This is a genomic window from Mesorhizobium sp. M1342 (genome assembly GCF_040317955.1).
In the GTDB taxonomy this organism is placed as follows: Bacteria; Pseudomonadota; Alphaproteobacteria; order Rhizobiales; family Rhizobiaceae; genus Mesorhizobium.
The window spans coordinates 1-56,582 of record NZ_JAMYLI010000013.1; the positions used below are offsets into that span (position 1 = coordinate 1).

At 63.6% G+C, this 56,582-nt stretch carries 50 protein-coding genes, 2 pseudogenes and 1 riboswitch (1 of these 53 running past the window's edge); of the genes and pseudogenes, 23 read left to right on the forward strand and 29 right to left on the reverse strand.

Annotated elements, in window-relative coordinates; genetic code table 11:
* The first annotated feature begins 152 nt into the window (after nt 1-152).
* The gene (locus tag NKH06_RS15070; RefSeq protein WP_352440937.1) at nt 153-1,217 is read left to right on the forward strand and encodes an alpha/beta fold hydrolase; all 1,065 of its coding nucleotides are present in this window, start codon (nt 153-155) and stop codon (nt 1,215-1,217) included.
* A 44-nt stretch (nt 1,218-1,261) separates the two neighbouring features.
* Here NKH06_RS15070 and pyk read toward each other — a convergent pair whose 3' ends face one another.
* Nucleotides 1,262-2,698, reverse strand: a complete 1,437-nt coding sequence (gene pyk / locus NKH06_RS15075) for a pyruvate kinase (RefSeq protein ID WP_023810921.1) — start codon at nt 2,696-2,698, stop codon at nt 1,262-1,264.
* Nucleotides 2,695-3,183 (reverse strand): DUF1036 domain-containing protein, encoded by a 489-nt coding sequence (locus tag NKH06_RS15080; protein ID WP_127260459.1) that lies wholly within the window; start codon nt 3,181-3,183, stop codon nt 2,695-2,697. The genes pyk and NKH06_RS15080 overlap by 4 nt, the downstream gene beginning before the upstream one ends.
* A 245-nt stretch (nt 3,184-3,428) precedes the next feature.
* Here NKH06_RS15080 and NKH06_RS15085 point away from each other — a divergent pair, with 245 nt between their 5' ends.
* The 3 genes from NKH06_RS15085 (at nt 3,429) to NKH06_RS15095 (ending at nt 5,844) form a co-directional block, all read left to right on the forward strand.
* The gene (locus NKH06_RS15085) at nt 3,429-4,226 is read left to right on the forward strand and encodes an N-formylglutamate amidohydrolase (RefSeq protein WP_352440938.1); all 798 of its coding nucleotides are present in this window, start codon (nt 3,429-3,431) and stop codon (nt 4,224-4,226) included.
* A gap of 11 nt (nt 4,227-4,237) precedes the next feature.
* Nucleotides 4,238-4,546 carry a DUF1244 domain-containing protein gene (locus NKH06_RS15090; RefSeq protein WP_352893357.1) on the forward strand — a complete coding sequence of 103 codons (309 nt, stop codon included), beginning with the start codon at nt 4,238-4,240 and terminating at the stop codon, nt 4,544-4,546.
* A 122-nt stretch (nt 4,547-4,668) separates the two neighbouring features.
* Nucleotides 4,669-5,844, forward strand: a complete 1,176-nt coding sequence (locus NKH06_RS15095) for an MFS transporter (protein ID WP_352864894.1) — start codon at nt 4,669-4,671, stop codon at nt 5,842-5,844.
* On the opposite strand, the gene NKH06_RS15100 is transcribed toward NKH06_RS15095, so the two are convergent.
* The gene (locus NKH06_RS15100; RefSeq protein ID WP_128305534.1) at nt 5,808-6,716 is read right to left on the reverse strand and encodes a LysR family transcriptional regulator; all 909 of its coding nucleotides are present in this window, start codon (nt 6,714-6,716) and stop codon (nt 5,808-5,810) included. The genes NKH06_RS15095 and NKH06_RS15100 overlap by 37 nt on opposite strands.
* Before the next feature lie 114 nt (nt 6,717-6,830).
* Here NKH06_RS15100 and NKH06_RS15105 point away from each other — a divergent pair, with 114 nt between their 5' ends.
* Both NKH06_RS15105 and NKH06_RS15110 read left to right on the forward strand, forming a co-directional pair.
* Complete coding sequence (locus NKH06_RS15105; RefSeq protein ID WP_128305533.1) at nt 6,831-7,040, forward strand: DUF680 domain-containing protein; 210 nt, start codon at nt 6,831-6,833, stop codon at nt 7,038-7,040.
* Nucleotides 7,041-7,116: 76 nt separating this feature from the next.
* Nucleotides 7,117-8,076, forward strand: coding sequence for an SDR family oxidoreductase (locus tag NKH06_RS15110; RefSeq protein ID WP_128305532.1), 960 nt, complete (start codon nt 7,117-7,119; stop codon nt 8,074-8,076).
* Nucleotides 8,077-8,139: 63 nt separating this feature from the next.
* On the opposite strand, the gene NKH06_RS15115 is transcribed toward NKH06_RS15110, so the two are convergent.
* The 6 genes from NKH06_RS15115 to NKH06_RS15140 form a co-directional block, all read right to left on the reverse strand.
* Nucleotides 8,140-8,298, reverse strand: a complete 159-nt coding sequence (locus NKH06_RS15115; protein WP_023810914.1) for a DUF3309 family protein — start codon at nt 8,296-8,298, stop codon at nt 8,140-8,142.
* Nucleotides 8,299-8,390: 92 nt separating this feature from the next.
* Nucleotides 8,391-11,570, reverse strand: coding sequence for an efflux RND transporter permease subunit (locus tag NKH06_RS15120; RefSeq protein ID WP_352440940.1), 3,180 nt, complete (start codon nt 11,568-11,570; stop codon nt 8,391-8,393).
* A gap of 86 nt (nt 11,571-11,656) precedes the next feature.
* Nucleotides 11,657-12,829, reverse strand: a complete 1,173-nt coding sequence (locus tag NKH06_RS15125; protein ID WP_031213157.1) for an efflux RND transporter periplasmic adaptor subunit — start codon at nt 12,827-12,829, stop codon at nt 11,657-11,659.
* 154 nt (nt 12,830-12,983) lie between these two features.
* Nucleotides 12,984-13,592 (reverse strand): hypothetical protein, encoded by a 609-nt coding sequence (locus tag NKH06_RS15130; RefSeq protein WP_352893358.1) that lies wholly within the window; start codon nt 13,590-13,592, stop codon nt 12,984-12,986.
* A complete protein-coding gene (locus tag NKH06_RS15135) occupies nt 13,589-15,862 on the reverse strand; it encodes a xanthine dehydrogenase family protein molybdopterin-binding subunit (RefSeq protein ID WP_352893359.1) in 2,274 nt (757 codons plus the stop codon). The genes NKH06_RS15130 and NKH06_RS15135 overlap by 4 nt, the downstream gene beginning before the upstream one ends.
* 2 nt (nt 15,863-15,864) lie before the next feature.
* A complete protein-coding gene (locus NKH06_RS15140) occupies nt 15,865-16,326 on the reverse strand; it encodes a (2Fe-2S)-binding protein (protein WP_352893360.1) in 462 nt (153 codons plus the stop codon).
* A 119-nt stretch (nt 16,327-16,445) separates the two neighbouring features.
* On the opposite strand from NKH06_RS15140, the gene NKH06_RS15145 reads away from it, so the two are divergent.
* Nucleotides 16,446-17,045, forward strand: a complete 600-nt coding sequence (locus NKH06_RS15145) for a TetR/AcrR family transcriptional regulator (protein WP_352750553.1) — start codon at nt 16,446-16,448, stop codon at nt 17,043-17,045.
* Nucleotides 17,046-17,068: 23 nt separating this feature from the next.
* Here NKH06_RS15145 and NKH06_RS15150 read toward each other — a convergent pair whose 3' ends face one another.
* From NKH06_RS15150 to NKH06_RS15160, 3 genes are all read right to left on the reverse strand, one after another.
* A complete protein-coding gene (locus tag NKH06_RS15150) occupies nt 17,069-18,202 on the reverse strand; it encodes a patatin-like phospholipase family protein (protein WP_031213140.1) in 1,134 nt (377 codons plus the stop codon).
* Between the two features lie 46 nt (nt 18,203-18,248).
* Complete coding sequence (locus NKH06_RS15155; protein WP_031213135.1) at nt 18,249-19,064, reverse strand: 3-hydroxybutyrate dehydrogenase; 816 nt, start codon at nt 19,062-19,064, stop codon at nt 18,249-18,251.
* A 153-nt stretch (nt 19,065-19,217) separates the two neighbouring features.
* Nucleotides 19,218-20,306, reverse strand: a complete 1,089-nt coding sequence (locus tag NKH06_RS15160; RefSeq protein ID WP_352893361.1) for a citrate synthase/methylcitrate synthase — start codon at nt 20,304-20,306, stop codon at nt 19,218-19,220.
* A 92-nt stretch (nt 20,307-20,398) separates the two neighbouring features.
* On the opposite strand from NKH06_RS15160, the gene NKH06_RS15165 reads away from it, so the two are divergent.
* Entirely contained in the window at nt 20,399-21,538 is a 1,140-nt protein-coding gene (locus NKH06_RS15165) for a citrate/2-methylcitrate synthase (RefSeq protein ID WP_352750555.1), read from the forward strand.
* A 21-nt stretch (nt 21,539-21,559) separates the two neighbouring features.
* Here the strand turns inward: NKH06_RS15165 and phaR are convergent, their stop codons facing one another.
* Nucleotides 21,560-22,171: a polyhydroxyalkanoate synthesis repressor PhaR gene (gene phaR / locus NKH06_RS15170; RefSeq protein ID WP_128305522.1), complete on the reverse strand. Its 612-nt coding sequence runs from the start codon at nt 22,169-22,171 to the stop codon at nt 21,560-21,562.
* Between the two features lie 301 nt (nt 22,172-22,472).
* Between phaR and NKH06_RS15175 the strand changes: the two genes are divergently transcribed.
* From NKH06_RS15175 to NKH06_RS15200, 6 genes are all read left to right on the forward strand, one after another.
* The gene (locus NKH06_RS15175) at nt 22,473-23,651 is read left to right on the forward strand and encodes an acetyl-CoA C-acetyltransferase (protein ID WP_128305521.1); all 1,179 of its coding nucleotides are present in this window, start codon (nt 22,473-22,475) and stop codon (nt 23,649-23,651) included.
* Nucleotides 23,652-23,743: 92 nt separating this feature from the next.
* Complete coding sequence (gene phbB / locus NKH06_RS15180; RefSeq protein WP_023814310.1) at nt 23,744-24,469, forward strand: acetoacetyl-CoA reductase; 726 nt, start codon at nt 23,744-23,746, stop codon at nt 24,467-24,469.
* A 720-nt stretch (nt 24,470-25,189) separates the two neighbouring features.
* Nucleotides 25,190-28,624 carry a helicase-related protein gene (locus NKH06_RS15185; RefSeq protein WP_352440948.1) on the forward strand — a complete coding sequence of 1,145 codons (3,435 nt, stop codon included), beginning with the start codon at nt 25,190-25,192 and terminating at the stop codon, nt 28,622-28,624.
* Nucleotides 28,625-28,640: 16 nt separating this feature from the next.
* Nucleotides 28,641-29,027 (forward strand): RNA-binding S4 domain-containing protein, encoded by a 387-nt coding sequence (locus NKH06_RS15190; protein ID WP_127297242.1) that lies wholly within the window; start codon nt 28,641-28,643, stop codon nt 29,025-29,027.
* 234 nt (nt 29,028-29,261) lie between these two features.
* Entirely contained in the window at nt 29,262-29,600 is a 339-nt protein-coding gene (fdxA, locus tag NKH06_RS15195) for a ferredoxin FdxA (protein ID WP_023699302.1), read from the forward strand.
* 366 nt (nt 29,601-29,966) lie between these two features.
* Nucleotides 29,967-30,548, forward strand: a complete 582-nt coding sequence (locus NKH06_RS15200; RefSeq protein ID WP_013529179.1) for a CarD family transcriptional regulator — start codon at nt 29,967-29,969, stop codon at nt 30,546-30,548.
* A 172-nt stretch (nt 30,549-30,720) separates the two neighbouring features.
* Here NKH06_RS15200 and NKH06_RS15205 read toward each other — a convergent pair whose 3' ends face one another.
* Nucleotides 30,721-31,467: an ATP-binding response regulator gene (locus NKH06_RS15205; protein WP_352441037.1), complete on the reverse strand. Its 747-nt coding sequence runs from the start codon at nt 31,465-31,467 to the stop codon at nt 30,721-30,723.
* Between the two features lie 235 nt (nt 31,468-31,702).
* A pseudogene (locus NKH06_RS15210) lies at nt 31,703-32,491 on the reverse strand (hybrid sensor histidine kinase/response regulator); the annotation flags it as partial.
* A gap of 129 nt (nt 32,492-32,620) precedes the next feature.
* On the opposite strand from NKH06_RS15210, the gene NKH06_RS15215 reads away from it, so the two are divergent.
* Complete coding sequence (locus tag NKH06_RS15215; protein ID WP_352440949.1) at nt 32,621-33,280, forward strand: response regulator; 660 nt, start codon at nt 32,621-32,623, stop codon at nt 33,278-33,280.
* Nucleotides 33,281-33,437: 157 nt separating this feature from the next.
* Nucleotides 33,438-34,055 carry a LysE family translocator gene (locus NKH06_RS15220; protein ID WP_352440950.1) on the forward strand — a complete coding sequence of 206 codons (618 nt, stop codon included), beginning with the start codon at nt 33,438-33,440 and terminating at the stop codon, nt 34,053-34,055.
* 184 nt (nt 34,056-34,239) lie between these two features.
* Here NKH06_RS15220 and NKH06_RS15225 read toward each other — a convergent pair whose 3' ends face one another.
* The 3 genes from NKH06_RS15225 to NKH06_RS15235 form a co-directional block, all read right to left on the reverse strand.
* Nucleotides 34,240-35,010: an amino acid ABC transporter ATP-binding protein gene (locus NKH06_RS15225; RefSeq protein WP_352440952.1), complete on the reverse strand. Its 771-nt coding sequence runs from the start codon at nt 35,008-35,010 to the stop codon at nt 34,240-34,242.
* Nucleotides 35,007-35,687 (reverse strand): amino acid ABC transporter permease, encoded by a 681-nt coding sequence (locus tag NKH06_RS15230; RefSeq protein WP_031213968.1) that lies wholly within the window; start codon nt 35,685-35,687, stop codon nt 35,007-35,009. The genes NKH06_RS15225 and NKH06_RS15230 overlap by 4 nt, the downstream gene beginning before the upstream one ends.
* A 138-nt stretch (nt 35,688-35,825) precedes the next feature.
* The gene (locus tag NKH06_RS15235) at nt 35,826-36,599 is read right to left on the reverse strand and encodes an amino acid ABC transporter substrate-binding protein (RefSeq protein WP_023814302.1); all 774 of its coding nucleotides are present in this window, start codon (nt 36,597-36,599) and stop codon (nt 35,826-35,828) included.
* Nucleotides 36,600-36,922: 323 nt separating this feature from the next.
* Between NKH06_RS15235 and NKH06_RS15240 the strand changes: the two are divergent.
* Nucleotides 36,923-37,783: pseudogene (locus tag NKH06_RS15240) on the forward strand (RNA polymerase factor sigma-32); the annotation flags it as partial.
* A 27-nt stretch (nt 37,784-37,810) separates the two neighbouring features.
* On the opposite strand, the gene NKH06_RS15245 reads toward NKH06_RS15240, so the two are convergent.
* The 4 genes from NKH06_RS15245 to thiB form a co-directional block, all read right to left on the reverse strand.
* Complete coding sequence (locus tag NKH06_RS15245; RefSeq protein ID WP_127267258.1) at nt 37,811-39,280, reverse strand: M48 family metalloprotease; 1,470 nt, start codon at nt 39,278-39,280, stop codon at nt 37,811-37,813.
* Nucleotides 39,281-39,536: 256 nt separating this feature from the next.
* On the reverse strand, nt 39,537-40,328 hold the full coding sequence (thiQ, locus tag NKH06_RS15250; RefSeq protein WP_352440953.1) for a thiamine ABC transporter ATP-binding protein: 792 nt from the start codon (nt 40,326-40,328) through the stop codon (nt 39,537-39,539).
* Complete coding sequence (thiP, locus tag NKH06_RS15255; RefSeq protein WP_352440954.1) at nt 40,321-41,940, reverse strand: thiamine/thiamine pyrophosphate ABC transporter permease; 1,620 nt, start codon at nt 41,938-41,940, stop codon at nt 40,321-40,323. Before thiP ends, thiQ begins: the two co-directional genes overlap by 8 nt.
* A 243-nt stretch (nt 41,941-42,183) precedes the next feature.
* Nucleotides 42,184-43,182, reverse strand: a complete 999-nt coding sequence (thiB, locus tag NKH06_RS15260; protein ID WP_127297428.1) for a thiamine ABC transporter substrate binding subunit — start codon at nt 43,180-43,182, stop codon at nt 42,184-42,186.
* A gap of 43 nt (nt 43,183-43,225) precedes the next feature.
* Nucleotides 43,226-43,340, reverse strand: a riboswitch (TPP riboswitch).
* A gap of 87 nt (nt 43,341-43,427) precedes the next feature.
* On the opposite strand from thiB, the gene NKH06_RS15265 reads away from it, so the two are divergent.
* The 4 genes from NKH06_RS15265 to NKH06_RS15280 are packed head-to-tail and all read left to right on the forward strand — an operon-like array spanning nt 43,428 to nt 46,509.
* Nucleotides 43,428-44,087 (forward strand): thiamine diphosphokinase, encoded by a 660-nt coding sequence (locus NKH06_RS15265; protein ID WP_352440955.1) that lies wholly within the window; start codon nt 43,428-43,430, stop codon nt 44,085-44,087.
* A 1-nt stretch (nt 44,088) separates the two neighbouring features.
* Entirely contained in the window at nt 44,089-45,909 is a 1,821-nt protein-coding gene (locus NKH06_RS15270) for an ABC-F family ATP-binding cassette domain-containing protein (protein ID WP_352893362.1), read from the forward strand.
* A 58-nt stretch (nt 45,910-45,967) separates the two neighbouring features.
* Nucleotides 45,968-46,210: a type II toxin-antitoxin system CcdA family antitoxin gene (locus NKH06_RS15275; RefSeq protein WP_128305512.1), complete on the forward strand. Its 243-nt coding sequence runs from the start codon at nt 45,968-45,970 to the stop codon at nt 46,208-46,210.
* Nucleotides 46,210-46,509: a CcdB family protein gene (locus NKH06_RS15280; RefSeq protein WP_127297430.1), complete on the forward strand. Its 300-nt coding sequence runs from the start codon at nt 46,210-46,212 to the stop codon at nt 46,507-46,509. The genes NKH06_RS15275 and NKH06_RS15280 overlap by 1 nt, the downstream gene beginning before the upstream one ends.
* A 29-nt stretch (nt 46,510-46,538) precedes the next feature.
* Here NKH06_RS15280 and NKH06_RS15285 read toward each other — a convergent pair whose 3' ends face one another.
* Together NKH06_RS15285 and NKH06_RS15290 are read right to left on the reverse strand one after the other, a co-directional pair.
* Complete coding sequence (locus NKH06_RS15285; RefSeq protein WP_128305511.1) at nt 46,539-48,188, reverse strand: hypothetical protein; 1,650 nt, start codon at nt 48,186-48,188, stop codon at nt 46,539-46,541.
* A gap of 75 nt (nt 48,189-48,263) precedes the next feature.
* Entirely contained in the window at nt 48,264-49,562 is a 1,299-nt protein-coding gene (locus tag NKH06_RS15290; protein WP_127267133.1) for an adenylosuccinate synthase, read from the reverse strand.
* 208 nt (nt 49,563-49,770) lie between these two features.
* Between NKH06_RS15290 and NKH06_RS15295 the strand changes: the two genes are divergently transcribed.
* Nucleotides 49,771-50,676 carry a DMT family transporter gene (locus tag NKH06_RS15295; RefSeq protein WP_352893363.1) on the forward strand — a complete coding sequence of 302 codons (906 nt, stop codon included), beginning with the start codon at nt 49,771-49,773 and terminating at the stop codon, nt 50,674-50,676.
* Between the two features lie 151 nt (nt 50,677-50,827).
* Nucleotides 50,828-51,292, forward strand: coding sequence for a DUF2231 domain-containing protein (locus NKH06_RS15300; protein ID WP_352441038.1), 465 nt, complete (start codon nt 50,828-50,830; stop codon nt 51,290-51,292).
* 48 nt (nt 51,293-51,340) lie between these two features.
* Here the strand turns inward: NKH06_RS15300 and serA are convergent, their stop codons facing one another.
* From serA to glmM, 5 genes are all read right to left on the reverse strand, one after another.
* Nucleotides 51,341-52,942 carry a phosphoglycerate dehydrogenase gene (serA, locus tag NKH06_RS15305; RefSeq protein WP_023811867.1) on the reverse strand — a complete coding sequence of 534 codons (1,602 nt, stop codon included), beginning with the start codon at nt 52,940-52,942 and terminating at the stop codon, nt 51,341-51,343.
* Between the two features lie 67 nt (nt 52,943-53,009).
* Nucleotides 53,010-54,185 carry a phosphoserine transaminase gene (locus NKH06_RS15310; RefSeq protein ID WP_023811866.1) on the reverse strand — a complete coding sequence of 392 codons (1,176 nt, stop codon included), beginning with the start codon at nt 54,183-54,185 and terminating at the stop codon, nt 53,010-53,012.
* 201 nt (nt 54,186-54,386) lie between these two features.
* The gene (locus NKH06_RS15315) at nt 54,387-55,160 is read right to left on the reverse strand and encodes an outer membrane protein (RefSeq protein ID WP_023811865.1); all 774 of its coding nucleotides are present in this window, start codon (nt 55,158-55,160) and stop codon (nt 54,387-54,389) included.
* A gap of 210 nt (nt 55,161-55,370) precedes the next feature.
* Nucleotides 55,371-56,207: an outer membrane protein gene (locus NKH06_RS15320; RefSeq protein ID WP_023811864.1), complete on the reverse strand. Its 837-nt coding sequence runs from the start codon at nt 56,205-56,207 to the stop codon at nt 55,371-55,373.
* 267 nt (nt 56,208-56,474) lie between these two features.
* Nucleotides 56,475-56,582: the 3' portion of a phosphoglucosamine mutase gene (gene glmM, locus NKH06_RS15325; RefSeq protein WP_352893364.1), read on the reverse strand. The gene runs 1,245 nt beyond the window's last position; 108 of the gene's 1,353 nt are visible here — the last part of the coding sequence; the start codon falls outside the window, past its right edge; the stop codon is at nt 56,475-56,477.

The following is a 56,582-nucleotide window of genomic DNA, read 5'->3' on the forward strand; positions in this document are numbered from 1 at the left end:
CCCCATCAAGTACTCACTTACTACACCCCAACAGCCCACCAGCGATCCTCACCATGATCCCTTCAGCGCATATGACCAAATAACCAACGGCCCTACTCCACAACTCCCCTACTCCCCTACAACTCATCCCCCTCCACCTCCGTATCTCCCCCATGAACCTGATCTACGCCGCCCTTGCCTTCCTGATGGCGCTTGTGTTCGGCTTCGTCGGCGTCACCCGCGTCGGCTCATGGCTGATCGAGCGCCGCAATCCGCCGATCGGCGAGTTCGCCGACATTGACGGCGCCCGCATCCACTATGTCCATGTTCCGGCACCCGCCAATGCCGAGCTGCCGCCGATCGTCTTCATCCACGGCGCCAGCGCCAATCTCAGGGACCAGATGCTGCCGCTGCGTCCCTTGCTCGAAGGCCGCGCCGAAATGCTGTTCTTCGACCGGCCAGGCCACGGCTGGTCGGGTCGCGGCACCAACAACGAGAACCCGTCGGCGCAGGCCGACACCATTGCCGGACTGATGGACCATCTCGGCATCAAGAAGGCTGTCATCGTCGGCCATTCCTTCGGCGGCGTGGTGACATCGGCCTTTGGCCGGGAGCATCCCGACAAGACGCTCGGGCTGGTCTTCCTCGCACCGGCGACCCACCCATGGCCGGGCGGCGCAACCGCCTGGTACTACGATCTGACTACCATGCCGGTGCTCGGCTGGCTGTTTTCCGAGACGCTGACCTATCCGGCCGGTACACTGCAGATGGCCGACGCTACCACCTGCGTTTTCTCGCCCAACAAGGTGCCCGACAATTATCTCAGAATGGCCTCTATCCCGCTGGTGCTGCGACCAACAGCCTTTCGTGCCAACGCCACCGATGTCGCCGGGCTCTATCGCTATGCCCTCGGCGCCGCACCGCGCTACAACGAGATCAAGGCGCCAACCGTGGTCATTTCAGGCGATCGCGACAAGGTGGTCTATGCACATATCCATTCGGTCGGCCTGGCGCGCGACATTGCCGGTGCCGAACTCGTCTGGGTGCACAATCTCGGCCACAAGCCAGACTGGATCGCGCCCGACCTGACCGTCGGCGCCATCGAGAAGGTCGCCGGGAAGAGTATAGACCTGCAGGCGATGGCAACGGCAGTGGAGGCGCGCATCGCCGGCGACGCCTACGGCGCCGGCAGATGCGCCGATATCAAGGTACCGCAGGCCGAACTCGCGCCGACCTAAAGCGGATCACCTGAATCCGTTCAGAGGCGACACGCTTTAGGAATCTAGCGGCTGACTTGTGTGTCCGATCCGATATAGGCGATGCGCAGCATGTTGGTCGAACCCGGTGTCCGCAACGGTACGCCCGCGGTGATGATGACGCGGTCGCCCGGCTTGCCGAAGCCTTCGTCGAAGGCGATGCGGCAGGCGCGATTGACCATGTCGTCGAGGTCGACGGCGTCGGGTGAGACGACGCAATGCGTGCCCCACAAAAGCGACAGCCGCCGCGCCGTGTTGAGGATCGGCGACAGCGCGATAACAGGCACTTGCGGCCGCTCGCGGGCGGCGCGCAGGCCTGTGGTGCCTGATGCGGTGTAGGTGATGATCGCCGCCAGCTTCAGCGTTTCGGCGATCTCGCGCGCGGCCAGCGAAATGGCATCGGCGCCAGTCGCCTCCGGCTCGGAGCGCTGGGCGTTGATGATGCCGGCATAGGTCGGATCGGTTTCGACCTTGGTGGCGATACGGTTCATCATTGCCACGGCCTCGACGGGATAGGCACCCGCCGCCGATTCCGCCGACAGCATGATGGCATCGGCGCCTTCGAAGACGGCGATCGAAACATCGGACACCTCGGCGCGGGTCGGCACCGGTGCCGTGATCATCGATTCCAGCATCTGCGTTGCAACCACCACCGGCTTGCCGGCGCGGCGTGCGGCGCGCGTGATCTGCTTCTGGATGCCGGGCACCGCCTCGAGCGGCATCTCGACGCCGAGATCGCCGCGGGCGACCATCAGCGCGTCGGACAATTCGATGATCTCGGCCAGCCGGGCGACGGCCTGCGGCTTTTCGATCTTGGCCATGATCAGCGCCCGGCCGCGTGCGATCTTGCGCGCTTCGGCCAGATCCTCCGGCCGCTGCACGAAGGACAGCGCCACCCAGTCGACGCCCGTGGCCAGCACGGCATCGAGGTCCTTGCGATCCTTCTCGGTCAGCGCGCCGACCGGGAGGTCGGTGTCGGGCAGGCTGACGCCCTTCTTGTCGGAAATGGTGGTGCCGGCGACGACGGTGCAGACGATCGACTTGCCGTCGCTCTTCACCGCCTTCAGCTCGAGCTTGCCATCGTCGATCAGCAGGCGATGGCCGGCTTCGACCGAGCTCAGAATTTCCGGATGCGGCAGATAGACCCTGGTCGAGGTGCCAGGCTCTGGATTGTCGTCGAGGGTGAAGGTCTGGCCTTGCGTCAGCACTTCCTTGCCGTTGGCGAACTTGCCGACGCGCAACTTTGGCCCTTGCAGATCGGCCAGGATGCCGATCGGCCGGCCAACCGCTTCCTCGACAGCGCGGATGCGTCCGACCAGCGTGCGCATCAGTTCATGGTCGGTATGGCTCATATTGATGCGGAACACATCGGCGCCCGCTTCGAACAGTTTCTTCAGCATCTCCTCCGACGAGGAGGCCGGACCGATGGTGGCTAGGATCTTGACCTTGCGGCTACGTCTCATTGACTGTTTGTTCCCGGGGCGGCTGGAGCGCCTCCCGTTGTGGACTCATCGGTCAGCTGGACCATCCAGCTTGCCTGTTCGCCCGTGTCATATTCCTGGAATCCGGCGCGCTGAAAGCCCCGGGCGACGCAGTCGGTCACGCCTGCGATCTTGAACTCTTTTTCAGCCACGCACATGTTGATCGGGCCATCCCAGCGTCCACCGCGTTCGGCGTCTTCTGCATAAAGATAGTAAAACCTTGATGACAGCGGCCCTTCGATCAGCGTCTTGCAACTCGATCCCTCGATGTGCCACCAGCCTTCGGTGATCCAGCCGGCCTTGGCGCGATAGCCGATGCCGACACCGACCAGGTTCTGCGTGGCGTTGCAGACGCGGAAATCGGCGCGCGCCGGCGAAGCCACGACCATGGCCGACAGGCCGATGGCAAGAGTGAGGAGCGGCATGGCAAAGGCAGAGCGCATGCGCTGCCCGCCGGCGGAACTCATCCGAAAACCCCTCAAAAACCACATCAGCATCTCTCTGCGCCCCTTTTCGGAAAAGTCCGGGCGCATGTCAACGCACCGTTTTGTCCAATTCCAATCGATTTAGAAAGGCTCCGGCGCACAATTCGCCGACTTGTGCCAGATTTCCGGGGAAACCTTGGCCAAACAACGGCATTGCGCAAGCGTCGTCTTCGTGGAATGACGATAGCACCCTCCCCGGAAGCCAGCGAACAGACCATTTCCCGCCAATGACCCGATCCACAGTTTTCGCGCCTTTCGACATCATCGAGGGCGATCGCAGGCGAGGCATCGTGCTGTTGGGCGATCATGCCCGTCGCGACCTGCCCGACGACTACGGCAGCCTCGGCCTGCCCTCAGCCGAGTTCGACCGCCACATCGCCTATGACATCGGCGTCGAGGCGGTGACGCGCGAACTGGCTGCCCTGCTCGGCGTGCCGGCGGTGCTTGCCAATTTTTCGCGGCTGCTGATCGATCCCAACCGCGGCGAAGACGACCCAACGCTCATTCGCCAGCTTTATGACGGCACTGTCGTACCTGGGAACTACCCCATCGCTGCCGAGGAGCGCGAGAGGCGGCTCGACGGGTTCTACCGACCCTATCACGACGCCGTCGGCGCCATGATCGCCTCGGTCGCACAGGCTTCCGCCCAGGCGCCCTTCATCTTTTCGGTGCATTCCTTCACCCCTGCCATGCAAGGAATCCAGCGTCCTTGGCACGTCGGCATCCTGTGGGACCTCGACGACCGCGTGGCGCGGCCGTTGATAGACATGCTGGCGCAGGACAAGAACCTCGTCGTCGGCGACAACGAACCCTATGACGGCGCGCTGCGCGGCGACACCATGTACAAGCACGCCATCGTCAACGGCTTCGCCCATGCGCTGATCGAGATCCGACAGGATCTGATATCGGACCAGAAGGGCGCGCTCGCCTGGGCCGAACGGTTGGCGCCGATCGTTGACGCGATCGATCGCCGTCCCGATATACATGTGGTGAAGATGTTCGGCTCGCGCACCGGGCCGCTATGACGGAGGTTTCGATGACCGAACTCAGCGACGAGCAGCAACGCGATTTCGAAGCGGCCGCCTTCCGCCGGCTGGTCGAGCATCTGCGCGAGCGCAACGATGTGCAGAACATCGACCTGATGAATCTCGCCGGCTTCTGCCGCAACTGCCTGTCGAACTGGTATCGGGAGGCAGCCAATGCCGAGGGCGTCGATCTCACCAAGGATCAGTCGCGCGAGATCGTCTACGGCATGCCTTATGGGGAATGGCAGACGCTGAACCAGACCGAGGCCTCCGACGCCAAGAAGGCCGAATTCGAGGCAAGGCACCCCCAGGACCATTGACGCCGTCGTCCCCGCGATCGCTTAAGGCTATGTTGGCCCAAAATGCTTCCCGAAAGAGCCTTGACTGAAAATTGAATCGATCTAATTTGCCGCGCGAAGCCATTTTCAGCGGGATTCGCCTCATGAACGCGTCAACTGCCAAGCTGACTGCCATTCGCGGAAGATGGGCGCTCGCGGCCATTTTCCTGGCCAACGGCTTCCTGACGGGCAGCTGGGCGCCGCAGATTCCGGTGTTCCTGACGCGGCTGGAGATCTCGAAGTTCACGCTCGGTCTGCTGATACTCTTATTCGGCGTCGGTGCCGTCGTCGCGATGACCTGGTGCGGCCATTTGATTTCCAGACATGGCTCGCGCACCGTACTGCGCTGGTTCGCCCTGTGCGGCAGCCTCGGTCTGATGGTCGTGGCGCTGGCGCCCAACGTACCGGTGGCGGCCGCGGCCATGATCGTCTTCGGCGGCTCGATCGGTGGCATGGACGTTGCCATGAATGCCAATGCCGTGGTGGTCGAACGGCGGCTCTCCCGCGCCGTCATGTCGTCCTCGCACGGCTTCTGGAGTCTCGGCGGCTTCGCCGGCGGCGGCCTCGGCGGCTTTGCCATCCAGCACTACGGCCACCTCGCCCACGCGGCGGCGGTAACGGTGTTTGCCTTCGCGGTGATCGCGGTGGCCGTTCGCCATCTCCTCACCGAAGACGGCCCGCAGGCAGCCGAGCACCACAAATTCGCACTGCCGGCAAACCCGCTGGTTTATCTGATCGGACTGATGGCGCTGCTGGCGATGATCTCCGAAGGCGCGGTGCTCGACTGGGCAGCCCTGTATCTGCGCCAGGAGCTCGGCGCCGATCTCGCCGTTGCCGGCCTCGCCTACGCCGGATTTTCGGGCGTCATGGCGGTTACGCGGTTCTTCGGCGACGGCATACGCAATCGCTTCGGCGCGGTGACGACGCTGCGCGTGTCGGCCCTCGTAGCCGCGGTCGGCATGCTGGTGGCTGGCCTGGCGCCCTCGCCCTGGCTCGCTATTGCAGCCTTTGCCTTTTGCGGCTTCGGCATCGCCAATATGGTGCCAATCATCTTTTCGGCCGGCGGCAACCAGGAAGGCATGTCTTCCGGCACCGGCATGAGCGTGGTCACCACTATCGGATACTGCGGCATACTGGTGGCGCCGTCGGCGATCGGCTTCGTTGCCGAGCATTCCAGCTTCGGCCCGATCTTCATCACCATGTCGGGACTGCTGATCATCGTGTTGCTGATGGCCGGGCTCGCTCACCGCGCCGAATTCGCGCCAGCACCCGCCGAATAGCGTTTCAGCTCCTCGTGGAGAAAATCCACCACCCGGCGGATGCGCACGCTGGTACGCACGTCGCGATGCATCGCCAGCCACACCGGCAGAACTGGCAGCGGCAGATCTGGCAGAACCTTCTCTATCAAAGGATCCCTGTCGGCCAGCGGCTCCTGACCAAGGCCGATGCCGTTTCCCGCCCGCACCGCTTCCCACAAAACGATCTGGTTGTCGGCCCTGAAGCGGAAGCTGCTCCGGGTGACGGGGATGCCATACTGGGTAAAGCCCCTGATGATCTCGTCGCCGCGGTCGAAGCCGACCAGGTCGTGGCCGACAAGATCGGCAGGCTTCAGCGGACGGCCGCGCCTGTCGAGATAGGATTTGGCCGCGCAGGCGCAGAGCTCGATATCGCAGACCCTGCGTGCCATCAGCTCGTTCTGCGCCGGCTTGACCATGCGGATGGCGATGTCGGCATCTCGACGCAGCAGGTTCTCGACCTGGTTGGAAGCAACGATCTCGACCTCGATGCCGGGCTCCTCGATCCCCAGCCGCATCGTCATCTCAGGCAGGACATAGGCCGCCACCACCTCGCTGGCGGCGATGCGCACCGTGCCTTCGATGGCCTCGACCGAACCCAGCGCCAGGAGTGAGAAGGCGCTTGCCTGCTCGCTGACCGCCTTGCCGCGTTCGAACAGCGTGCTGCCGGCCTCCGTCAGTTCGTAACCGTGCCGTCCTCGACGGAAGAGTGTGACGCCGAGTGCCCGTTCCAACTCGCCGATGTGACGGCCAAGCGTCGGCTGGCTGGCCGAAAGCTTTCGCGCGGCGGCCGACAGGCTGCCGGATTCCGCCACGGCGACAAAGCTCTTGATCAGGTTCCAGTCGATTTCTGTCATTCATTTATGAATATCAGAACGCCATATGTAGTCAATTTCCATTCGCGTTCGGAGCGACCATATTCCGGCTGCAGACACCAACACGGACTGCAAACACCAACCAGGAGAACTCAGATGACCAAGATCGCTCTCACCACCGCCGCCATCCTCATTTCCGTCAGCGCCGCCTTTGCCGGCAGCGACAAGTTTGGCTCGAACGACGCCAGCCAGCCGGCTGTCACCAGCACCGACAACACGACCACCGCTTCGATCCACAACCCGGATGCGGCCGTCCGGCAGCCGGTCACGCAAGGCAGCAACCGCGACCTCTTCGGCAACCGCTGATCTCGATCGCGCTTGTCGCTGATCCCGATCGCGCGTCCAGACCGACCACGCAAATCCCAACCCAGGAGTGCTTCCAATGACCAGTATCGCAATTCTCGGTGCCAATGGCCGGCTCGGCCGCGTGGTCGCCAAGGCCTTCATCGACGCGGGCTACGAGGTCCGCGCCGTCACCCGCAACGGCAAACTGCCAACTGAACTTGAAGGCGCTACGGCCGTTGCCGGTGACGCGCTCGACCGGGAAGCGCTGATCCGCGCCACGGAAGGTGTCGACATCATCTTCAACGGCCTCAACCCGATCTACACCGAATGGGTCAAGTGCCTGCCGATCGCCGAGAATGTCATGACCGCTTGCCATGCCAACAACGCACTGCATCTCTTTCCCGGGACCGTATACAATTACGGATCGCCGATGCCGGAGGTGATCACGGAAGACACGCCGTTCCGCCCGACGACCGACAAGGGGCGCATCCGCGTCGCCATGGAGGACCTGTTTCACCGCGAGGCCGAAGCACGCCGCGTCCGCACCATCATTTTGCGGGCCGGCGACTTCTTCGGCGGCACCGGCAGCGGCTCGTGGTTCGACTTGGTCGTCGCTGCCAAGATCAACAAGGGTATCTATACGGCGCCCGGCCCGGTCGACCTCGTACATGAATGGGCCTACCTACCGGATCTGGCCAGGGCTTTCGTCGGACTGGCGCAGAACCTGGACAAGCTCGGCGCTTATGAAGCCTTCAACTTCCCCGGCCATCCCGTCACCGACCTGGAGATCAAGGCAGCCGCAGAGAAGGCGCTTGGGCGTCCGCTCAAGATGACCTCGATGGCCTGGTGGGTGCTGCGCGCCGGTAGCCCGTTCGTGGCGATGTGGCGTGAGATCGTGTCGATGTCCTATCTGCGCTTCGAACCGCACCAACTGGCGTCGGCAAGGCTGGAAGGCATCATCGGCGCGATCCCGCACACGCCGCTGGATCAGGCCGTCACTGAAGCTCTCGGGGATATCGGCATTGCCACCGTGACCGGCGTTGCGAAAGCTGCCTGACGTCCGCGATGGCGGGCGATGCTCCTCCGCACATTGACAATCTCCGCGGACTGAGAGGGCGCCTCAGAGCCGTCCCATCAACAGCAGCACCATAAGCACCACCAGCACCACGCCGACAATACCCGAGGGCCCATAGCCCCAGGAGCGCGAATGTGGCCAGGCCGGCACCGCGCCGATGAGGATAAGGACCAGGACGATGATGACGATGGTGGTGATCGGCATGAGAACCCCGCAATTCGACGTTTCGCCCAAGAACAATGCAAAAGGCCGCCCGGTTGTTCCGGGCGGCCTTTTGCGGTCAAATCGGCATTGGTCTATTCGGCGGCTTTCGGAAAGGCGATATCCGGCTCGGCTCCGGTATCCTGCCCCTGCGCATCGGTCGAGGAAATCTCGCCCTTGCCACGCCGGAACAGCCGGCTGAACCAACCGCGCCGTGCGCCCGGCTTGACCTTGGCGCGGGTGAACACGATCAGCATCGACGGCGTCACCACCAGCGTCAGCACGGTGGCGAAGGACAGGCCGAAGACGATCGCCGAGGACAGCGAAATCCACCATTGCGTCGACGGCGCGTTGATCGTCGTCTCGTGATGGAAGATTTCCAACCCGAGGCCGAAGGCGATCGGCAGCACGCCGAGAATGGCCGAAACAGCCGTCAGCACCACCGGACGGGCGCGCTCGCGGCAAGTCTGCAGCACCGCCTCGACCTTGTCCCAGCCTTCTTCACGCAGCCGGTCATAGGTGTCGATCAGCACGATGTTGTTGTTCACCACCACGCCGGCCAGAGCGATGACGCCGATGCCCGACATGACGATGCCGAACGTCTCGCCTGTTATCAGCAGGCCGAGGAACACGCCGATCGTCGCCATGACCACGCAGGACAGCACCAGCCAGACGCTGGTGAACTTGTTGAACTGCGCCAAGAGCACCAGGAAGATCAGGAAGATCGCCGCCCCGAAGGCCTTGCTAAGAAAGGCGCTGGCTTCGGCGCTGTCCTCGTTCGAGCCGGCCAGCTTCCAGCGGATGCCGCTGCCGAGATCCATGTCGGAGACGGCTTTGGTGACCTGCTCCTGCACAGCCGCGACCTGAGCGCCGGCGGCGACGTTGGCCTGGACGACCACCGTACGCGCGCCGTCGATGCGGTTGAGGATGCCGACCGTCGGCTCGGGCTTGCGCACGACGAAGTTCGAGATCGGCACCGAGCCTTGTGAGGTCTGCACCCTGAGTTCGTCGAGCGTCGACAGCGTGCGCCGGTCTTCGGGCAGCCGCAGCCTTATGTCGACCGCGTCGTCGGCTCCGGCAGGCCGGTATTCCGAGAGCTTCAGCCCGTTGGTCACCAGTTGCACCACCGTCCCGACCGAGGTTGGGCTGATGCCGTACTGCGCCGCCTTGGCACGGTCGACCTCGAGCGCCCAGTCGACACCGGGCGGCGGCAGGCCGTCGGAAATATCAATGACGCCGGGCACCTTGCCGATGCGCGCCGCAACCTCACGGGCCTTGTCGTCGAGCCCCTTGGGGTCGACGGCCGAAAGCCTGATCTGGATCGGCTTGCCGGTCGGCGGACCGGCTTCCGGCACGCGCACCTCGACATCGACGCCGGGAATGCCGGCCATGACGCCGCGCAGATCGTCCAGGATGTGGTTCGCCGCCTTGCGCTCGCGCCAGTCGATGAATTCGTACTGGATGACGCCGACGACGTCTTCGGGGATATCCTGGCCGCCGCCTTGCGTCTTGCCGACGCGGGTGTAGACCGACTTCACGCCCGGCCAGCCGAGCAGCCTGTCTTCCGCGATCTTGGTCGCGGTATCCATTTCGGCCAGCGAAAGATTGCCGCGCGCATGCACGTAGAGCAGGCCGTAATCCGGTTCGACATTCGGGAAGAACTCGACGCCGGCGCCGTATTTCGAATAGGCAAAGCCGACGCCGAACAAGAGCGCGACGGTCAGCACCAGCACGGTGATGGGGAAGCGCACCGCCTGCTTGACGATCGCCATGTACCAGCCGTCGCGATTGTCATCCTCATGATGCGGCGGCGCCTTGGCGAAGATCGCACCCAGCGTCGGCGCGAAGACAAGCGCATAGAGCATCGAGGCCGACAGCGTGACGATCAGCGTGATCGGCATGTACTTCATGAAGTCGCCGATGATGCCCGGCCAGAACAGCAGCGGTGAGAAGGCGGCGATGCGCGTCATCGTCGCGGCGATGACCGGACCGGCCATGCGCTTGGCTGCGAGCGCGAAGGCTTCCTCCTTCGGCATGCCTTTGCTCATCCGCCGTTCGGCGAACTCGGTGACGATGATGGCGTCGTCGACCAGCATGCCGACGGCCAGGATCAGGCTGAACAGCACGATCATGTTGATCGTGTAGCCCATCATCGCCAGCAGCAGGATGCCGATCAGGAACGACGACGGAATCGCAAGCCCGATGAGCAGCGAGGCGCGGCCGGACAGCGCGTAGAGGATGACGATGAACACCAGGATGACGGCGATCATCACATGGTTCTGCAGGTCGCCGAGCAGCTGGTTGACGAAGACCGACTTGTCCTGCGTGTAGGTGACGTTCATGCCCTCGGGCATCGACTTGACGAACTCGTCGGACACCGTTCGCACCTTGGCGATGGTGTCGATCAGGTTGGAGCCGATGCGCTTCTTGACTTCGATGGCGATGGCCGGCTTGCCGTTGAGACGGGTCACCGTCTCGGCATCCTTGAAGGTCGAACGGATCGTCGCGATGTCCTTGGCCTGCACCACGGCATTGGGGCCGGCGACCACAGGCAGTGCGGCGACATCCTCCGGCGTTTCGATCAGCGACGGCACCTTGACGGCGTATTTGCCCTCCGAGCCTTCGATGTTGCCGGCGGCGACCAGGCTGTTGGAGTTGCCGACCGCACCGATCAACTGATCGAGCTGCAATCCATAGGAAGACAGCTTCATCGGATCGATGACGACCTCGACGAGATCATCGCGCGCACCCTGCAGCGAGCCCTCGAGAACACCGGGAACCTCCTCGATGCGGTCGCGCAGTTCACGCGCGGCGGCGGTCAGCACGCGTTCGGGCAGATTTCCCGAGAGCGTGACGACGAGCACGGGAAATTCGGAAATGTTGACTTCGGTGACGACGGGTTCTTCCGCCGCCTGCGGCAGGTCGGCCTTGGCGTCCTGCACTTTGCTGCGCGTGTCCTGCAGCGCGGTGGCCAGATTGGTCTGCGGCTGGAACTCGACCAGCACGTAGCCGCCGCCCTGGAAGGCGGCCGAACGCATCTCCTTGAGGCCCTTCAGGCTTTTCAGCTTGCTTTCCATCGGCCGCAGCAGAAGCCGCTCCGAATCCTCGGGCGAAATGCCCTGATAGATCAGGCTGACATACATCATCGGAATCGGAACGTCGGGCTCCGCTTCCTTTGGCGTCGCCTGATAGGCGACCCAGCCCGCCAGCAGAAGGAAGACGAGGACCGAAATGGTCAGGCGGGCATTGTTGATTGCGAGTCTGACGATATCCATGGCTAACGCCTGTTCTTGAATTTCCACGAGCTGCGTCGCAGCCGATTGTCCCCGCCCAGGGCTAGTCCGTCGCGACTTGTGCTACGCTACTGGGTGCCGGTCGTCGCCTCGCCGAGCAGCTTCTTGATGATCGCCTGGTCGGCCTCGACCGGATTGACCAGATCGCCTTCCTTCACCAGTTCCTGGCCGGCGACGATGATGCGGGCGTCGGCCGGTATGCCGCCGAGGACGAGGCCGGTCGGCGTGTCGTCAACGAGGTCGATCGGGAAGAACGCCACCTTGTTGTCCTTGCCGACGGCACGGATGCCGAGGTCGCCCTTGTCGCCGAGCGTCACAACCGAGCGCGGCAGCAGCACCGCGTCGGTCGGCTGTGCGTTGAGCGCGATTTCCGCCGTCATGCCGGCCGGCACGGAGCCGTCGGCATTGGGGACGGCAACCTCGACGCGGAAGGTGCGGGTCGCCGACGAGGCATCGCGGCTGATGTAGCGCACGGTGCCTTCGACCGTCTGGCCGCTGACCAGCCGTATGGTGGCCTTGTCGCCGAGCTTGAGATAGCCGAGATCGCGCTCGCTGACTTCGCCACGGGCAATCACCGGATCGAGCTTGAGGATGGTTGCCACCTCGCCGCCTTGCATGACGGAACTGCCAAGTTCCACCGGCACCCGGTCGATAACGCCGTCGAAAGGCGCCTTCACCTCGTTGCGGTCGAGTTCGGCCTGTGCCGTTTCCAGCAGCGACTGCGCCGAGGTCAGGTTCGAGCGCGCGGTGTCGAGCTGCAGCTTCGGCAGATTGCCGGTCTTCATCAGCCGCAAGGCTGCGTCCAGCTCGGCCTGGCGCTGCACCACCAACTGCTTGGCGTTGTCGACCATCGAGATCTTTTCTTCCGCCGCAAGCATCAGCACCAGATCCCCCGTCTTGACGTGATCGCCTTGCTTGACAGGTAGCTTGTCGATGACACCGGCGACGCGCGTCGCCAGCACCGCCCGCTTGTCGGCTTCGGTCAGCCCGGAAATGCGGATGGCGCGTGCATAGGTCTTGCGTGGCGGCGTCACCACCGCGACGGTGCGCAGCGGTGCCTTAGGCTCGGCTTCCGCCGTCTTCGGCTTGCTTGCGTCCGGCGCCTTGGCCTGTTCGGCTTCGGCTGCCTTGGCTTTGTTGGCGGCTACGCTGCCGACCGACGAAAACTCGCCTGTCGCCATCCACGCCGCGAAACCAATGAGCACAACAACGGCTGCAAGCTTGTGAAACCTGATTCTCATCGTCGTTTTTTCCACTGCGGGTTCGGCCAGCGTCCTCATAACGCGGGCGCGTCGCCGATATGGGTGCGCGCCGAGCCGTGTTCAATTTGCCGTGATCGGCGAAGCGCGCTTCTACATCAAAGTTGCACCGCAATATAGTCTGAAAGTTGCAAGATCATTGCGCCGGCGGACAAGATGCGCCGGCCGCTGCCCAGTTTTCGATCGCTTGATAGGTTGCTTCGGCGGAGCCCGGGGCTGGTTCACGACCCGATCCTGGCGCCCAGCCCCAGGCGACCAATCTGTCGTCGCGAACATGCAGCGCGATATCCTTCAAGCTACGGTTGCCGTTGCGCAGGGGATCCTTGATCTGGGCGCAGATTTCGGCCGAGGATTTGCCGAACCAGGCCATCTCGGCTGGCGCCAGATGCCAGTTCTCGGCCCCGGGCGGACCGTGCAATGCCTTGGAATTGCTGGCGAAATGGCAAGTCGTGCAGCGCAGGCCCGGATTGCCGAAGCCCGACCCGTCAGCACCCCGCTGGACATTGAAGGCGTGAACGCGCGTACCGCCGTAATGCGCACCCGACCAGCGCGGCCGCTCGTCCGCGACATGACAGTCGGCGCAGCGCGGATGCGAGAACACCGCATAGACCTTGTCCCATTCGGACAGGCCTTTCGCCGCGTCGATGGTCGCCGGCGCCGGCATCTGGCTCTCTTGCGCGATCGCAAACGGCGCTGCGAGCACGAGCATGGCAGCAGGCGTCAGCATGATGAGGAGCTTCTTCATGCGAAGGCCACCGTTTTCGACAGCGGCAGCGTGCGGACGCGCTTTCCGGTGAGCGCGAAGATGGCGTTGGCGAGCGCCGGAGCCGCCGGCGGTGTGCCGACCTCGCCGACGCCGCCCATCTTGTGGAAGTTTTCCAGGATGGCGACTTCGAAGACCGGGCACTGGAAGATCCGCATGGCGTCGAAATCGTGGAAGTTCGACTGTTCGACCACGCCGTCGGCGAAGGTGATTTCCTGACCCATAGCTGCGGAGAGTCCGTAGATGGCGGCCGAAATCAGCTGCGCCTCGATGATGCCGGGATCGAGCGCGGTGCCGACATCGGCGGCGATCCACACCTTCTCGATGCGGATGCCGGCCGGCGTGTCCGCCACCTGGACGATCTCGCCGACCCAACTGCCGAAGGACAGCGTGAAGGCGATACCCCTGGCCTTGCCGGCGGGCAGCGCCTCGCCCCATTTCGCCATCGCGGCGACTTTCTCCACCACCTTCACCGCCGAGGGATAAGCGGCCATCAGTCTCTTGCGCATCTCGACCGGATCGATTTTTCCGGCAATGGCGATCTCGTCCATGAAACCCTCATGGAAGAAGCCGTTGACCGAACTGCCGACCGAGCGCCAGGAGCCGACAGGGATGGAGACCGGCGCCGCGATACCGCTGACCCGGTAGTTCGGAATGGTGTAGGGCTGGTCATAGGCACCGTCGACGATGCTCTTGTCGGGACCGAGCGGCGATATCGAAGGAAACAGCCGGCGCAGCATGCCGGCAATCACCGATGGCGAGGCCATCCTCATGTCGACGGCGACCGGCATGCCATCGTCGCCGAGCCGCGCCTGGAACTTGCCGATAGCGGCCGGCCGGTAGGCGTCGTGGCGCATGTCTTCTTCACGCGTCCAGGTCACCTTGATCGGGCGCCCGCCCGTCTCCTTCGCCATCAGCGCGGCGCACAGCGCGTAGTCAACCTCGACGCGCCGGCCGAAACCGCCGCCCATGAAGGTGGTGTGCACAGTGATCTTGTCCTGCTCGATGCCGACCGCGTTGGCGCAAAGCTGCCGCACCAGGGTCGGCGCCTGGTTGCCGCACCAGATGTCGAGCGCGCCGTCCCTGAGCTGCGCCGTGGCGTTCATCGGCTCCATCGTCGCATGCGCCAGATAGGGCACCGCATAGTCGGCCTCGACGATCCTTTCACGCGGCGCGTCGGCAAAGGCGGTGTCGACGTCGCCATTGTCGCGCATCACCGACCCCTTGGTGCCGAGCGCCTGCTTCAGGACATCTGAAATAGCGGCGCTGCTGAGCGGGTATTCGGGATCGGACCACTGGGCATCGATCGCCTCGGCCGCCTTGAATGCCGCCCATGTGTTGTCGGCGATGATGCCGAAGCCATGGCCGTAATTCGTCTCCAGCGGCACGATCTTGATCACACCGGGCATTTTCTCGGCTTTCGAGAGGTCCGCCTTGATCGGCGCCGACCAGAAGCGCGGGCTCATCTTGACCGTGCCGTAGACCATGTCCGGCAGCCTGACATCGATGCCGAAGATCGGCGCCCCGGTCACCTTGGCCAGCATGTCGATGCGCTTTTGCGGCTTTCCCAGCAGTTTCCAGTCGGCCCGGTCCTTGAGCCTGACTTCGGCCGGCGGCGCCATCGCGGCGGCGGCCGCGGCGACCGCGCCATAGGTCAGCGACTTGCCGGACGCTTTGTGCAGGATCGAACCGTCGGCCGTTTCCAGATCGGCGGCGGCGACACCGAGTTTTTGCGCCGCAGCCGCGATCAGCATCTGCCGGGCGACTGCACCCGCTTGCCGCATCTTGTCAAAACCGTCGCGTGTCGAAGCCGAACCACCGGTGCCCTGCAGGGCAAGGAACTTGCCGACCACACCGAGACCCGAGCGCACCGCCTGCGCGGTCATGCTCTCGTCGAAGAAGGCGAACGGACCGCCCTCTTCGAGGATCGCGGCGTTGTAATAGGCATGGGAGGCGGGGCCGTGCTCGACCTTGACCCGGTCGAGGCTCACATTGAGTTCTTCGGCGACCATGACGGCGAGCGTCGTCGAAATGCCTTGCCCCATCTCGGCCCGCGGCGCGACGATGGTGATGGTGTTGTCGGCGCCGATCTTCACATAGGGGTTGAAGGTCGCCTCGCCCTTGCCGAGCTCGGCCTCGAGCGGGTTCGGAAAAGGCTTGCGATAATAGTAGTAGCCGACGGCAACGCCGCCCGCGACGGCGGCAGCGCCGATCAGAAACGTGCGGCGGGCGATCTTTCCGACACTGGCCATGGTCAGAGCCCCGCCGTCTTGAGCGCCGCGGCCTTCTTGATGGCCGAGCGGATTTTGGGATAGGTGCCGCAGCGGCAGAGATTGCCGCCCATGGCGTTGTCGATATCGGCGTCGCTTGGGTTGGCGACTTCGTCGAGCAGCGCCACCGCGCTCATGATCTGGCCGGGCTGGCAGTAGCCGCATTGCGCGACCTGTTCCTCCAGCCATACCTGCTGCACCGCATGCAGTCTGCCTGCTGTGCCGATGCCTTCAATGGTCGTGACAGCGCCACTGACCTGCCCAACCGGGAGTGAGCAGGAACGCACCGGCTGACCGTCCACATGCACCGTGCAGGCGCCGCAGGCGGCGATACCGCAGCCGAATTTCGGCCCGGTCTTGCCAATGAGATCGCGCAGCGCCCACAGCAGCGGCATGTCAGGATCGGCATCGATATCGAAAGACTGACCGTCGACGGTAAGGCGCATGGGGATACCCTTTGTTGTCCACTGCCAAGGGCGAAGCGTCCTCTCGACCGTTTCGCCCAATACAGATTGACAAATTTCGTCATTTTGTCAAATAGGATTTTGCAGGATAGAATTGCTCCATGAACCAGATCGAAGACATCGCCGCCACAGATCCCAAACGCGTCCGTATCCTGGATGGCGCGATGAAGGTGTTTTTGGCCTATGGCTTCACCCGCACCACCATGGACGACATCGCCCGCGCCGCAGACATGTCGCGCCCGGCGCTCTATCTCTTGTTCAAGAACAAGACCGACATTTTCCGCGCCATCGCCATGATGATCCTGTCGCGCTCGGTCGAGGCGGCAAAGATTGCCCTATCCGGCGATGGCCCTTTCACCGAGCGCATGATGCGGGCCATCGATGAGGCATTCATCTCGATGATGGGCGCGGTCGTTGCCTCGCCGCACGGCGCCGAATTGCTGGATATGAAATCGAGCCTTGGCGATCTGGTAGGCTGCTGGCGCGGCGGGCTTGGCCAACACATCGGCGCCGCGATCCAGGGGGAGGCAGCCAGGAACGGCGTCGACCTGGCGGCCAGGGGCCTGTCGGCGCAACTGCTCACCGACATGCTGCTCGACGGGCTGGAAGGCATGAAGGCGCGGATCAGAGATCCGGAGGGACAGCGGCAGGCGGCCGCTGCCCTGATCAGGGTGATCGACCTCGCCTTGAAAGCTCGATGAAACCAGCTGTATCGGGTTTCAGTTCAGGCCCGACGGCGAACCACCTCCGGATTTTTGCGCACAGCGAGGAATTCCTTGACCCGCCGGCCGGGTGCCGGACCGCGCACCGGCTTGAAGCCGTCATCGAGTTCGCCGGAGAGATCGAGCGTCGGTCGCTTGCCGACGGCGTCGTAATTCTCTTCCAGCCAGTCGCTGGCGGCTGTGCGGCCGAGGTCTCTGAGATACGTCAGGAACGCCCATTCGGCATTGACCTTTGATGACGCCGACAGGTCCTTGAACGCCTCGTCGGCATCGATGCGGTGCATGCGGATGTCGCGATATTCGCCATGCGGCAGACGGCCGGCGGCGATCAGTTCCTTGACGAAGGCGATCGAGCGGAATTCTCGCAGCAGCCCGGCGTTGAAGGTGATCTCGTCGATGCGGTTCTGGATCTCGTTCGCGCTCCTTGGCGTTCCCTCCCGCACCACCGGATTGATCTGCACCAGGAGCACATCCTCGGTCGCCGCGGTCTTGAAGAACGGATAGAGCGCCGGGTTGCCGCCATAGCCGCCGTCCCAGTAGGGCACGCCCTTGATCTCGACGGCGCGGAACAATTGCGGCAGACAGGCCGAAGCCATCACCACGTCGAGGTCGATCTCGCCGTCGGAAAAAACGCGCAACTGTCCGGTCTCGACATTGGTCGCCGAGATGAACAGTTCCATCGACTTGCAGGCGCGGACATTGTCGAAATCGATCTCCTGCTCCACCACGTCGCGCAGCGGGTTAAGGCCGAGCGGATTGGCGACGTAGGGCGAGAACACCCGCGACATGGTGTCGAAGAAGACATAGCCAGGCGTATTCTCGATCGACCAGTTGCCCCAGGCGACATCCCACGGCATGCGCTGCACTGGGCTGAACCGGCCCTTGGCCGCCACCGCGCGCCAGAAATCCTCAAGTTTTTGCCGCGCTCCCTCGACACCGCCGCGCACATATCCGTCGGCCAGCGCCACCGCGTTCATGGCGCCGGCGCTGGTGCCGGACACTGCTGATATCTCCAGCCGTCCGTCCTCCAGCAGGCGGTCGAGCACACCCCAGGAAAAGGCCCCGTGCGAGCCGCCGCCCTGAAGCGCGATGTTGATCGTCTTCTTCGTCTCCTCCGCCTTGCCGTTTTTGGTCATGGCGTCGTCCTTGGTGCGTTTTGGGTAGATGAGAAGATTTCGCGCCTCACGCGGCGGTCCAGCCGCCATCTACCGAGAGATGCGTGCCGTTGATCTGCGCTGCCGCGTCCGAGCACAGGAACACCGCCGCTGCCGCGATCTGCTCTACCGTGACGAATTCCTTGGTCGGCTGCTTGTCCAGCATGACCTCACGGATGACGGTCTCGCGGTCCATCTGATGGGCTTTCATCTGATCGGGGATCTGCGCCTCGACCAGCGGCGTCAGCACATAGCCCGGGCAGATGGCATTGCAGGTGATTTTTTCGCGCGCCAGTTCGAGCGCGACGGTCTTCGTCAATCCCATGATGCCGTGCTTGGCCGAGACATAGGCCGACTTGAACGGCGACGCGACCAGGCCGTGTGCCGAGGCGATGTTGACGATCCGCCCGCCGCCGGCATTTTTCATCAGCGGAATGGCGGCTGCAATGGTGTGGAATGCCGACGACAGGTTGATGGCGATGATGGCGTCCCATTTCTCGATCGGGAACTCTTCCACCGGCGCGACATGCTGGATGCCGGCATTGTTGACCAGGATATCGACCGAACCGAATGTTTCGGCCGCCTTGGCGACAAGCGCCCGGCATTCCGCCGGTTTCGACATATCGGCCTTGATGTAGGCGGTCTTCACTCCATACTGTTTGGCAATCGCGTCGGCCATGGCGTGGTCGGCGGTCGTGTCGGAGAAAGAGTTGACTACGACGTTGCGGCCTTCGGCCGCCAGCGCCTGGGCGATGGCCAGGCCAATGCCCGATGTGGAGCCGGTGATGACTGCGGTTTTTCTGGCGGCCAAGGGCGGAATCCTCTGGTTACGGCAAGAATGCATCTATGTTGCAGTGCAGCATATATGCTCAATACGACGCAATAACAGCGGCCAGATTTGTGGGCGAGATGAAATTTTCGTCATAAGCGGCCACACGGCCGCTCACCAGGAGGATATCGTTTGGATCGCCGGTCGCTCGCCAGGCGCCGATAAGCCTCAGGCAGCCAGCTCCGGCACAGGCCCGACATAGCGCGACTGCGGGCGGATCAGCCGCCCGATCGTCTGCTGCTCGCGCGCATGCGCGATCCAGCCGGCGACGCGCCCGGTGGCAAAGACATTGCTGAAAGCTTGTGGCGGAAAGCCCGCCGCCTCCAGCAGCAGCGCGGTGTAGAACTCGACATTGGTCTGCAGCGAGCGCGACGGCTTGGCGATCCGCAGCACGTCGAGCGCTACCTGTTCCACTGTCTCCGCGAATGCCAGCCGGCGGCCGGTTTCGCCCTCGCCGCCGAGTTGCCGCACGACGGACTTCAGCACATCGGCGCGCGGATCGCGCACGCGGTAGATGCGGTGGCCGAAGCCCATGATGCGCCTGCCGTGCGCGATCTCGTCGCGAAGCCAGCCGGCGGCATCGCCATGCGCCTGGATCGCATCCAGCATCTCGATCACCGGACCGGGCGCCCCGCCATGCAGCGGCCCCTTGAGTGCGCCGAGCCCGGCCAGCACGGAGGATGTCAGGCCGGCCTGCGTCGAGGCCACCACGCGCGTCGCAAAGGTCGATGCGTTGAGGCCGTGGTCGCAGACGGTCACCAGATAGGTGTCGAGCGCCTTCGCCAGCGCCGGCGAGGCGACGCTGCCGTTCAGCATCCTCAACATGTCGGCGGCATGATCGGCCCGGCTGTCCGGCGCGATCGGCTCCTCGCCGCGCTGCAGGCGCAGCAGGGCCGGCGTCAGCACGGCGGGCGCTGCGATGAGCAGCAAGGCGTTCGTCGATGTGTCGCCGTCCGGCAGCAGCGCCATGCCGGCGCGCATGGCGCTGTAGACATCGAGCGACGCCAGCCGGGGCAACGAGGGTAAAAGCCGTTCGAACACCTCAGCACGTGCCTGGCCCAGCTCACCCGTCAGCTTCGCGTCGGCGGGAAGGTCGTCGAAGAAGCCGTCGAGCAGCAGGCGCATCACCTGAGCATAGTCCCAGCGGCCGGCCAGCGCGGGCAGCGAATGACCTCGGATCGTCAGCCGGCCGCCAAGACCATCCACATCGGAAAGCACGGTTTCCGCCGCCACCACGTCATCGAGCCCATTCGCCATAGCCTGTCTCCTTGAAGCATTTCCAGATCGGAGATAGAGATGGGCAACGTTTCCATCAATCTTGATCAATAGAATCAATATTGGGGTTCGATATGTCGGAGTGGTTGTCCAGAGAAGAAGCGCTGGAGAGGCTCAAGGTGCGGGCGCAGACGCTGTACGCCTATGTCAGCCGTGGGCGCATCGGCATGCGGCCCGACCGCGCCGATCCGCGCCGCAGCCAGTATCGTGCCGACGATATAGAAGCGCTGGCAACGCGGAGGGCGCGCGGACGGAGCCCATCAGCCATCGCTGAAAGCGCCATTGCCTGGGGCGAGCCCTCGATCGCAACGGCGATCTCGACCGTCTCGCACGGTCGGCTCATCTATCGCGGGCAGGACGCCGCGGTGCTCTCCGGGCACGCCACACTGGAAGAAGCCGCCGCCGTTCTCTGGGCTCTGCCGGAACCGGTGGCTTTCGAAGCACCATTGCCGGACGCACCCCATCAAGCTGGCCGGGCTGCGGCCTTTGCGCGACTTGCCGTGCTTGCCGGCCAGGGGCGCCCATCGCTTGGGCGCAGCGCCGCCTCGCTGCATGCCGACGCCGCGCACGCGGTCGGCGTGCTGGCCGCCGCGCTGGGCGCACCGGCGGGGCCGGATCCGGTCCATCAGCGGCTTGCGCAGGACTGGTCGGTGGATGCCGGCGGCGCAGATGCGATCCGCCGCGCGCTTGTCCTGCTTGCCGATCATGAGCTGAATGCATCGACCTTCGCCGCGCGCGTCGCAGCCTCCACCGGCGCGCCGCTGGCCGCTTGCCTGCTGGCGGGGCTCGCGACGCTGTCAGGCCCTCGCCATGGCGGCGCCGGCGAGGCGGTGATGCAACTGGCCGAGGATGCTGCGCGGCATGGCGCCGATGCGGCGATTCGGCGCTGGCTCAGCCATGACCGGCCGCTGCCGGGGTTCGGTCATCAGCTCTATCCCGACGGCGACCCCCGAGGGGCAGCGCTTCTGTCGGTGATCGAGGTTGACGGCACACTATCGTCGCTGCGCGACGCTGCCTTTGCGGCGACCGGCGCGCTTCCCAACATCGACTTTGGGCTGGCCGCGCTGACGCGCAGTCTTGGCTTGCCGCGCGATACGCCGTTCCGCCTGTTTGCGCTCGCACGCAGCGTCGGCTGGGCAGCGCACACGGTCGAACAGATAACAGGCGGAGGCCTTATCCGGCCGCGCGGCCGCTACGAGGGAATACTGCCGTAAGATCGCGAGAGCGCCAGGCGCTCACGACATCGTGTCGAGTTTGCGCTGCATGGCCGCGATCTGGTCCTTCAGCTCCTGAAGGTCGTCGGGCTTGTCAGCCGTTTCCTTCCTGGCCGGCTCGGGCGTTGGCGCAGCCGCCGGCGTAGAGCCAGCGGGCGGGAACGGCGTGAACAGCCGCATCGCATTCTGGAACATTTCCATGTTGCGGCGTGTCTGTTCCTCCAGCGCCTTGATCGGCGTAGTGATCTTCATCATGTCGAGCGGCGACTTGCCGATCGCCCCCTTCATCTGCTCGCGAAAGCGCTCCTGCTCCTTGGAAAAGGCGAGCATCGACTGTTCGAGGAAGCTCGGCACGATCATCTGCATCTGGTCGCCGTAATAAGCGATGAGCTGGCGCAGGAACGGGATCGGCAGCATGTTTTGCCCGTCCTTGTTCTCCAGTTCGAAGATGATCTGGGTCAGCACCGGATGCGTGATGTCGTCGCCGGTCTTGGCGTCCTGGACGGTGAACTCCTCGCCCTTCTTGACCATCTCGGCGAGGTCCTCGAGCGTCACATAGGTGCTGGTGCCGGTGTTGTAGAGGCGGCGATTGGCGTATTTCTTGATGATGATCGGATCGTCTTTAGCGGCCATCTACATCCTCCCGGGGACACCGGCGCGCCTCTGAGCAAGCCGCCGATAACGATTGTGCCTTTTTTTTGAGGATATGCGCAAAAGCTTCACAATTCCAAGCAGTTTGTGCAGTGCGGGATCACTAAATGCTGCATAGCAGGCAAAATATGCTGCGCAGCAATGGACGAATGGCCGCCATGGCAAGGCACGACCTGCTTGCGGCGCATGGGCGCCCTGCCTATTTCCGGTTTGACTTGGGGTTGGGAAAGGGCAAGAAAAGTCCCTAACGACAGAACGACACCCTTGAAGTCTGGAGAAGAAAATGTCCGCTTCCATCGTCATTGCCAGCGCGGCGCGCACGCCGGTCGGCTCCTTCAACGGCGCCTTTGCCGCCACCCCGGCGCATGAGCTCGGTGCCGTTGTCATCAGGGAATTGCTGTCACGTGCCGGTGTCGAACCAGGCGAGGTCGACGAGGTCATCCTCGGCCAGGTGCTGACCGCCGCGCAAGGCCAGAACCCGGCCCGCCAGGCATCGATCAATGCTGGCTTGCCCAAGGAAACCACAGCCTGGGGCCTCAATCAGGTTTGCGGCTCGGGCCTGCGTGCCATTGCGCTCGGCATGCAGCAGATCGCCACCGGCGATGCCAAGGTCATCGTCGCCGGCGGCCAGGAATCGATGTCGCTTTCGACCCATGCCCAGCACCTGCGCGCCGGCGTCAAAATGGGCGACTTCAAGTTGATCGACACCATGATCAAGGACGGGCTGTGGGATGCCTTCAACGGTTATCACATGGGCAACACCGCCGAAAACGTGGCACGTCAGTTCCAGATCACCCGCGAAGACCAGGATCAGTTTGCGCTGGCTTCGCAGAACAAGGCCGAGGCCGCGCAAAAGGCCGGCAAGTTCAAGGACGAGATCGTCGCCGTCACACTCAAGGGCAAGAAGGGCGACACCATTGTCGACCAGGACGAATACATCCGCCATGGCGCCACGCTCGACGCCATGACCAAGCTGAAGCCGGCCTTTGACAAGGACGGCACGGTGACCGCCGCCAACGCCTCCGGCATCAATGACGGCGCCGCCGGCGCGCTGCTGATGAGCGAGGCGGAAGCGGTGAGGCGCGGCATCACCCCGCTGGCACGCATCGTGTCCTGGGCAACCGCCGGCGTCGATCCGCAGATCATGGGCACCGGCCCGATTCCAGCATCGCGCAAGGCCTTGGAAAAGGCCGGCTGGTCGGTCGGCGATCTCGACCTGGTCGAGGCCAACGAGGCCTTTGCCGCGCAGGCCTGCGCCGTCAATAAGGACATGGGCTGGGACCCCTCGATCGTCAACGTCAATGGCGGCGCCATCGCCATCGGCCACCCGATCGGTGCTTCCGGCGCCCGTGTCTTCAACACGCTGGTCTTCGAGATGCGCCGGCGCGGCGCCAAGAAGGGTCTCGCTACCCTGTGCATCGGCGGCGGCATGGGCGTCGCCATGTGCATCGAAGCACTCTGAAGAACTCGCTAACGGGCGGCGCGAGCCGCCCGTTCTGTATTCAGTGCCTGCCAAGCCCGACAACAGGGCGGTATCAAAAAAAGGGGAAATGCATGACCAAGGTAGCAATCGTCACAGGCGGATCGCGCGGCATCGGCGCGGCGATCTCTATCGCATTGAAGACCGTCGGCTATTCGGTTGCCGCGAACTACGCCGGCAATGACGCCGCAGCGGCGAAATTCAAGGCCGAGACCGGCATTCCGGTCTACAAATGGTCGGTCGCCGACTATGATTCCTGCGCCGCCGGCATCAAGCAGGTCGAGGCCGATCTCGGCCCGGTCTCGGTGCTGGTCAACAATGCCGGCATCACCCGCGACGCCATGTTCCACAAGATCACGCGCGAGCAGTGGAAAGAGGTCATCGACACCAACCTGTCCGGCGTCTTCAACATGACGCATCCGCTGTGGAGCGGCATGCGCGACCGGAAGTTCGGCCGCGTCATCACCATCTCGTCGATCAACGGCCAGAAAGGCCAGGCCGGCCAGGTCAACTATTCCGCCGCGAAGGCTGGCGACATCGGTTTCAGCAAAGCCCTCGCTCAAGAGGGAGCTCGCGCGGGCATCACCGTCAACGTCATCTGCCCTGGCTACATCGCCACCGAGATGGTGAAGGCGATCGACGAGAGGGTGCTCAACGACCGCATCATCCCGCAAATCCCCGTCGGCCGCCTCGGCGAACCGGAAGAGATCGCGCGCTGCGTCGTCTTCCTCGCATCCGAAGATGCCGGCTTCATCACCGGCTCGACCATCACGGCCAACGGTGGCCAATACTTCGCCTGATGACGTGGCGATGTAGGAGATCGACGGGCCGGCACACCGGCCCGTTTCCGGCACGGTCCCTTTGACGTGCTCGCGACCGTAGCTGACCCAATTCGGCACGCGAAGGTTAACAGCCGGCAGCCGCCCTGTGCAAAAGCTCCCTGGCAACCTGTGGATTCTCGGTGGATAAACTGTTCACAACACAAGATATTGGGCTGAACAAATCGGGAAAATTACGCCATCGCCGATTCGTCGCCGATTCGTTCCGGCTATGAGCTGAACGTTAACGACGACAGCCGGAATCGCCTGCCCAACTGCTTAACGCAGGTTAAGAAAGATCAACAATTTCATAATGTTGATCGAGGCGCGCCAAGCCACCGTGATTGGTTCCAGGCAAAGGTTAACGGCAACGCCCTCTTAGCATGAAACGGGCCAGTTCAGCGATTCAGCATGTGGTGCGACTCGCGGTCGCGAAATCCACATGTAGCCGTGAACAAAAGCTGAATCTGCAGGAGTCACTGATTCGTCGCCGATTCGTTCCAGACTCGTTCTATCCGTTAATCCGCAGCCGGTTGAAAGCTTGACAAAACCACCTTCTGGCCGCCGGCGGAACATTCCGCTTTCGCTTCGCGCCCGAAATCCCTATGTGTCGCCTGTCATACGCGCCATTTGAGGCACGCTCCCGACAACCAGAGGCCAAGAAGCCTTATTTCCAGGTCCCAGAAGCCTTATTCTAGGTTGATGAACATCCAGCCCAAACACACCGAGCCGCTGATCCTGTCGGGCCGCGACGTGACCGCCGTGCTCGGGCCGACCAACACCGGCAAGACCCATCTCGCAATCGAGCGCATGGTGGCGCATGAGAGTGGTATCATCGGCCTGCCGCTCAGGCTGCTGGCGCGCGAGGTCTACGCCCGTGTCTGCGAAAAGGTCGGCGCCCACAAAGTGGCGCTGATCACCGGCGAGGAAAAGATCCAGCCGCCGGGCGCCAGATATTCGGTCTGCACTGTCGAGGCCATGCCGCGCGAGACCGACGCCGCCTTCGTCGCCATCGACGAAGTGCAGCTCGCCGGCGACCTCGAGCGTGGCCACATCTTCACCGACCGCATCCTGCATCTGCGCGGCCGCCAGGAAACGCTGCTGCTCGGTGCAGCCACCATGCATGGCATTCTGCAGCGCCTGCTGAGGGGTGTCTCGGTGGTGACGCGGCCGAGGCTGTCGCATCTTGCCTATGCCGGCTCCAAGAAGCTGACCCGCCTGCCGCGGCGCACGGCGATCGTCGCCTTCTCGGCCGACGAGGTCTACGCCATCGCCGAGCTGATCCGCCGCCAGCAGGGCGGTGCCGCCGTTGTGCTCGGCGCGCTCTCGCCGCGCACCCGCAACGCCCAGGTGGCGCTGTTCCAGTCCGGCGATGTCGATTATCTCATCGCCACCGATGCCATCGGCATGGGTCTCAACCTCGATCTCGACCACGTCGCCTTCGCCCAGAACCGCAAGTTCGACGGCTTCCAGTATCGCAACCTGACCGCGGCCGAGCTCGGCCAGATCGCCGGCCGCGCCGGCCGGCATCTGCGTGACGGTACGTTCGGTGTCACCGGCCAGGTCGACCCGCTGGACGAAGAGCTGATCAAGAAGATCGAAGGCCACGATTTCGATCCGGTGAAGGTGCTGCAGTGGCGCACCGCGCATTTCGACTTTGCCAGCCTCGACGCGCTGAAGCGCTCGATCGAGACCAACGCCCCCGTCGAGGGACTGACGCGGGCATTGCCTGCCGTCGATGCACAGGCGCTCGAGCATCTATCGCGCGACGAGGACATTCGCGCACTCACCACCAATGCCAAGCGCGTGGCGCTGCTGTGGGAAGCCTGCGCGCTGCCCGACTACCGCAGGATCGCGCCGGCGCAGCATGCCGACCTCATCGCTTCCATTTACACGGACCTCGCACGCTACGGCCATGTCGACGAGAATTACATGGCCGAGCAGGTGCGCCGCGCCGATACCACCGAGGGCGATATCGACACGCTGTCGCATCGCATTGCCCAGATCCGCACCTGGACATTCGTGTCGAACCGGCCCGGCTGGCTGGCCGATCAGGCACACTGGCAGGAAAAGACGCGCGAAATCGAAGACAGATTGTCGGATGCGCTGCATGAGCGGTTGACGAAACGCTTCGTAGACCGCAGGACTTCCGTCCTCATGCGGCGCCTTAGAGAAAATACCATGCCCGAAGCCGAAATTAGTCCTACCGGAACCGTCCTTGTCGAAGGCCACCATGTCGGCGAGTTGCAAGGGTTCCGCTTCACCGCCGACCAGACCGCCGGCGGCGAAGACGCCAAGGCGGTGCGCACCGCCGCCCAGAAGGCGCTGGCCGCCGAGTTCGAAGCGCGCGCCGAACGCTTCGGCGCCTCGGCCAATGGCGACATCGCGCTTGGCTCGGATGGTACGCTGCGCTGGATCGGCGCGCCGATCGGCACGCTGGTATCAGGCGAAGACGCGCTGAAGCCGCGCCTGGTGCTGCTGGCCGACGAACAGCTGACCGGCCCGGCGCGCGACAAGGTCGCCGCGCGTGCAGAGCGATTCGTCAATTTCCAGATCGAGTCGCTGCTGAAGCCGCTGGTCGACCTCAGGAACGCCGACCAGATTTCTGGCATCGGCCGCGGCATCGCCTTCCAGCTGGTCGAGAATTTCGGCCTCATCAACCGCCGCGACATCGCCGAGGAGATGAAGTCGCTCGACCAGGAAGGCCGCGCCGCCCTTCGCCGGCTTGGCGTGCGCTTCGGCGCCTACCATGTCTTCGTGCCGGCGCTGATCAAGCCGGCGCCTGCCGGGCTGGTGACATTGCTGTGGGCGCTGAAGAACGACGGCAAGGACAAGCCGGGCTTTGGCGACGTGGTCCATGCGCTCGCCTCGGGTCGCACCTCGGTGGTGATCGACCCTGCTTTCGACAAGACGTTCTACAAGCTTGCCGGCTACCGCAATCTCGGCCGTCGCGCCGTGCGCATCGACATACTGGAACGGCTGGCGGATCTGATCCGTCCGGCGACCAACTGGAAGCCCGGCCTCGGTCAGCGCCCGGACGGCGCCTATGACGGCCAGTCCTTCATGGTGACGCCGCCGATGATGTCGATCCTCGGCGCCACCGCCGACGACATGGAAGAAATCCTCAAGGGTCTCGGCTATCGTGCCGAGCCGAAGCCGGCCGTCGAGGTCAAGGCGCGGCTCGAAGCACAGGACAATGCCGCGCGCGAAGCGGCGGTGGCGAAGCTTGCGACGGAAGAGGCTGCACGAGCCGAGCAGGCCAAAGCGGCCGAAGCCGCGGCAACGGATGCCGCAGCAGAGGCAGCAATCGAAGGGTCGGAGCCGGCATCGGACGCAGTGGCCGTTTCGGAAACGGCGGCCGAAATTCCCGCCGAAATCACCCCCGACGCCGCGGCTGAACCTGCTGCGCCTGCCGTGGAAGAACAGGCGGACGCTCCTGTCGAAACCGTGCAAGACGAAGCGCCTGTAGCCGAGGCTGCGCCCGACGTCGCCGAACCGGCGCCGGTTGAACCGCAGGCAGAGACTGAGACTGCCGAGATCGAAGTTGCAGCGGCAGAAGAAGCCGCAACGGCCGAGCTGGTGTCAAATGCCGCGCCCGCAACGGACGCCGCGCCGGACGAACCTGCAGCGGTGATTGAAGCTGCCGCCGGCGAACCCGCTCCAGAAGCCGAAGCGCCAAAACCCATCCTGTTGTGGCGTCAGGGCCGCTTCGAACAGCGCCCGCGCAACCGCGACGACAGCCGCAGGAACAATCGCCCACGCAACGGACAAGCGCGCGGCCGAAGCGATGCACCCGTGGATACCGCCGGCGCACCGGCCGTAGCTGCACCCGGAGAACGGCCTGCCCATGAAGGCCGGCGCGATGGAGCCGGCAAGCCGCGCTTCGACCGCTCGAAATTCAAACCCAAGCCGCAGGCCGAAGGCGAACAGCGGCGTGACGGCAGGCCGCAAGGCGAGCGTCCCGACCGCCGTGAGGGCCGTCCCGACTGGAAGGGTGGCAGGCCGGATGCCAAAGGTGGTCCGCAAGGCGGCAAGCCGGCCTTCCAGCCCAAGCCGCGCGAGGAGCGCCCGGTGCGCTTCGACCCGGATTCGCCCTTCGCCAAGCTCGCCGCATTGCGCGACCAGTTGAAGAAGTAGAACCCGGCTCGCTTCGATGGTTGCCGAAGGCCGCCAGCGCATCGACAAATGGCTGTTCTTCTCACGCGCCGTGAAATCGCGCTCGCTGGCGGCAAAACTGGTCGTCGCCGGCCGCGTTCGCATCAATCGCGACAAAGCAGCGCAGGCCTCCGATCAGGTCAAGCCAGGCGACGTCCTGACCATCACGCTCGAGCGCCGCATCTTCATCTGGAAGGTGCTCGGCGCCGGTACGCGGCGCGGCCCGGCCGAGGAGGCCCGTACGCTCTACGAGGATATGTCGCCACCGCCCGCACCGAAGGGCGAAGCCCCTCCCGATGCAATTCCGGGGCTGCGCGAGGCCGGCAGCGGCCGCCCGACCAAGAAGGAACGTCGCCAGACCGACCGATTGCTCGGCGAAGACTGATGCCTGGCGTCCAAAAACACGCAGCGGTTTTGGGACAACGGCACGCCTGAGACGAGAACTGAGCCCGGCAAACAGACGCTCTGCGGGACATGACTGACTTCCGCCGGGCCTGCAGTCTGGAATTCCATTCCGGAAACACCGGCACCGTCCGCAATGGCTACCCTTGCAAGCGGTCGACAAAGGCGTTACCTGACGGAAAAAGCCCAACAAAATGGGACGTCCCGGAGCCGACCGATGACCTATGTCGTGACCGACAATTGCATCAAATGCAAATACATGGACTGCATCGAAGTCTGTCCGGTCGACTGTTTCTACGAAGGCGAGAACATGCTCGTCATCCATCCCGACGAGTGCATCGACTGCGGCGTTTGCGAGCCGGAATGCCCGGCCGACGCGATCAAGCCTGACACCGAACCCGGCCTCGACAAATGGCTGCAGGTCAACACCGAATACGCCGACAAATGGCCCAACATCACCGCCAAGAAGGAACCGCCGGCCGACGCCAAATCCTTCGACGGCGAGGCCGGCAAGTTCGAGAAATACTTCTCGGCAGAGCCCGGCGAAGGCGATTGACAACACGGCCGCAAAGGCCGGTATTACGCTGGGTAAGAGGCACGTCGCATTAACCGGCTTGACAGGCGGCGCTGGCCTGTGGCCTTCGCTTGTGCAGCAAAACCTTGATTCTTACGACTTTTTGTGTTACATCAGCGAAACATGCCGGTGACACAACGTCGATTTATGGCGCAGACGCCCCAAATCACTGAAAGGTGAAAATCCCATTCGGACCAGAGCGATCTGGGCCAGGCGGTCGCAATGTCGCGTTTGCCGGTCCGGCTTTTCCGATGGGTTCATCTGTTGTGCGGCTAACGATCGGCTTCCCCGATCGCGCGAGTTCGGACCGGCAGGACGCCGGTGCCACAACAAGGAGTTCAGGGCGTAATGGCAACGATCACCCCGCAGAAGAAGTCCACCGCTGCGCGTCACGGTTTCAAGACCGGCGAATACATCGTCTACCCGGCGCACGGCGTCGGCCAGATCGTCTCGATCGACGAGCAGGAAGTTGCTGGACACAAGCTGGAACTGTTCGTCATCGACTTCTCGAAGGACAAGATGCGCCTGAAGGTTCCGGTTGCCAAGGCGACCTCCATCGGCATGCGCAAGCTGTCGGAAGAGGATTATGTCGAGCGCGCGCTGAAGGTCGTGCAGGGCCGCGCCCGCGTCAAGCGCACCATGTGGTCGCGCCGCGCCCAGGAATATGATGCGAAGATCAATTCGGGCGACCTGATCTCGATCTCGGAAGTCGTGCGCGACCTCTACCGCGCCGACAACCAGCCGGAGCAGTCCTATTCCGAGCGCCAGCTCTATGAGGCGGCGCTCGACCGCATGGCCCGCGAGATCGCGGCCGTCAATCGCATGTCGGAAACCGAAGCCGTGCGCTTGATCGAGGTCAACCTCAACAAGGGCCCTAAGCGTGGCGCCAAGGCCGACAATGAAGAGGCCGAGCAGGAAGAAGCTGCCTGATCCTTCTCGCCTTTGATTCGAGAGATCCTGCCTGAAACGATTGGAGGCTCCGGTTTGACCGGGGCCTCTTTTGCTTTCGGGCGGCGGCTTCGATGTTGATGATGTACTGCGCACCAGCGTGCTGCATCGCGGCTTGCTGGCGCGCTCCGGGCCGTCCAGCGCGCGTTTTCGGTTAACGTTTGTCCCCACTTGTCGCCTTGCCAGCAAAGCAGACCGCAGCAATGGTTTCGCGCAATTCCTCGTCGGCGATCGGCTTGTGCAGGATGCGGCTGCCGCTGGCGCTGATCTCCTTGAGGCGCGAAGGCGAGGTATCGCCGGTGATGATGATGGTCGGGACAACGCGGCCGATATGGGCGTGAAGCGCACGGATCGCGTCGGTGCCGGTGGTGTCATTCTCGAGACGGTAGTCTGCGATGATCAGGTCGACCGGCGCATCGCCGGCAGCCAGCGCCGCCGCATGGGCCTTCCGCGCCTCTCCGGCGGAGCGGCCGGGATAGACACGATGTCCCTCCAGGCCGAGCAAGCGCACCATGGCATCGAGAACATCGCCCTCGTCCTCGACCACGATGATGCCCGCGGTACTGCTGGCCGGCGATGTCGTGTCGACCGCTAAGCGAGCTTGCACCGCGCCGGCCTTCGCGACGGTGATGGAAAACAGGGAACCGCGTCCGGATGTCGAAGCCAATTTCAGGGGGTGCCGCAACAGTTCGGCGGTGCGGCGAACGATGGCGAGCCCGAGTCCCAGGCCTTGCGTGCGGTCCCGCGCCGGGTTCTGCAACTGCACGAACTCCTCGAAGACCATCCCCTGCTGATCGGCGGGGATGCCGGGGCCGATTGTCCAGGACCTGTATCTCCACACATGCGCCGCGCCGGCGACAGCCCAGCAGGACACCACCTTGCTTGGTGTAGCGAAAGGCATTCGACACCAGGTTGTTGAGAATGCGCTTCAGCATCATCGGGTCGCTGTCGACGTAGAGGCCGCTGTCGACCACGCGCCACCTAAGTCCGCGCTGTTTCGCCTCGGCGGCGAATTCATTGCGAAGATCACCAAAGAGGTCGCGCAGCGGCACCGCCTCGCTCGCGGCCGTGACGATGCCCGCATCGAGCCGGGAGATATCGAGCAAAGCGTTGAGCAGCCCACTGAAGTTGCTGACAACCGATTTCGCTCGGCTGGCCAGGTCGCGCGCCTCGCCGGAGGGTACGTCGCCGCGCTGCCCCAAAACGGCAAGCGTCGAGACCAGCAGGCTCAGGGCATGGATCGGTTGGCGCAGATCGTGACTCGCCGCCGCCAGAAAACGCGTCTTGGCACGGTCGGCGGTCTGCGCCCTGTCGCGTTCCTCTTGCAGATGCTCGACCAGCGTTTCGTTCTCCAATCGCAGGCTGACGGTTTCGCGCAGCATGCGGTAGGTGATACGGCAGTAGTAGAAATTGATCGCCACCAGCGATGCGAGCAGGAACAGGAAGGCGCCGGAAATATCGCTTTGGGTGGTCAGGCAGCGAAGGGCGACCGGCACCACCGTTGCCAGGATGGATCCAACCAGCGCCGGCGGAAAGGCCGACAGAGACGGCACCGTGCCGCAGACGAGACCAGTCAGGACAATGACCGTGAAGGACAGCACGATCGGCGCCTCGGGCATGAAGCCGACCCAGCCAAGCACACCCCACAGAAGGCCCGACATGCAGGAAAACGCCGTAGCCAGCCATGCCCAGCGCAAGATCGAGTGGCGATCCCGGGCGCGGCTGAAAAAACGGCGCGACGCCAGCACCCGGATAGCCGTCAGCAGATACAGCGCCGCTAGCCAGCCGATCAGCCAATTGATGGAAACGGCCGTTCTCAGCACATAGACCGCCGCCATCGAGATCACGATGTTGGAGATGACCACGCCGTAGGAATTGCGATACAGGAGTTCGATCAGGGCCTGGCGTATCTTGTCTTCCTGCATCGAAGCCCTCCAATTGCCCCAAGTATTCTCCGGGCGGTCTTCTCCGGTACCGTTGATCTACCGGCAACCTGTTTCGCATAGATTGGCGATCGATCCATATACGCCGCTGCAGTCCTGGATGGTGCCCTGATGAATCGCCCGCTCACCGCCATACTCGCCGACGACCATGCCATCGTGCGCGAGGGGCTGAAGCTGCTCATCTCGGCAATGGACAATGTCTCGGTCGTCGCCGAGGCTGCGGATGGCGAGGCGCTGCTTGGCCAGCTGCGAAGCACGCGCGCCGACCTTTTGATCCTCGACCTCGGCATGCCAGGTGTCGCCGGGATGCAGTTCATCGCCACCATCAGGACCTTGGCGCCACGCCTGCGGATCGTGGTGCTGACGGCCAATATCGAGCCGAGGACGGTGCGCGCCGCGCTCAGTGCCGGCGCCAACGCCTACCTGACCAAGGACGGCGATCCCGAGGAACTTGGCGTCGCCATCGAAGCGGTCAAGAACGGAGGCACCTATCTGGCGAAAACCGTTCGCTTCGCCGTCAGCGATATGGGCAGGGGCAGCGAGCCGATAGCCGCACAGGAAATCCTCTCCCCGGTGCCGCTGACGCGGCGCGAACGGCAGATCCTTCAACTGGTGGCGCAAGGCATGATCACGCGCGACATCGCCGAACGGTTGGGGATCAGCCTGCCGACCGCTCGCAAGCATCGCGAAAACCTGATGGGCAAGCTCAATCTCCACAACACCGCCGAACTAACCGTCTACGCGGTTCGTCTGGGATTGCCCGCCGGCTGACATCACAGCCGCGACGATGGGCAACCCCGCAACGTCCCCTTAACCATCGGCAGATTAGCCAAGCCCGATCACGATCCAAATACGGCATCTGCCGTATGTTTTCGGCCTGACCCCCAGCCTACTCCTCCCACGGCTTGATCACATGGGAGGAGCCGTCATGCCGTCGCTGGATCTTTGGATTCCGTTCGCCCTCGCAACGCTCGCCTTCGCCTGCATGCCAGGGCCGGCGATTCTCTACATGACCGCGCAAACGCTAGCCCATGGCCGTCAGGCGGGATTGATGGCGGCACTGGGTGTTCATCTCGGCTGTTACGTGCACATCCTGGCCGCGGCGGTCGGACTCGCCGCACTGATGGAACACGCGCCGGTCGCTTTCTCGATGATCCGAGTGGCGGGCGCCACATATCTCATTTCGCTGGGCCTTGCCATGTTCCTGGGCTGGAACCGGATGGGCGAGGACGGTGCCAGGCCGGCCCCGAACACATTTCGCGACAGCATGGTCGTCGAGATCCTCAATCCCAAGACGGCACTGTTCTTCCTGACCTTCCTGCCGCAGTTCGTGGATCCGTCAGCCGCCCTTGCCGTAGGGTTGCAATTCCTCATCCTCGGCATCGTCGTCAATCTCATCTTCTCGATGGCCGACCTGGCGGCGGTCGGCATCGCCTCGCTCGCCGTTGGCCGGTTCACTGGCGGCGGCGCCGGATGGGTGATCCCCAAGACATGCGGTTCGATCCTCATCGGACTTGGCGTGGCGCTCGTCAGCCATCATATCTGAACCTGCAAATGAAAAGCCGCGGCTTCAGGGGAGAGCCGACTGTGAAATTTTAGCGGCTGCCGACAGCAAGGGCAGTATACCGGAGGGCGGCTGACGGCCTGCTCGCGCATCCGGCAACATATCCCGGAAACCGGCGCCCCTTCAGGGGCCATCACCCGAATTCAACACACTCTGGGCCGCGCGCTTACGCGCCGCCGCCTTCCTTCTCAGCCTCCTGCTTCAGCGTCGCAATGAAGCGCTTGGTCCGCTGCTGCTCCGGATTGTTGAACAGCACCGCGGCCGGTCCCTTCTCGACGACGACACCGGCATCGAGGAACACCACTTCCTGGGCGATCTTGGAGGCGAGGCGCAGATCATGCGTCGCCATCACCATGGTCGTGCCTTCGCTGGCGAGCTTGCCGAGCACGTCGACCACCTCTTGCGCCAGCTCCGGGTCGAGCGCCGAAGTCGGCTCGTCGCAGAGCAGCACTTTCGGTGACGGCGCCAACGCGCGGGCGATCGCCACGCGCTGCTGCTGGCCGCCCGACAAGGTCGCTGGCCAAGCGTCGGCCTTGTGCGCCATCCCCACCTTCTCCAGCAAAGCCAGCGCCCGCTCGCGTGCCCTCTCAGGCGGCCACCTCAGCACCGTCACCAGCCCTTCCATGACATTCTCGATCGCGGTGCGATGCGGAAACAGTTGAAAATTCTGGAACACCATGCCGGTCTGCAGCCGCAGGCGCTGGATATCCCTGGCCGGAACCCTGCCGCCGAGGTGGAATTCGAGCGTCTCGTCGCCGATCCGCACCGTGCCCGAGGTCGGGATTTCCAGGAGGTTGATGCAGCGCAGCAGGGTGCTCTTCCCCCCGCCCGAAGGTCCGACCAGCGCCGTGACGCTGCCTTCGGCAATGGTGACCGTCACCCCCTTCAACACGAGATTGTCGCCGAAGCGCTTTTCGATGTTGCTGAGGCCGATCATGAGCGTGCCTCCAGGAAGCCGCCATAGCGGTTGAGCCGGATCTCCAGCCGCGTCTGCAAGGCCGACAGCACCGAACTCAGCGCCAGATAAAGGATCGCCGCCTCGACATAGAGGATCAGCGGCTCATAGGTGGTGGCGACGATGCGCTGCGCCGCCTGGAACATCTCCGGCACGGTGATGGCGGCGGCCAGCGACGTGTCCTTGACCAGCGAGATGAAGGTGTTGGAGAGCGGCGGCACCGCGACCCGGCCGGCTTGCGGCAGAATGGTGCGCCGCATCGCCTGGCCCCAGGTCATGCCGATCGAATAGGCGGCTTCCCACTGGCCTTTCGGCACCGAGCCTATTGCCGCGCGAATGATTTCCGACGTGTAGGCGCCGATGTTCAAGGTAAAGCCGATCAGCGCCGCCGTGAAGGCGTCGAGCAGGATCCCGACCGACGGCAGGCCGTAGAAGATGAGGAACAGCTGCACCAGGAGCGGCGTACCGCGGAAGATCCAGACATAGAAGCGCACCAGCGCGACCAGCGGCTTGGGGCCGAACAGCCGGGCGAGTGCAGCACCCAGGCCGACCGTCAAGCCGAGAGCAAAGGACAATAGCGTCAGCGGCACGGTGAAGATCAGCGCCGCCCACAGGAGCGAAGGCAGCGACTCCAGCATCAGTTGCAGCCAGTGCGGCACGTAAGACCCTCCAGATTGGTCGAAGCAGCTTGGTCAAAGCAAGAATGCGTCGGCCATATCACGACAAAAGCGGCGGGCCGTCAAAGACGGCTCGCCGCTCGATAGTCTCATGGGCGGCGGACCGGCCCGCCTCCCGGATTACTTCGAAACGTCCTGGCCGAAATAGGTGTCGGAGATCTTCTTGTAGGTGCCGTCGGCCTTGATATCGGCCAGCGCCTTGTTGATCGCGGCGACCAGCTCCGGGTCGCCCTTGCGCACGATGACGCCGGAATAGTCGGCGTTTTCCTCTTGCGCGGCGATCCTCACATTGGCGTCGGGCTTGTGCTTCTTGAAGTCGAGGAACGACAGACTGTCATTGATCGTGGCGTCGGCGCGGCCGGTCAGAAGCAGCTGGATCGACTGGTCGAAGCCATCGGTGCCGACCAGTTCGGCGCCGTTCGTTTCGGCCAGCTTGCCGAAATTCGAGGTCAGCGACTGCGCCGACTTCTTGCCCTTGAGATCGGCGAAGCTCTTGATGTCGGTGTTGTCGCCGCGCACGATCAGCACCGCCTTAGAGGCGATGTAGGGATCGGAGAAGTCGTACTTTGCCTTGCGGGCGTCGGTGATGCCGACCTGATTGATAACGGCATCGTAGCGATTGGCGTCGAGGCCGGCGATCAGTCCATCCCACTTGCCTTCGAGGAACTCGGCCTTGACGCCAAGCTTGTCGGCGATCGCCTTGGCGATTTCGACGTCGAAGCCGACCAGTGCACCGGACGTGTCATGGTAGGTGAACGGCGCATAGGTGCCTTCCGTGCCGACCTTGATGACACCGGCGTGCTTGATCTGGTCGAGATTGGGGCCGGCATGGCCTGCAGTGACAGCCAGGGCCTGCAGCGTTCCGGCGATAATGAGCGACTTGAGCCATTTCATTTTTCTGTGATCCCGTCCTTGGCCGGCTGGCCGGCATATTTGTGAGCGCTGGAAACTGACAGATGCAAGCCGAAAAAATAAGGAACAGAATTTCAAAAACAACCGATTTATGAAACCCAGTTCTCCAACTGGAACTTTCTGCTCGTCATCGCAGCCATCACGAACCGTCCTGGGAATCCTTCAGGCAACACAATCCCGCCGCCACGGTCGCGGAACCTTTCCCGCGCATGGCAGTTCTGGCTGTTGTAGGGCACGACGCCGCCATTTCAACCCGGGCGCCAGCCAAGTTTGCAAAGTCATCCGCACCACCCAGGGAGCGCCTCATGATGGAAGACACGGCAGGACGGATCATGGTCCGCGCGGCAATGAAGGCTCCCTACCTCGAGCGTGACGAAGAGCATCGGCTTGCATTGCTCTGGAAAGAGGACAACGACCAGAACGCGCTGCACAGCATCACCGTCGCCCATATGCGGCTGGTCATTTCCATGGCCTCCAAATTCCGCCATTACGGCCTGCCGCTCGGCGACCTGGTTCAGGAGGGTCATGTCGGACTGCTCGAGGCCGCCGCCCGCTTCGAGCCGGAGCGCGAGGTGCGGTTCTCGACCTATGCGACATGGTGGATTCGCGCCTCGATGCAGGACTATATCCTGCGCAACTGGTCTATCGTGCGTGGTGGCACCAGCTCGGCCCAGAAGGCGCTGTTCTTCAATTTGCGACGCCTGCGCGCGCGGTTGGCGAATGGCACGGAGCCGCTCTCCAACGCCACGCTCTATCGCGAGGTGTCGGAGGCGCTTGGCGTCTCCGAAGCCGATGTGGCGATGATGGATTCGCGGCTCTCGGCGCCCGACTCCTCGCTCAACATGCCTATTGCCGACGATGCGGGTTCGACCGAGCGCATGGATTTCCTGATTTCGGACGATCCGCTGCCCGACGAGATCGTCGGCGACAAGATCGATGTCGCGCGCCGCTCGCTCTGGCTGAGGGAGGCGCTTCGCGCGCTCAACGCACGGGAACTGAGGATCATCGAGGAACGGCGGCTGAACGACGAGGGCGCCACACTCGAAGCGCTCGGCGAAACGCTCGGCATCTCCAAGGAACGCGTCCGCCAGATCGAGGCCCGCGCCATGGAAAAGCTCAAGGTCGCATTGGTGAAGCAGAATCCGGAGTTCATGGCGACTGCCGCCGGAACGGCGGCAGGCGTCCAGCGGCGCCTACTTGTCGGTGACGATCTTGACCTTGTCGCCGGCCGAAACGGCGGCACCCGGCGACAGCGCATTGAGCACGCGGAACAGGTCGAGCTTGCGGTCGACGCCGACCATCTGCGCCGAAAGCGAACCCATCGTCTGCCCAGGCTGGACGGTGACGACGCGGATGTGCAGCGGCTTCAGCGCCGCCTTTTCGGCAGCGCTCAAAATCCGGAACGAGCCGCTGACCGAGCGGGCGATCGTGTCCAGCGACGTGCTGGCGGAAGGGGCCGCGGTCAGCAGCCGGTAGACCTGGCCGCCGGCGCGGATGACCGCAATGTCGAACTGCCAGCCTTCGGCGCCGGCATGCGCGGTCGCCGCCTCATTGCCGTTGATGGTTTCCTGCTTGACGCTGCTGTCGACGAGACCAGCCACCCAGCCGCTGCGGATATAGTCCGTCAGCGCCCGGTTCTTGTCGATGGAAACGCCATCGAAACGGATCGCTATGTCGCCGGGGCCGGTGGCCGTCACCGCTGCCGCCGAATTGTCGATGATGAAGCCGTCCGGCACCGTGAACGACACGCCGAGGCCCGGGTGCAGGAAGGTTTCGCCGCGCACATAGCCTTCCTCGGGTGTGTCGCCATAGAGCAGGCCGTCTATGCCGGCGAGGAAGGAATCGCGGTCGCGCGTGCCGACGCCCGGCGCGCCGAACTGGCGGGCATGGCGCTGCGCCAGATCGATGCGCTGCGGCGTGTTTGGGTGCGTGGCCAGGAAGTCCAGGCTGGCGTCGGTGGCGCCACTGATCGAGCGGAAATCGGTATAGGCCGACATCGATTGAAGGAAGCGGCCTGCGGCGAAAGGATCGTAGCCGGCCTCGCCGATCGATTTGATGCCGATGGCGTCGGCTTCCAGCTCCTGGTTGCGCGAAAATTGCGCCAGCCTCAGCTTGCCGCGGATCAACGCCGCCTTGGCGGTTGGGCTGTCGCCGAGCACGTCCGAAACCACCTTGGTGGCCAGGCCTTCCTCGGCCTCCAGTTGCTGGCGCTGCAGGCCGTGATTGGCGGTGACGTGGCCCATCTCATGCGCGATGACGGCGGCAAGCTCGGCCGAATCATTGGCCAGCGCCAGGAGGCCGCGGGTGATGTAGAGATAGCCGCCCGGCAGCGCGAATGCGTTGACGTTGGGCGAATTTAAAATGGTGATGCGATAGGTCTGTGTCGGGTTGGCGGACACCACCGTCAAACTACCGACCACCTTGGCGACCATGCGTTCGAGCTTGGGGTCGGAATATTCACCGCCATAAGTCGCCAGGATGCGCGGGTGCTGCGCCTTGGCCAATTCGGCGAGCTTGTTGTTGGCGCCGACATTGTCCACCGTGATCGGCTTGTCGGAAGGCTGGAAGCCGGATTCCTGAACTTCCGGCGGCGTGAACATCTGGCAGCTTGCCAACGCCACGGCAAAACCGGCCAGCGCGAGAAAACGCGCCAGCGGTTTCATTCCCAATGTGTTAGCGCCGATCGCCAGAACGGCTTCCTTTCGGGTCCCGGCGCATGACCACGAAAATCGGGGGCGATCTTCGGAACGTGTCATGCGCTATCTCAAACTGCTGCAGCATCCGTGCCCGTCCCTTAGGGCGGCGGCGGATACTGCAGGCAAATCACGGCCTGTGCCGGACCGGTAGGGCGGACCTAGCCACACTCCCCCGGTCATGGCAAGCAAACGCCACATCGCCTGGAGCCGGTTTGACCGTAAATTATGTCCGCTTCCGGGCAACATCGCGTGATGTGGAATATCCAGTACCCGCGCCGATATAGCGCCGGAACGCCTCCGGACCAGCCCCGGTAAAGAAATCATCAGCCTTGCCGGTTGCGGCCACCAACCCATTGTCGACAAACACCATGTGCTCGCCGATGCGGCGTGCATCCTCGGGCTGGTGGGTGACAAATAGCACCGTCATGGCGCGTTCGGCATGAACGGCAGCAACCAGATCCAGCATCTCGTCGCGCAAAGCGGGTCCGAGCGAAGCAAAGGGCTCGTCGAGCAGCAACACCGGTCGGTCGCGCACCAGCACGCGGGCCAGTGCGACGCGCTGGCGTTCGCCCCCGGAGAGCTCGCGCGGTAGGCGTTTCTCCTTGCCCGCGAGACCGGTGCGCGCAAGCGCCTCGGCGACCGCGGCGCGGTCCGCCTCGGTCAGTCCCAGGGAGGGCGAGCGGCCGAGCCCGACATTCTGCTCGACGGAAAGATGCGCGAAGAGATTGTTCTCCTGGAACACCATCGACACCGGCCGCGCCGAGGCCGGCTCGGTGCTGACATCGGCCCCGCCGATCAGCACGCGGCCCGATTGTGGGGTCTCGAAGCCGGCGACCAGATTGAGCAGTGTCGACTTGCCCGAACCGCTCGGGCCCATGATGGCGGTGATCTTCGCCGTGGCGAACTCGACGTCGAAGACAAGTGGCGCATCGCCATAGCTGCCATAACTGAACGACACATTGTCTAGCCGCACCGGCGCGCCCTTTTCGAGCCTGTTGGCCGCCCTCTCACGCATCGCGGACCTTCTCCCTTCCCAGCCAGTGCGCCGCCACGATCAACGCGAGACAGACGAAGCCGAGCAGCAGTGCCAGGCCGGCGGCATCCTCGGTGCGGTAGCTGCCCATCCGTGCCAGAAGAAGGTAGGGCAATGTCTGCACGGAATCACTGCCGAACAGGGCAATGACACCGAGATCGCCGAGCGACAGCGCCATGGCGAAAGCGAAGGCCGTGGCGAGCGGTCGCCGCAGCGACGGCCAGTCGACCAGCATCAGCCGGTTCCAGCCCGCAATGCCGAGCAGTGCGCAGAGCCGTTCGTGACGCTCGCTCGCCGCATCATAGGCGGGACGCACGGCGCGCAGGGCGAACGGCATCGCCATCACCGCATTGACGGTGACGACCATGACCGGGGCGATGGCAAAGACATCGCCGGCATGGCGCAGCAACAGGAACCAGCCGGCGCCGACGACGGTCGGCGGCACGACAAGGACAAAACCGGCGCCTGTATCGGTGGCGCGTTCGAGCAGTGTCTTTGCGCCGGCACGGCGGTTCAGCGCCAGTGCCCGCCGCGCCATGGTCAGCGCCAGCGACAGCATCACCGAAAGCAGCGCCGACAGGAAGGCGAGCGCTGCGCTGGTCAGCGTTGCCTGCCGGACGGTGGCCTCCCTGGCCAAACGGCCGAGGTCCGCACCCAACCCGGCCACCACGGTTGCCGCCATCGGCCCAACGACGAACAGCAGCGCCAGGATGATGACTAGCGCGTTCAACCAGGTCTCGCTCCGATTGACCGAGAGATAGCGGCGTTGCGCGACCGGCAAATTGGTGTCGCCGACCACATTGGCGCCCAGGCGCGTCAGGGCCAGCACAACGATAAAGGTCAAGGCGATCTGCAACAGCGTCAGTGTAACGGCCCGCGCGGGATCGAAATCGAAGCGCAGCGCCTGGTAGATGCCGACCTCAAGCGTCGTCGCGGCCGGCCCGCCGCCGAGCGTCAGCACGATGGTGAAGGATGTGATGCAGAGCATGAACACCAGCCCGGCGACGCCGGGCAGTGCGGCGCGCAGCGTTGGCCATTCGATCAGCCGGAACGCCGGCCGCGCCGCCATGCCGAGCTGGCTCGCCAACCGCCATTGGTCGGCCGGTATGGTCTGCAGCGCCTCGAGGAACAGCCGCGTCGCCAGCGGCAGGTTGAAGAAGACATGGGCGACGAGGATGCCGGACAGGCCATAGATGCCCGGCCAGCTTCCCCCGCCGATCACAGCAAACACGCCGGCGAAATAGCCGGCACGGCCATAAAGCGCCAGGATGCCGAGTGCTGCGACAATAGCCGGCAGCGCCAACGGCACGGCGAATATCTGCAGGATGAAGGCGCGACCGAAGAAACGTGGATGTCGCGACAGAGCGCGCGCCACGAACAGCGCCGGGATGACCGAAAGCAGCGTCGAGAGCGCCGCTTGCCAGAGCGTGAAGCGAATGACGCGAAGCAGATAGGGATCGAAGGTTGCCCAGGCGCCCGAGAAATCATGGGCGCCCTCGAAAAGCAGGCCAGCAAACGCGCCGCCGATCAGCAGCGCGATTGCAGCGAGCGCGAGGGTGCCAGCGGTGATGCGGGGGTCAGACGCGCGTTGCACGCTGGACCACCATTCTTTCCATCGCGGCAATTACAAAGGATTGCGTTCCTTGGCGCCCCCCTCCGTCCTGCCGGACTTCTCCCCCTCCAGGGAGGAGATCGGCCGTCACCCATGCTTCCGCTAGTCTCCAACGTTGCCGGACTATAACCAGCAACGACACTGCCAATCTCCCCCCTTGAGGGGGAGATGGCCGGCAGGCCAGAGGGGGGTGGAGTGGCGCGAACATCAAAAGAACTCGCAAGCCTACTTGCTCATCACCGCCAGCCACTCATCGACCCAGGCCTTGCGGTTGGCGGCGACCTCGTCGGGGCTGAACAGCAAGGTCTTGGTCGGCTTGACCAATTTGTCGAAGGCCGGATTGAGCGGCTTGTCGGTCTTGCCGGCCGGGAACATCCAGTTGGTCTCGGGGATGGCATCCTGGAATTTCGGCCCGGTCATGAAGGCGATGAACTTGGCCGCCAGCGGGTTCTTGGCCCCCGCCGTGGTGATACCCGCGACTTCTATCTGCAAATACTCGCCCTCCTCGAACGACGCTGCCTGATAGCGCTCTGTCTTCTCGGCGACCATGTGGTAGGCCGGCGACGTCGTGTAGGACAGCACCATCGGCGCCTCGCCCTTGGTGAACAGCCCATAGGCCTCGCTCCAGCCCGGCGTCACGGTCAGCACTTTCGCCTTGAGCTTGGCCCAGGCCTCGGGCGCCTTGTCGCCATAGACCGACTTGACCCACAGAAGCAGACCGAGGCCCGGCGTGGAGGTGCGCGGATCCTGGATGACGATCTTGTCATCGGCACTGCCCTCGACCAGTTCTTTCAGGCTTTTCGGCGGGTTCTTCAGCTTCTCGGAGTCGTAGACGACAGCGAAATATCCGTAGTCAAAGGGGACAAAAGTATCGTCGCTCCAGCCACCCGGCACGTTGACATCAGTTACGCCGCCATGCGGCGCGAACAAGCCTGACGCCTTGGCATCGGCGGTGAGATTGGTGTCGAGGCCAAGCACGATATCGGCCTTGGTCGACGCGCCTTCCAATCTGACGCGGTTGAGCAGCGCGACGCCGTCGGCGACCGAGACGAACTCGACATCGCAGCCGCATTCGGCCTCGAACTCCTTCTTCACCACGGGACCCGGACCCCAGTCGGCGGTAAAGCTCTCATAGGTGTAGACGGTGAGTTTGTCCTTGGCCAAGGCCGGTCCGGACAGGACCACGGCCATTGCTGAGACTAGAGCGTATAAATGCGTGCGCATCGGCGCCTCCTTCGTTCGAATTGAAAGGAATTGAGGCGTCGGACTGTCCGAAACGTCTAATCCCTCCGCCGGTACAAACCGGATCAGGTTCAGCGGGTTGGCGAGACTGCCTCTCAGCCGGTCCGCGAAGATCGCGTCCGGCACCCCGTTAGAGCGTTTCGACACATAGGCCGGGCCGATCCCCCATGCAAGTGGGAGTTTGCCGCCTTCCGTTTCCCGTGCCGGGCTGGTAAGGGCCACACGATATGAGCACATTCACCATCCTGCTTGGCGGCGATCTCATCCGCACGCCACGGCTCGACCGCCAGGCCGAAGGCTCCCGCGTCATCGCCGCCGACGCCGGCATCGGGCATGCGCGGCTGCTGGGTCTCGTGCCCGAACTGTGGGTGGGCGATTTCGATTCCGTGCCAGCCGAGCTGCCTGACGATCTCGCTTCCGTGCCGCGCCGGACCTTCCCGGCGGAAAAGGACCAGACCGATGGCGAACTGGCCATTGCCGCCGCACTCGAGCGCGGCGCGACCCGCCTGGTGCTCGCAGGTGCTTTCGGCGGCAAGCGCGCCGACCACGCTTTCCTGCATCTGGCGCTTGCCCTGCGGCTGGCCGAGGCCGGGACTGATGTGCTCCTGACCAGCGGCGCCCAGGAAGGCATCCCGCTGCTGCGCGGAACGGCCGGCTTCGACTATGCCGATGGCACGCTGTTTTCGGTGCTCGGCTTTTCCGAGCTCGCCGGCCTGACCGTCACCGGCGCCAAATGGCCGCTGAACCACGTCAAGGTGGCGTTCGGTTCGTCGCTGACCATCTCCAACGAGGTCAAGTCCGACAAGACCGGGGGCCGCCTCGAAATCGCGCTCGGCCATGGCCGCGCGATGCTGCTCGCTCATCCCTATCCCTTACCTGAAAGCTGACATGGCCCCGCCTCTTCTCAACCTCGACGGGATAAAACTGACCTTCGGCGGCACGCCGCTGCTCGACGGCGCCGCCTTGACGGCTTCGGCCGGCGACAAGATTGCACTGGTCGGCCGCAACGGGTCGGGCAAGTCGACCCTGCTGAAGATCGCCGCTGGCCTGATCGAGCCGCAGGACGGCGAGGTGTTCCGCCAGCCTTCGGCAACTATCCGCTATTTGCCGCAGATGCCGGACATGGAGGGCTTTGCCACCGTCCGCGCCTATGTCGAGGCCGGGCTTGGCCCCGCCGACGATCCCTACCGAGCCAGCTATCTGATGGAGCATCTCGGACTGTCGGGTGAGGAACGTCCGAATGATCTGTCGGGCGGCGAGGCGAGGCGTGCTGCCCTTGCCCGCGTGATGGCGCCGGAGCCAGACATCCTGCTGCTCGATGAGCCGACCAACCATCTCGACCTCTCGGTCATCGAATGGCTGGAAGAAGAACTCATCCGCACCTCCTCGGCACTGATCGTCATCTCGCACGACCGCCGCTTTCTCGAACGTGTGTCGCGCGCCACCATCTGGCTCGATCGCGGCCAGACCCGCAGGCTGGACAAGGGCTTTGGCCATTTCGAGGAATGGCGCGACCTGGTCCTGGAGGAAGAAGAGCGCGAGCAGCATAAACTCGGCCGCCAGATCGTTCGCGAAGAGCATTGGCTGCGCTACGGCGTGACGGCGCGGCGCAAGCGAAACATGCGCCGGCTCGGCGAGTTGCAGACCATGCGCCAGCGTTTTCGCGGCCATCGCGGTGCCGAAGGGTCGGCGACCATGGTGGCGAGCGACGCCGCCGAGTCCGGCAAGCTGGTGATCGAGGCGAAGAACATCGAGAAGAGCTTTGGCGATCTCACCGTGGTCAAGGGGCTTTCGACCCGCATCCAGCGCGGCGATCGCGTCGGCCTGGTCGGGCCGAACGGCGCCGGCAAGACGACGCTCTTGAAGATGCTGACCGGCGAGATGAAGCCGGACGCCGGTTCGGTGCGGCTCGGCACCAATCTGGAGATCGCCACGCTCGACCAGAAGCGCGAGGCGGTCGACCCGCAGGAGACGCTGGCGCAATATCTCACCGACGGGCGCGGCGAGAACCTCGTCATCAATGGCGAGCAGCGCCACGTCGTCTCCTACATGAAGGATTTCCTGTTCAAGCCGGAGCAGGCACGCACGCCGGTGCGCGAGTTGTCCGGCGGAGAACGGGCACGGCTCTTGCTGGCGCGGGTGCTGGCGCGGCCGGCAAACCTTCTGGTGCTCGACGAGCCGACCAACGATCTCGATATGGAGACGCTGGAACTGCTGCAGGAACTGGTCGCCGGCTTTGCCGGCACCGTCATCCTGGTCAGCCACGATCGCGATTTCCTCGACCGCACCGTGACCAGCCTGATCGCGCCGGATGGTGAAGGCCGCTGGATCGAATATGCCGGCGGCTACTCCGACATGCTGGCGCAGCGCGGCGGCACCAGGCTGGACGACCGCAAGGCGCGTGCGAAGGCCGAAAACGGCGAAGCGCCAGTGACGACCAGAAGTGAAGCGGCCGCGCCAAAGGGGCCGGCGAAGAATCTGTCGTTCAAACAGAAATTCGCGCTGGAATCGCTGCCCAAGAAAATCGAGGCTGTGACGGCTTCGATCTCAAGGCTGGAGAACAACATCGCCGATCCGGCCTATTACGAGCGCGACCCGGCCTCCTTCCAGAAAACCATCGCCGCCCTCGACAAGGAGCGCGCCACGCTGGCGGCGCTGGAGGAAGAGTGGCTGGAACTGGAGATGCTGCGCGAGGAGATGGAAGAGTAAGGGATTGTGTGTGAACTTTTATGCGCCTACATTATGCGCATAAAAGAGAGCGATTTCCATGCTTCAATCGACGTCAAAACCTCAACGGCAATCCGTCAACACGTCCATCGATTCCCAGTTGATCAGCGACGCGAAAGCGTTGGGCATCAACATTTCCCGTGCCGCCGAGGCGGGGATCGCGAAAGCGATTGCGGCGGAAAAGACGCGTCGATGGCAAGAGGAAAACAAAGAAGCCATTGAAAGCTCCAATGAATATGTCAGGCGCAACGGACTGCCATTAGCCAAATACCGGCTGTTTTGATGGCACGTTACGATCTTTATCGGAATGCTGAAGGCGGCGGCTATTTTCTCGATGTTCAGTCCGACCTTCTTGAAGGACTGAGCACAAGAGTCGTCATTCCGTTGATGCCGCCCAACATAGCACCGGTTCCGGGCCGCCGACTAAATCCGACCTTCGCTATCGATGGCAAAGATCATGTAATGGTCACGCAGTTCATGTCAGCCTTGATGGCCTCTGAATTGCCGGATGCCGAGGGAAATCTCTCCCGGCACCACGACGACATCGTCGCCGCGCTCGATATGTTGTTCCAGGGCTTCTGAGTCAACGAGGCTTCGGGCCGGCTTCCTTCTCAGCCCGCCGTCTTCGCCTGCCAGGCCTTGATTGCCTCGTCGAACACCTTCTCGCCGGGAATGCCCTTTTCCATGGTCAGCAGTGCCCGCCGTCCGGTCTTGTAGACGACCGGTACGTCGATCCAGTCCTGGCCGCGAAGCAGGGTCATGTTGGCGTCTTCGTCGGCCTTGGTATCGTTGAGCGCGACGAGGAAGAAGCCGTCGGCGATCTTGGCCGGAATGCCGATCAACGGGCTGCCGGCATCCTGCTCCGAACCCTTCATGGCGACGCGCAGGATGTTGTCGACACCGCCGCCCTCGAAACCGTCGGGCGTCAGGAAGATCATCTCGATGATATGGCTGGCCGGCAGTGTCTGGTCGGTGTTGCGGCGGATGGTCATGCGCAACTGGATGTCCTTGCCGGGAATGGTGGCCTCGGCGCGGATCGCCGGCTCCGGCGGCAGGTCGCCACCGGGCGATTCCTGCACCAGCGACCAGACGATGTTGCCGGGCTCGGCGGAACCCTGGGCGGTGCTGGTGCGCTCCTCATAGAAGATCGCCTTCTGGCCGACAGGCAGAGCGGCTTCCGCAGGCGCAGCTGCCGTGGCGGGCGGCGCGGCGCCGGCCGGTGCGGTCGGCGTGCCGGCAGCATCGGCTGGCGCTGCCGGGGCAGCTCCGTTGGCAGGCGGTGTTGCGGGGGCGGCACCTGTAGCGGGGGGCGCTGCCGCGGCAGGTGTGCCTGCGGCCGGAGCGGAAATCGCCGGTGGGTTCGTCGCCGAGGGCGGCGTGGTCAGCGCGGCGACCGATTCGCCTTCGCCGATGCCGCTTTGGCCACCGGCCGGACCCGGGTCGACTTCACTGCCCTGCGGCGTCAGCCGCTGCGTGAATTTCGTGCTTTCGGCTTCCGTGCCGCCAGCCGCGGGCGCCGGAGGCGTTGCCGCGGCATCGGTTGCCGGCTTGGCAGGCGCTGGTTTCACCGGCTCGGTCTTGGCGACCTGATTGCCGCCAAACCCAAGCATTTTGCCGAAGGCATCCTTGTTCAGCCAGATTCCGTAGCCGCCGCCGGCTACGACCAGAAGAGCGACGACGGCCGCGATCAGCCCACCATAGCTGCGCTTGCGCTCGGCGGGACGCAGGCGCTGGAAGGTATCCGACACCGGCTCTTCGTCGCTGGAAAAGACATCGGCCTCGTCCTCCTCCTCGTCGGCATCCATACCTGGAAGAGGCGTGTCGGCGCGAGCCAGCTGGGAAGGCGCCGGCGTCGCCCTTTGCCAGCTCGGCTCGACCTTGGCGGCAGGTGGTGGCGCGGGCTGATAAGATTCAGGCTTTGCAGCGGGCGGTGCCGGCCAGGCTGATTCGGCCTTGGCCGGCTGCCGTGTATGGGTTGGCTGATTCTTGTTGCGATCGATCGACGAAAAGATGTGTTCCAGCTCCGCCAGCGGATCGGTCTCCGGCAGGCTCTTGGCATAGTCCCGCTCGACACTCGCGATCGCGTCTTCCAGCGAACGCATCTGCGTGGCTATGGCTTCGGCGGCCGGCGGCGGCGAATATTCCTCAAGCTTCTTCGCCAGCATGGTGCGAACGCTGGCATAGATGCGCGTACGCTTTTCCGGCGTCTCGTCACCATGCTTGCCGAGCGCCTTTTTCAGAATAGCAACGTAATCTGCCATGCTTCAGTCGACCTGTATTTTGTTTCCGCGCCGGCCCCCGCAAATCGGCCGCGATGCCCGGAAAGGCTTCAGAAACTAGTCTTGAAACGGATCGGTCACAAGTATCGTGTCGTCCCGTTCGGGGCTGGTGGAAAGGAGTGCGACCGGGGCGCCGATCAGCTCTTCGATGTAGCGGACGTATTTGACGGCCTGGGCCGGCAGATCGTTCCAGCTGCGCGCGCCGGCAGTGGTGCCTTTCCAGCCCTCGAGCGTCTCGTAGACCGGCTCGACACGTGCCTGCGCGCCCTGGCTGGCCGGCAGATAATCGATCATCTCGCCGTCGAGACGATAACCTGTGCAGACCTTGATCTCGTCCAGCCCGTCGAGCACGTCGAGCTTGGTCAGCGCGATGCCCTTGATGCCGTTGACAGCGACGGCCTGGCGTACCAGCACCGCGTCGAACCAGCCGCAGCGGCGCTTGCGGCCGGTGACGACGCCGAATTCATGGCCGCGCGTGCCGAGGAATTCGCCGACCTCGTTCTTCTGCTCGGTCGGGAACGGACCCTCGCCGACGCGTGTCGTATAGGCTTTGGTGATGCCGAGCACATAGCCGATAGCGCCTGGGCCGACGCCGGAGCCGGCGGCAGCCTGTCCGGCAACCGTGTTCGACGAGGTCACGAATGGATAGGTGCCGTGGTCTATGTCAAGCAGCGTGCCCTGCGCGCCCTCGAACAGGATACGCTCGCCAGCCCGGCGCTTGTCGTCGAGGATTTTCCAGACCCGGTCCATATAGGGCAGGATGTCGTCGGCGACCGAGGTCAGTTCCTGCATGATCGCGTCATGCGTGACTTCCGCATGGCCAAGCCCCCGACGCAGCGCATTGTGGTGCGTCAGCAGCCTGTCAACCTTCACGGGCAGTGTTTCCAAATCCGCCAAGTCCATCACCCTGACCGCGCGCCGGCCCACCTTGTCCTCGTAGGCGGGGCCGATGCCACGACGGGTCGTGCCAATCTTCGTCCCGGAATTGGATGCGGCGTCCTCACGGAATCCGTCCAGCTCCCGATGCAGGGACAGGATAAGCGCTGTGTTTTCGGCTATTTTCAGGCGATCCGGTGCGACTTCGACACCTTGCGCCTTGAGCTTGGCCACCTCGGCGACGAAAGCATGCGGGTCGAACACGACGCCATTGCCGATGATAGACAGCTTGCCCTGGCGCACGACGCCCGACGGAAGCAACGACAGCTTGTAGACCTTGCCGTCGACGACCAGCGTATGGCCGGCATTGTGGCCGCCCTGGAAACGCACCACGACGTCGGCCCGCTCCGACAGCCAGTCGACGATCTTGCCCTTGCCTTCGTCACCCCACTGCGAGCCGACGACCACCACATTGGCCATGTTTCTTTTCCCTTGAGACGCCGCCAAGCGGCTTGAATATGGTTCGAAACGACAGGCCTCTATAACGTCAAGACCTCGCGAGCGCGACCTTTCTTTGCCGTCGAAAATGCCCTGAGGCACAACAATTTTCGGCTTTGACATCATTTACTTGGGCGAGCGAGGGCAATAGGCCGGCAAACACCGCAGCTCCGGCGACTGGAATCCCGCGATGCATCGAAGCGCCTACATATTCCTGCTGCTCACCACCTTGCTCTGGGGCGGAAATTCGGTGGCCGGCAAGCTGGCGGTCGATCACGTCTCGCCGATGACGCTGGTCTTCCTGCGCTGGGTTCTGGCCGTGGCGATCATGCTGCCCATCGGCTGGAAGACCATCCAGAAGGACTGGCCGGTCGTCCGCAAGCACTGGTTCGTGCTGGTCGCCCTCGGCGCCAGCGGCTTCACCCTGTTCAACACCATCTTCTACACGGCGCTCAACTACACGACAGCGATCAATGTCTCGATCGAACAGGCGGCGATGCCGATCCTGATCATGACTGCCAATTTCGTCTTCTTCCGCCTGCGCGTGAACTGGGCTCAGATTGTCGGCGCCGTGCTGACCATCGCCGGCGTGATCCTCACCGCCTGCCATGGCGACCCGCGCCGGCTGTTGACGCTGGAACTCAATTTCGGCGACGCCATCATGCTGGTCGCCGTGTTTCTCTACAGCGGCTATTCGGTCGGACTGCGGTTGAAACCGGTGATGCATTGGCAAAGCCTGATGCTGGCCCTGTCGGTTGCGGCACTCGTCACTTCGCTGCCGTTCTTCCTGTGGGAGGTCGTCGCCGGCAAGGTCATCATGCCCGACGCGCGCGGCTGGACCGTCATCGTCTATACGGCGATCGGCGCCTCCGTCGTTTCGCAGATCTTCTACATCAGAGGCAACGAACTGATCGGCGCCAACCGCGCCGGCCTGTTCATCAATCTGGTGCCGATCTTCGGCACGCTGCTTTCGGTGCTGATCGTCGGCGAGACGTTCCACCTCTATCAGGCATTGGCTTTGGTGCTCGTGCTGGGCGGCATCGGGCTTGCCGAATACAGCGGGCGCAAGATGGCGTTGGCGGACCACCGCGGATGACATGTGGCGGCTGACGCTCTCCCCGTTGCAGTGATTCACGCGAACAGCATGGATTTAGCCATTGGCCGCGGAACGGCGGGATAAACCCTGCCGCGTCCCCACTTGGAACATTTCACCTCCAGCGGAGTTTGAACGGCAGGGAGGCGACATGATGAGCCACAACCCTCGCAGCACCGCAAGCATCGCTGGTCACCCTATCCATCCCATGCTGATTCCGTTTCCGATTGCTTTTTTCGTCGGCACCTTCGTTTGCGATCTTATCTTCTGGCGAACAGCCGATCCCGGATGGGTCACCGGATCGCTCTGGCTTCTCGGCGCCGGCCTGATCATGGCTGCCCTGGCTGCGCTTGCTGGCCTGACGGATGTTCTCGGCGATGTTCAGATCCGCAATCTCACGACGGCATGGCTCCATGCCGGCGGCAATGTACTCGTCGTGTTGATCGAGCTTTACAACTGGTACTCGCGGTATGCGGGCGGAGCGGCGGCCGTGATGCCAACCGGCTTCGTCCTATCGCTGATCGTGGTTCTCATCCTGCTGTTTACGGGCTGGAAGGGCTGGGAACTGGTCTACCGCCATCGCGTGGGTGTCTCCGATGGCTCGGACGAGTTGACCTGAACCGGCCGCCGCGGCGGCCGGTTCAACGAGGGCGACCCCTGTCCTCGATCACATCGCGTTGACGTCGAACTGCAGCCGCTTGGCCGAGTCGATCGACTTATGCGCCTTGACCTTTTCCAGCACGGCTTCCGGGAACGGCGCGTCGAGATAGAGCAGCGCTATGGCATCGCCGCCCGGCCGGTTGCGGCCGAGCTGGAAGTTGGCGATGTTGACGCCATTCTCGCCGCAGACAGTGCCGAGCAGCCCGATAATGCCCGGCGCGTCGGCATTGGTGGTGTAGAGCATGTGCTGGCCGACCTCGGCATCGAGATTGATGCCCTTGATCTGGATGAAGCGTGGCTTGCCATCCGAGAAGCATGTGCCGGCGATCGAGCGCGTCATGTGCTCGGTCTTCACCGTCAGCTTGATATAGCCGTCGAAGACGCCCGACTTGTCGCGCTTGACCTCGGCGACGATGATACCGCGCTCCTTCACCATGATCGGCGCCGACACCATGTTGACGTCGGAGACCTGAGGCCGGATCAGTCCGGCGAGTGCGGCGCTGATCAGCGCGCGCGTGTTCATCGTCGCGGTGGAGCCGTCGAACAGGATCTCGACCTCCTTGATCGGATCCTCGGTGACCTGGCCGACGAAGGCGCCGAGCACCTCGGCAAGCTTGACGAACGGCTTCAGCCGCGGCGCCTCCTCGGCGGTGATCGACGGCATGTTGATGGCGTTGGAGACGGCGCCCTTGATCAGATAGTCGGCCATCTGTTCGGCAACCTGCAGCGCGACATTCTCCTGGGCCTCCGTCGTCGAGGCGCCGAGATGCGGCGTCGCCACCACATTCTCCATGCCGAACAGTTCGTTGTTCTCGGCGGGTTCGACCTCGAAGACGTCGACGCCGGCGCCGGCGACCTTGCCGCTCTTCAGCGCCGCGATCAGGTCGGCCTCGACGATCAGACCGCCGCGTGCGCAATTGATGATGCGCACGCCCTTCTTCATCTTGGCGATCGCCGCGGCATCGATGATGTTGCGCGTCTTGTCGGTCAGCGGCGTGTGCAGGGTGATGAAATCGGCGCGGGCGAACAGTTCGTCGAGCTCGACCTTGTCGACGCCAAGCTCCTCGGCACGGCTGTCCGACAGGAACGGATCGAAGGCGATGACGTGCATCTTGAGGCCAACGCCGCGCGTCGCGACGATCGAACCGATGTTGCCGCAGCCGATGACGCCCAGCGTCTTGCCGGTGATCTCGACGCCCATGAATCGGTTCTTTTCCCATTTGCCGGCATGGGTCGAGGCGTTGGCTTCAGGGATCTGGCGCGCCAGCGCAAAGATCATCGCCACCGCATGTTCGGCTGTGGTGATCGAGTTGCCGAACGGCGTGTTCATCACGATGATGCCCTTGCGGCTTGCCGCCGGGATATCGACATTGTCGACGCCGATGCCGGCGCGGCCGATGACTTTGAGATTGGTAGCGGCGTTGATCAGCTTTTCGGTGACCTTGGTCGCCGAACGGATGGCGAGGCCATCATACTGGCCGATCACTTCGGCGAGCTTTTCCTTGTCCTTGCCGAGATCGGGCAGATAGTCGACCTCGACGCCACGATCCTTGAATATCTGCACGGCGGTGGGGGAGAGTTTGTCTGAGACGAGAACGCGGGGCGCCATGGCGACCTCCTTGAAATGGATTTGATCCTGATGGGAATGGGCGGCCCGGAGGCCGCCGCGAATGATCTCAGGCCGCCGCTTTGAGCGACGCCTTCTGTGCGGCGAAGGCCCAGTCGAGCCAGGGCAGCAGCGCTTCCAGATCCGACGTCTCGACCGTCGCGCCGCACCAGATGCGCAGGCCGGGCGGTGCGTCGCGATAGGCACCGATATCGTAGGCGACGCCTTCCTTGTCGAGCACCGACACCAGCCCCTTGGCGAAAGCCGCCTGCCCGTCGGCGTCGAGCTCGGACACGTCCGGATCGGTGAAGGACAGGCAGACGGACGTGTTCGACCGTGTCGCCGGCTGGACGGCGAGATGACCGAGCCAGGAGGATTTGCCGACAAAGCGATCGAGGACGGCCGCATTGGCATCCGCCCTGGCGATCAGCGCGTCGAGGCCGCCGGTCGACTTCGCCCAGTTGAGCGCATCGAGGTAATCCTCGACGCACAGCATCGAGGGGGTGTTGATGGTCTCGCCCTTGAAGATGCCTTCGATCAGCTTGCCGCCCGAAGTCAGGCGGAAGATTTTCGGCAGCGGCCATGAAGGCTTGTAGGTCTCCAGCCGCTCGACGGCACGAGGCGACAGGATCAGCATGCCGTGAGCGCCCTCGCCGCCCAGCACCTTCTGCCAGGAGAACGTGACGACATCGAGCTTTTCGAAGTCGAGCCTCTGCGCGAATGCGGCGGAAGTCGCATCGCAGACGGTCAGGCCCTTGCGGTCCGCGGGAATGAAATCGCCGTTCGGCACGCGCACGCCCGACGTGGTGCCGTTCCAGGTGAAGACCACATCGCGGTCGAAATCGATCCTGGTAAGATCAGGCAGTTCGCCGTAGCCGGCTTCGATCTTGCGCACATCGGCGAGCTTCAATTGCTTGATCACGTCGGTGACCCAGCCGGAGCCAAAGCTCTCCCAGGCGACCATGTCGACGCCGCGCTCGCCGAGCAGCGACCACAGCGCCATCTCGACCGCACCGGTGTCCGACGCCGGCACAATGCCGATGCGATAACCCGCCGGGACCTGGAGAATCTCCCGCGTCAGCTCGATCGCCTGTTCGAGCTTGGTCTTGCCGATCTTGGCGCGGTGGGAACGGCCGAGCGCGGCATTGTTCAGCGCCTCGACCGACCAGCCGGGACGTTTTGCACAGGGACCTGAGGAAAAATTGGGGTTTGCCGGACGGAGTCCGGGCTTCGTATGCGTCGTCATCGTGGTCTATCCTTCCAGATAGTGGCCCCTCGTTGGGGAGGGGTGGCCCACGGACGGCGATATGCGTTCAGACTTCGGGCGTCAAGAGGAAAGTTTTTGTCGCTGCCGGGATACCGGCGATCCCTGATCGGGATGTCGTGACTTCAAACGCAAACGGCGGACCCCGAAGATCCGCCGTCCTGAACCTCGTGCTCGCCGCGCCTACCAGAGATCGTAGCGCAGCCCGAGCTTGACCTGATGGTTGCTGATACCTTTTTTGACCGGATAGGAGGTCAGGCTCTCAGCCGTCACATATTCAGCGTCCGGGGCGGAGAAATACTGATAGCCCAGGTCGACGGAAACGTTCTTCGATACCTGATAGGCGAGGCCCGCATTCAGCGTGTAGGCCAGCGAGTACTGGGTCTTGCTGTCACTTACGGCGAAATCGTCCGTGTCGTCGCCATTGTCGGTGAAATAGCTTGCCGACAGGCTGCGCTTGCTGCGAACGACCCCGATACCGGCGCCGAGATAGGGTGTGATGCCGACATAGGTGCCAAGATCGACATAGCCGTTGAGTATGCCCGACAAGGCGTAGTTCTTCAGGGATGCCGACGCCACGGTCGGCTCTGCCGCAGTCGCTGAATCGTCATAGCCGACGCCGATCTCGTTGCCAGGCAGATAGCCGAGATTGAGGTCGGCGCGCAGATAGTCGTTGAAATGGTAGCCGAAGCCGATGCTGGCAAAGATCGGATCTTCTTTGTCGCTGAAGCTTGCAGGTGGCGAAGGTGTGAAGGCGAAATCCTCATTTTTGAAGCTCTTCTGCGCCAGATAGGAGACGTCGCCGCGCAGGTACCAGCCGGAACCGACCTCGACCGGGACGTAGTCGGGCGCCTGGTCGACGTAGATCGGCGGGTCATAATCGGCCGCGTGCACCGGCGTCAGCGGCAGGAGGGCTAGTGCACCGAGCGCCAGCGCCATACGCGATGTAAGTTTCATGGTCCCCGACTCCCGAATTTGGCTCAGCCCGCAATCGCAGCGGCAGCCATCGTTTCAAGGAGCATTGTTAACCATAGTGGTTAAGTGCCGGTTAAGGCTAACAGAGCGTTAGCGAATTCATTTCCCCTGTCGATTCCAGGCGGCCCAAACGAAAAACCGCCCGGCTTGAGGCCGGACGGTTTTCGAAGAATTCAAGTGATGTAGATGGCGTTACTTGGTGTAGATCGGCTCGGGTTCGGGCTGGTAGGCCACGACCGGCGCGGCGCAACCATTGCTGCCACCGAACTGGTAGCGCAGGCCACCGCGCACTTCGTGCGTGTTGATGCCACGGTCGAAGCCGGGACCGGAGCTGGTGATGTTCCAGTCGAACATGCGGCCGCCCTGAATATGGGAGAAGCGGTAGCCGGCATCGAGAATGATCTTGTCGGTCAGGCAGTACGAAGCGCCGGCCATCAGACCGTAGGCGAAACGCCAGCTTGATCTGCCGGGATTGAACTCGGTGGTGTTCGGGTCGTAGACATCATCCCACTTGACGCGGGCGCCGCCGATGCCGGCGCCAACGTAAGGCGTGATGCCATGGTAGGTGCCGAGATCGACATAGGCATTCGCCAGCAGCAACAGGGCGCTCATCTTCGATACTTCGGTCGAAGTACCGTTGATGTCCGAGGTGCCCCCGTTGAAGTTCGACTTGAACCAGTAGTCGGCGGTCAAATCGGTCCGGAAGTGATCGTTGATCTTGTAGCCGACGCCGGCGCCGAGCGAGAAACCGCCCTTGAGTTTGCCGAAATCGAAGCTTCTGGTGCCGGGCGTAACCGTACAGTTACAGGGATCGACGGTGTAGGTCATATAGTCGATGCCGCGCACGGTCGACTTGTGATAGTCGATGTCGCCGCGGATGTACCAGCCGCCGACCTCGACCGGCTGCTCGTAGACAGCCTGAGGCGGAGCCTCTTCGACCATCGGTTCCGGCAGGTCGGCTGCGAACAGCGGTCCTGCCAGGCCTGCGAACAGGAAGGCGAGCAGGACCTTTCTTGCTGTCTTGAACATGCTTGTCACCCCTGAGAAGCTCGGAACGGCGAATCCGTCCGAAATGCGATTGGCTTTCAGTCGTGGATAATGAATTGCAAAGGTTAAAAGGCGTTTAACCCTGTTGCTTAACCACGAATCAAACTCTAGGGATTGGCGCGAGATTTACGGGCACCGAAAAAAGTGGCGGCTGACAAGAAAAAGCCCGCCGAGGGGCGGGCCTTGGACCGGTTAAGGGAGCGCGGCGCGCCTGGTTGTCCGATCCACGTCCTGCTGGACGCGCTGGGGTCAGGCGGCGCTGCGCGTTTCCGAGATGACTTCAACGATGCCGTTGACGACGGACTCGACCAGTTGCGGGTCGTCGCCTTCGGCCATCACGCGGATCAGCGGTTCTGT

Excerpts from the sequence above, each read along its gene's own strand:
- NKH06_RS15130 (WP_352893358.1), bottom strand. The coding sequence starts at position 13,592 with ATGAAGAAGCTCCTCATCATGCTGACGCCTGCTGCCATGCTCGTGCTC.
- NKH06_RS15205 (WP_352441037.1), bottom strand. The coding sequence starts at position 31,467 with ATGCCTTTCGCTACACCAAGCAAGGTGGTGTCCTGCTGGGCTGTCGCC.
- NKH06_RS15140 (WP_352893360.1), bottom strand. The coding sequence starts at position 16,326 with ATGCGCCTTACCGTCGACGGTCAGTCTTTCGATATCGATGCCGATCCT.
- NKH06_RS15125 (WP_031213157.1), bottom strand. The coding sequence starts at position 12,829 with ATGAGAATCAGGTTTCACAAGCTTGCAGCCGTTGTTGTGCTCATTGGT.
- NKH06_RS15155 (WP_031213135.1), bottom strand. The coding sequence starts at position 19,064 with ATGCATTCTTGCCGTAACCAGAGGATTCCGCCCTTGGCCGCCAGAAAA.
- NKH06_RS15085 (WP_352440938.1), top strand. The coding sequence starts at position 3,429 with ATGACCCGATCCACAGTTTTCGCGCCTTTCGACATCATCGAGGGCGAT.
- NKH06_RS15200 (WP_013529179.1), top strand. The coding sequence starts at position 29,967 with ATGGCAACGATCACCCCGCAGAAGAAGTCCACCGCTGCGCGTCACGGT.
- thiB (WP_127297428.1), bottom strand. The coding sequence starts at position 43,182 with ATGCGCACGCATTTATACGCTCTAGTCTCAGCAATGGCCGTGGTCCTG.
- NKH06_RS15090 (WP_352893357.1), top strand. The coding sequence starts at position 4,238 with ATGACCGAACTCAGCGACGAGCAGCAACGCGATTTCGAAGCGGCCGCC.
- NKH06_RS15320 (WP_023811864.1), bottom strand. The coding sequence starts at position 56,207 with ATGTTCAAGACAGCAAGAAAGGTCCTGCTCGCCTTCCTGTTCGCAGGC.
- NKH06_RS15110 (WP_128305532.1), top strand. The coding sequence starts at position 7,117 with ATGACCAGTATCGCAATTCTCGGTGCCAATGGCCGGCTCGGCCGCGTG.
- NKH06_RS15220 (WP_352440950.1), top strand. The coding sequence starts at position 33,438 with ATGCCGTCGCTGGATCTTTGGATTCCGTTCGCCCTCGCAACGCTCGCC.
- NKH06_RS15145 (WP_352750553.1), top strand. The coding sequence starts at position 16,446 with ATGAACCAGATCGAAGACATCGCCGCCACAGATCCCAAACGCGTCCGT.
- NKH06_RS15105 (WP_128305533.1), top strand. The coding sequence starts at position 6,831 with ATGACCAAGATCGCTCTCACCACCGCCGCCATCCTCATTTCCGTCAGC.
- NKH06_RS15315 (WP_023811865.1), bottom strand. The coding sequence starts at position 55,160 with ATGAAACTTACATCGCGTATGGCGCTGGCGCTCGGTGCACTAGCCCTC.
- NKH06_RS15310 (WP_023811866.1), bottom strand. The coding sequence starts at position 54,185 with ATGACGACGCATACGAAGCCCGGACTCCGTCCGGCAAACCCCAATTTT.
- NKH06_RS15175 (WP_128305521.1), top strand. The coding sequence starts at position 22,473 with ATGTCCGCTTCCATCGTCATTGCCAGCGCGGCGCGCACGCCGGTCGGC.
- NKH06_RS15270 (WP_352893362.1), top strand. The coding sequence starts at position 44,089 with ATGGCCCCGCCTCTTCTCAACCTCGACGGGATAAAACTGACCTTCGGC.
- NKH06_RS15135 (WP_352893359.1), bottom strand. The coding sequence starts at position 15,862 with ATGGCCAGTGTCGGAAAGATCGCCCGCCGCACGTTTCTGATCGGCGCT.
- NKH06_RS15115 (WP_023810914.1), bottom strand. The coding sequence starts at position 8,298 with ATGCCGATCACCACCATCGTCATCATCGTCCTGGTCCTTATCCTCATC.
- NKH06_RS15080 (WP_127260459.1), bottom strand. The coding sequence starts at position 3,183 with ATGAGTTCCGCCGGCGGGCAGCGCATGCGCTCTGCCTTTGCCATGCCG.
- NKH06_RS15265 (WP_352440955.1), top strand. The coding sequence starts at position 43,428 with ATGAGCACATTCACCATCCTGCTTGGCGGCGATCTCATCCGCACGCCA.
- phbB (WP_023814310.1), top strand. The coding sequence starts at position 23,744 with ATGACCAAGGTAGCAATCGTCACAGGCGGATCGCGCGGCATCGGCGCG.
- NKH06_RS15160 (WP_352893361.1), bottom strand. The coding sequence starts at position 20,306 with ATGGCGAATGGGCTCGATGACGTGGTGGCGGCGGAAACCGTGCTTTCC.
- phaR (WP_128305522.1), bottom strand. The coding sequence starts at position 22,171 with ATGGCCGCTAAAGACGATCCGATCATCATCAAGAAATACGCCAATCGC.
- NKH06_RS15100 (WP_128305534.1), bottom strand. The coding sequence starts at position 6,716 with ATGACAGAAATCGACTGGAACCTGATCAAGAGCTTTGTCGCCGTGGCG.
- NKH06_RS15185 (WP_352440948.1), top strand. The coding sequence starts at position 25,190 with ATGAACATCCAGCCCAAACACACCGAGCCGCTGATCCTGTCGGGCCGC.
- NKH06_RS15285 (WP_128305511.1), bottom strand. The coding sequence starts at position 48,188 with ATGGCAGATTACGTTGCTATTCTGAAAAAGGCGCTCGGCAAGCATGGT.
- serA (WP_023811867.1), bottom strand. The coding sequence starts at position 52,942 with ATGGCGCCCCGCGTTCTCGTCTCAGACAAACTCTCCCCCACCGCCGTG.
- NKH06_RS15290 (WP_127267133.1), bottom strand. The coding sequence starts at position 49,562 with ATGGCCAATGTGGTGGTCGTCGGCTCGCAGTGGGGTGACGAAGGCAAG.
- NKH06_RS15190 (WP_127297242.1), top strand. The coding sequence starts at position 28,641 with ATGGTTGCCGAAGGCCGCCAGCGCATCGACAAATGGCTGTTCTTCTCA.
- thiQ (WP_352440953.1), bottom strand. The coding sequence starts at position 40,328 with ATGCGTGAGAGGGCGGCCAACAGGCTCGAAAAGGGCGCGCCGGTGCGG.
- NKH06_RS15120 (WP_352440940.1), bottom strand. The coding sequence starts at position 11,570 with ATGGATATCGTCAGACTCGCAATCAACAATGCCCGCCTGACCATTTCG.
- NKH06_RS15275 (WP_128305512.1), top strand. The coding sequence starts at position 45,968 with ATGCTTCAATCGACGTCAAAACCTCAACGGCAATCCGTCAACACGTCC.
- NKH06_RS15150 (WP_031213140.1), bottom strand. The coding sequence starts at position 18,202 with ATGACCAAAAACGGCAAGGCGGAGGAGACGAAGAAGACGATCAACATC.
- NKH06_RS15095 (WP_352864894.1), top strand. The coding sequence starts at position 4,669 with ATGAACGCGTCAACTGCCAAGCTGACTGCCATTCGCGGAAGATGGGCG.
- pyk (WP_023810921.1), bottom strand. The coding sequence starts at position 2,698 with ATGAGACGTAGCCGCAAGGTCAAGATCCTAGCCACCATCGGTCCGGCC.
- fdxA (WP_023699302.1), top strand. The coding sequence starts at position 29,262 with ATGACCTATGTCGTGACCGACAATTGCATCAAATGCAAATACATGGAC.
- NKH06_RS15215 (WP_352440949.1), top strand. The coding sequence starts at position 32,621 with ATGAATCGCCCGCTCACCGCCATACTCGCCGACGACCATGCCATCGTG.
- NKH06_RS15300 (WP_352441038.1), top strand. The coding sequence starts at position 50,828 with ATGAGCCACAACCCTCGCAGCACCGCAAGCATCGCTGGTCACCCTATC.
- NKH06_RS15225 (WP_352440952.1), bottom strand. The coding sequence starts at position 35,010 with ATGATCGGCCTCAGCAACATCGAAAAGCGCTTCGGCGACAATCTCGTG.
- NKH06_RS15295 (WP_352893363.1), top strand. The coding sequence starts at position 49,771 with ATGCATCGAAGCGCCTACATATTCCTGCTGCTCACCACCTTGCTCTGG.
- NKH06_RS15165 (WP_352750555.1), top strand. The coding sequence starts at position 20,399 with ATGTCGGAGTGGTTGTCCAGAGAAGAAGCGCTGGAGAGGCTCAAGGTG.
- NKH06_RS15235 (WP_023814302.1), bottom strand. The coding sequence starts at position 36,599 with ATGAAATGGCTCAAGTCGCTCATTATCGCCGGAACGCTGCAGGCCCTG.
- NKH06_RS15070 (WP_352440937.1), top strand. The coding sequence starts at position 153 with ATGAACCTGATCTACGCCGCCCTTGCCTTCCTGATGGCGCTTGTGTTC.
- NKH06_RS15245 (WP_127267258.1), bottom strand. The coding sequence starts at position 39,280 with ATGAAACCGCTGGCGCGTTTTCTCGCGCTGGCCGGTTTTGCCGTGGCG.
- NKH06_RS15280 (WP_127297430.1), top strand. The coding sequence starts at position 46,210 with ATGGCACGTTACGATCTTTATCGGAATGCTGAAGGCGGCGGCTATTTT.